The sequence below is a fragment of the Rhodovarius sp. genome (genome assembly GCF_040399605.1).
Taxonomy (GTDB): domain Bacteria; phylum Pseudomonadota; class Alphaproteobacteria; order Acetobacterales; family Acetobacteraceae; genus Rhodovarius; species Rhodovarius crocodyli_A.
In genome coordinates this window covers 1-50,282 of sequence record NZ_JBBARU010000017.1, presented here as the reverse complement: position 1 = coordinate 50,282, position 50,282 = coordinate 1, and the positions used below count along the sequence as shown (strand labels likewise).

The 50,282-nt window shown below is 66.5% G+C and carries 46 protein-coding genes; 31 read left to right on the top strand and 15 right to left on the bottom strand.

Annotation, left to right across the window (positions count from 1 at the left end):
* Positions 1 to 90 precede the first annotated feature (90 nt).
* Positions 91 to 1,425 carry an adenylosuccinate lyase gene (gene purB, locus ABWP84_RS07265; RefSeq protein ID WP_353211345.1) on the bottom strand — a complete coding sequence of 445 codons (1,335 nt, stop codon included), beginning with the start codon at positions 1,423 to 1,425 and terminating at the stop codon, positions 91 to 93.
* Positions 1,426 to 1,603: 178 nt separating this feature from the next.
* Here purB and ABWP84_RS07260 point away from each other — a divergent pair, with 178 nt between their 5' ends.
* The 5 genes from ABWP84_RS07260 to ABWP84_RS07240 all read left to right on the top strand — a co-directional run bounded on the left by ABWP84_RS07260 (position 1,604) and on the right by ABWP84_RS07240 (position 6,773).
* On the top strand, positions 1,604 to 2,353 hold the full coding sequence (locus ABWP84_RS07260; protein ID WP_408904250.1) for a TerC family protein: 750 nt from the start codon (positions 1,604 to 1,606) through the stop codon (positions 2,351 to 2,353).
* A 379-nt stretch (positions 2,354 to 2,732) separates the two neighbouring features.
* Positions 2,733 to 3,518, top strand: coding sequence for a TerC family protein (locus tag ABWP84_RS07255; RefSeq protein ID WP_408904249.1), 786 nt, complete (start codon positions 2,733 to 2,735; stop codon positions 3,516 to 3,518).
* A 43-nt stretch (positions 3,519 to 3,561) separates the two neighbouring features.
* Positions 3,562 to 4,107: a hypothetical protein gene (locus tag ABWP84_RS07250; protein ID WP_353211344.1), complete on the top strand. Its 546-nt coding sequence runs from the start codon at positions 3,562 to 3,564 to the stop codon at positions 4,105 to 4,107.
* Between the two features lie 125 nt (positions 4,108 to 4,232).
* Entirely contained in the window at positions 4,233 to 5,741 is a 1,509-nt protein-coding gene (locus ABWP84_RS07245) for an acyl--CoA ligase (RefSeq protein ID WP_353211343.1), read from the top strand.
* 66 nt (positions 5,742 to 5,807) lie between these two features.
* The gene (locus ABWP84_RS07240) at positions 5,808 to 6,773 is read left to right on the top strand and encodes a 2-dehydropantoate 2-reductase (RefSeq protein WP_353211342.1); all 966 of its coding nucleotides are present in this window, start codon (positions 5,808 to 5,810) and stop codon (positions 6,771 to 6,773) included.
* Between the two features lie 7 nt (positions 6,774 to 6,780).
* Here ABWP84_RS07240 and ABWP84_RS07235 read toward each other — a convergent pair whose 3' ends face one another.
* Both ABWP84_RS07235 and ABWP84_RS07230 read right to left on the bottom strand, forming a co-directional pair.
* Positions 6,781 to 7,731 carry a tripartite tricarboxylate transporter substrate binding protein gene (locus tag ABWP84_RS07235; protein WP_353211341.1) on the bottom strand — a complete coding sequence of 317 codons (951 nt, stop codon included), beginning with the start codon at positions 7,729 to 7,731 and terminating at the stop codon, positions 6,781 to 6,783.
* Positions 7,728 to 8,960, bottom strand: coding sequence for a CoA transferase (locus ABWP84_RS07230; protein ID WP_353211340.1), 1,233 nt, complete (start codon positions 8,958 to 8,960; stop codon positions 7,728 to 7,730). The genes ABWP84_RS07235 and ABWP84_RS07230 overlap by 4 nt, the downstream gene beginning before the upstream one ends.
* 78 nt (positions 8,961 to 9,038) lie before the next feature.
* Between ABWP84_RS07230 and ABWP84_RS07225 the strand changes: the two genes are divergently transcribed.
* The 6 genes from ABWP84_RS07225 (at position 9,039) to ABWP84_RS07200 (ending at position 15,124) form a co-directional block, all read left to right on the top strand.
* Positions 9,039 to 10,097: an ABC transporter ATP-binding protein gene (locus tag ABWP84_RS07225; protein ID WP_353211339.1), complete on the top strand. Its 1,059-nt coding sequence runs from the start codon at positions 9,039 to 9,041 to the stop codon at positions 10,095 to 10,097.
* 117 nt (positions 10,098 to 10,214) lie between these two features.
* Entirely contained in the window at positions 10,215 to 10,835 is a 621-nt protein-coding gene (gene tatB, locus ABWP84_RS07220) for a Sec-independent protein translocase protein TatB (protein ID WP_353211338.1), read from the top strand.
* 54 nt (positions 10,836 to 10,889) lie between these two features.
* A complete protein-coding gene (tatC, locus tag ABWP84_RS07215; RefSeq protein WP_353211347.1) occupies positions 10,890 to 11,660 on the top strand; it encodes a twin-arginine translocase subunit TatC in 771 nt (256 codons plus the stop codon).
* Positions 11,661 to 11,712: 52 nt separating this feature from the next.
* Entirely contained in the window at positions 11,713 to 12,972 is a 1,260-nt protein-coding gene (gene serS / locus ABWP84_RS07210; RefSeq protein ID WP_353211337.1) for a serine--tRNA ligase, read from the top strand.
* A gap of 78 nt (positions 12,973 to 13,050) precedes the next feature.
* Complete coding sequence (gene hisD / locus ABWP84_RS07205; protein ID WP_353211336.1) at positions 13,051 to 14,358, top strand: histidinol dehydrogenase; 1,308 nt, start codon at positions 13,051 to 13,053, stop codon at positions 14,356 to 14,358.
* Position 14,359: 1 nt separating this feature from the next.
* Entirely contained in the window at positions 14,360 to 15,124 is a 765-nt protein-coding gene (locus ABWP84_RS07200) for an SDR family oxidoreductase (RefSeq protein ID WP_353211335.1), read from the top strand.
* 58 nt (positions 15,125 to 15,182) lie between these two features.
* Here ABWP84_RS07200 and ABWP84_RS07195 read toward each other — a convergent pair whose 3' ends face one another.
* The 5 genes from ABWP84_RS07195 to ABWP84_RS07175 are packed head-to-tail and all read right to left on the bottom strand — an operon-like array spanning position 15,183 to position 20,422.
* Positions 15,183 to 16,637 (bottom strand): amidase family protein, encoded by a 1,455-nt coding sequence (locus ABWP84_RS07195; RefSeq protein ID WP_353211334.1) that lies wholly within the window; start codon positions 16,635 to 16,637, stop codon positions 15,183 to 15,185.
* Positions 16,630 to 17,724 (bottom strand): Ldh family oxidoreductase, encoded by a 1,095-nt coding sequence (locus ABWP84_RS07190; RefSeq protein WP_353211333.1) that lies wholly within the window; start codon positions 17,722 to 17,724, stop codon positions 16,630 to 16,632. The genes ABWP84_RS07195 and ABWP84_RS07190 overlap by 8 nt, the downstream gene beginning before the upstream one ends.
* 7 nt (positions 17,725 to 17,731) lie before the next feature.
* A complete protein-coding gene (locus ABWP84_RS07185; RefSeq protein WP_353211332.1) occupies positions 17,732 to 18,685 on the bottom strand; it encodes a tripartite tricarboxylate transporter substrate-binding protein in 954 nt (317 codons plus the stop codon).
* A gap of 10 nt (positions 18,686 to 18,695) precedes the next feature.
* Positions 18,696 to 19,547 (bottom strand): fumarylacetoacetate hydrolase family protein, encoded by an 852-nt coding sequence (locus ABWP84_RS07180; RefSeq protein ID WP_353211331.1) that lies wholly within the window; start codon positions 19,545 to 19,547, stop codon positions 18,696 to 18,698.
* Positions 19,544 to 20,422, bottom strand: coding sequence for a TauD/TfdA family dioxygenase (locus ABWP84_RS07175; protein WP_353211330.1), 879 nt, complete (start codon positions 20,420 to 20,422; stop codon positions 19,544 to 19,546). The genes ABWP84_RS07180 and ABWP84_RS07175 overlap by 4 nt, the downstream gene beginning before the upstream one ends.
* Positions 20,423 to 20,552: 130 nt before the next feature.
* Here ABWP84_RS07175 and ABWP84_RS07170 point away from each other — a divergent pair, with 130 nt between their 5' ends.
* Together ABWP84_RS07170 and ABWP84_RS07165 are read left to right on the top strand one after the other, a co-directional pair.
* Positions 20,553 to 21,803: an FAD-dependent oxidoreductase gene (locus tag ABWP84_RS07170; RefSeq protein WP_353211329.1), complete on the top strand. Its 1,251-nt coding sequence runs from the start codon at positions 20,553 to 20,555 to the stop codon at positions 21,801 to 21,803.
* Positions 21,800 to 23,134: an MATE family efflux transporter gene (locus tag ABWP84_RS07165; protein WP_353211328.1), complete on the top strand. Its 1,335-nt coding sequence runs from the start codon at positions 21,800 to 21,802 to the stop codon at positions 23,132 to 23,134. Before ABWP84_RS07170 ends, ABWP84_RS07165 begins: the two co-directional genes overlap by 4 nt.
* Here the strand turns inward: ABWP84_RS07165 and ABWP84_RS07160 are convergent, their stop codons facing one another.
* Positions 23,135 to 24,469: an aminotransferase class III-fold pyridoxal phosphate-dependent enzyme gene (locus ABWP84_RS07160; RefSeq protein ID WP_353211327.1), complete on the bottom strand. Its 1,335-nt coding sequence runs from the start codon at positions 24,467 to 24,469 to the stop codon at positions 23,135 to 23,137.
* A 136-nt stretch (positions 24,470 to 24,605) separates the two neighbouring features.
* Between ABWP84_RS07160 and ABWP84_RS07155 the strand changes: the two genes are divergently transcribed.
* From ABWP84_RS07155 to ABWP84_RS07110, 10 genes are all read left to right on the top strand, one after another.
* Positions 24,606 to 26,108, top strand: a complete 1,503-nt coding sequence (locus tag ABWP84_RS07155) for a L,D-transpeptidase family protein (protein ID WP_353211326.1) — start codon at positions 24,606 to 24,608, stop codon at positions 26,106 to 26,108.
* 2 nt (positions 26,109 to 26,110) lie between these two features.
* Positions 26,111 to 26,728, top strand: coding sequence for a DUF882 domain-containing protein (locus ABWP84_RS07150; RefSeq protein ID WP_353211346.1), 618 nt, complete (start codon positions 26,111 to 26,113; stop codon positions 26,726 to 26,728).
* A 44-nt stretch (positions 26,729 to 26,772) separates the two neighbouring features.
* Entirely contained in the window at positions 26,773 to 27,870 is a 1,098-nt protein-coding gene (locus ABWP84_RS07145; protein ID WP_353211325.1) for a GSCFA domain-containing protein, read from the top strand.
* Positions 27,867 to 28,733 carry a WcbI family polysaccharide biosynthesis putative acetyltransferase gene (locus ABWP84_RS07140; RefSeq protein ID WP_353211324.1) on the top strand — a complete coding sequence of 289 codons (867 nt, stop codon included), beginning with the start codon at positions 27,867 to 27,869 and terminating at the stop codon, positions 28,731 to 28,733. The genes ABWP84_RS07145 and ABWP84_RS07140 overlap by 4 nt, the downstream gene beginning before the upstream one ends.
* A 20-nt stretch (positions 28,734 to 28,753) precedes the next feature.
* Positions 28,754 to 29,242: an invasion associated locus B family protein gene (locus ABWP84_RS07135; protein ID WP_353211323.1), complete on the top strand. Its 489-nt coding sequence runs from the start codon at positions 28,754 to 28,756 to the stop codon at positions 29,240 to 29,242.
* A gap of 88 nt (positions 29,243 to 29,330) precedes the next feature.
* Positions 29,331 to 31,424 carry a 3-hydroxyacyl-CoA dehydrogenase NAD-binding domain-containing protein gene (locus tag ABWP84_RS07130; RefSeq protein ID WP_353211322.1) on the top strand — a complete coding sequence of 698 codons (2,094 nt, stop codon included), beginning with the start codon at positions 29,331 to 29,333 and terminating at the stop codon, positions 31,422 to 31,424.
* 303 nt (positions 31,425 to 31,727) lie between these two features.
* Positions 31,728 to 32,927, top strand: coding sequence for an acyl-CoA dehydrogenase family protein (locus tag ABWP84_RS07125; RefSeq protein ID WP_353211321.1), 1,200 nt, complete (start codon positions 31,728 to 31,730; stop codon positions 32,925 to 32,927).
* 6 nt (positions 32,928 to 32,933) lie between these two features.
* Entirely contained in the window at positions 32,934 to 34,061 is a 1,128-nt protein-coding gene (locus ABWP84_RS07120) for an acyl-CoA dehydrogenase family protein (protein ID WP_353211320.1), read from the top strand.
* A 173-nt stretch (positions 34,062 to 34,234) separates the two neighbouring features.
* Positions 34,235 to 36,919, top strand: a complete 2,685-nt coding sequence (locus ABWP84_RS07115) for a glycoside hydrolase family 99-like domain-containing protein (RefSeq protein WP_353211319.1) — start codon at positions 34,235 to 34,237, stop codon at positions 36,917 to 36,919.
* A gap of 159 nt (positions 36,920 to 37,078) precedes the next feature.
* Positions 37,079 to 37,312: a rhamnan synthesis F family protein gene (locus tag ABWP84_RS07110; RefSeq protein ID WP_353211318.1), complete on the top strand. Its 234-nt coding sequence runs from the start codon at positions 37,079 to 37,081 to the stop codon at positions 37,310 to 37,312.
* Here ABWP84_RS07110 and ABWP84_RS07105 read toward each other — a convergent pair whose 3' ends face one another.
* The 3 genes from ABWP84_RS07105 to ABWP84_RS07095 form a co-directional block, all read right to left on the bottom strand.
* Positions 37,313 to 37,837 carry a hypothetical protein gene (locus tag ABWP84_RS07105; RefSeq protein ID WP_353211317.1) on the bottom strand — a complete coding sequence of 175 codons (525 nt, stop codon included), beginning with the start codon at positions 37,835 to 37,837 and terminating at the stop codon, positions 37,313 to 37,315.
* Positions 37,838 to 37,840: 3 nt separating this feature from the next.
* On the bottom strand, positions 37,841 to 38,491 hold the full coding sequence (locus tag ABWP84_RS07100; RefSeq protein WP_353211316.1) for a hypothetical protein: 651 nt from the start codon (positions 38,489 to 38,491) through the stop codon (positions 37,841 to 37,843).
* 99 nt (positions 38,492 to 38,590) lie between these two features.
* Positions 38,591 to 39,223: a DNA-3-methyladenine glycosylase 2 family protein gene (locus ABWP84_RS07095; protein ID WP_353211315.1), complete on the bottom strand. Its 633-nt coding sequence runs from the start codon at positions 39,221 to 39,223 to the stop codon at positions 38,591 to 38,593.
* Between the two features lie 49 nt (positions 39,224 to 39,272).
* On the opposite strand from ABWP84_RS07095, the gene tsaE reads away from it, so the two are divergent.
* Genes tsaE through ABWP84_RS07080 form a run of 3 tightly spaced genes read left to right on the top strand, consistent with a single transcriptional unit; the run spans position 39,273 to position 41,334 of the window.
* Positions 39,273 to 39,698 (top strand): tRNA (adenosine(37)-N6)-threonylcarbamoyltransferase complex ATPase subunit type 1 TsaE, encoded by a 426-nt coding sequence (gene tsaE / locus ABWP84_RS07090; RefSeq protein WP_353211314.1) that lies wholly within the window; start codon positions 39,273 to 39,275, stop codon positions 39,696 to 39,698.
* On the top strand, positions 39,695 to 40,633 hold the full coding sequence (locus ABWP84_RS07085) for a phosphotransferase (RefSeq protein WP_353211313.1): 939 nt from the start codon (positions 39,695 to 39,697) through the stop codon (positions 40,631 to 40,633). Before tsaE ends, ABWP84_RS07085 begins: the two co-directional genes overlap by 4 nt.
* Positions 40,630 to 41,334: a nucleotidyltransferase family protein gene (locus ABWP84_RS07080; protein WP_353211312.1), complete on the top strand. Its 705-nt coding sequence runs from the start codon at positions 40,630 to 40,632 to the stop codon at positions 41,332 to 41,334. The genes ABWP84_RS07085 and ABWP84_RS07080 overlap by 4 nt, the downstream gene beginning before the upstream one ends.
* Positions 41,335 to 41,340: 6 nt before the next feature.
* Here the strand turns inward: ABWP84_RS07080 and ABWP84_RS07075 are convergent, their stop codons facing one another.
* The 3 genes from ABWP84_RS07075 to ABWP84_RS07065 all read right to left on the bottom strand — a co-directional run bounded on the left by ABWP84_RS07075 (position 41,341) and on the right by ABWP84_RS07065 (position 44,160).
* Complete coding sequence (locus tag ABWP84_RS07075; RefSeq protein ID WP_353211311.1) at positions 41,341 to 41,547, bottom strand: hypothetical protein; 207 nt, start codon at positions 41,545 to 41,547, stop codon at positions 41,341 to 41,343.
* Positions 41,548 to 41,591: 44 nt separating this feature from the next.
* Positions 41,592 to 42,704 (bottom strand): energy transducer TonB, encoded by a 1,113-nt coding sequence (locus ABWP84_RS07070; RefSeq protein WP_353211310.1) that lies wholly within the window; start codon positions 42,702 to 42,704, stop codon positions 41,592 to 41,594.
* Between the two features lie 235 nt (positions 42,705 to 42,939).
* Positions 42,940 to 44,160 carry a UbiH/UbiF/VisC/COQ6 family ubiquinone biosynthesis hydroxylase gene (locus ABWP84_RS07065; RefSeq protein ID WP_353211309.1) on the bottom strand — a complete coding sequence of 407 codons (1,221 nt, stop codon included), beginning with the start codon at positions 44,158 to 44,160 and terminating at the stop codon, positions 42,940 to 42,942.
* A 205-nt stretch (positions 44,161 to 44,365) separates the two neighbouring features.
* On the opposite strand from ABWP84_RS07065, the gene ABWP84_RS07060 reads away from it, so the two are divergent.
* The 5 genes from ABWP84_RS07060 (at position 44,366) to ABWP84_RS07040 (ending at position 50,046) form a co-directional block, all read left to right on the top strand.
* The gene (locus tag ABWP84_RS07060) at positions 44,366 to 44,704 is read left to right on the top strand and encodes a P-II family nitrogen regulator (protein ID WP_353211308.1); all 339 of its coding nucleotides are present in this window, start codon (positions 44,366 to 44,368) and stop codon (positions 44,702 to 44,704) included.
* Between the two features lie 37 nt (positions 44,705 to 44,741).
* Positions 44,742 to 46,085: an ammonium transporter gene (locus tag ABWP84_RS07055; RefSeq protein ID WP_353211307.1), complete on the top strand. Its 1,344-nt coding sequence runs from the start codon at positions 44,742 to 44,744 to the stop codon at positions 46,083 to 46,085.
* Between the two features lie 148 nt (positions 46,086 to 46,233).
* Positions 46,234 to 48,672: a DNA translocase FtsK 4TM domain-containing protein gene (locus ABWP84_RS07050; protein WP_353211306.1), complete on the top strand. Its 2,439-nt coding sequence runs from the start codon at positions 46,234 to 46,236 to the stop codon at positions 48,670 to 48,672.
* Positions 48,673 to 48,766: 94 nt separating this feature from the next.
* A complete protein-coding gene (locus tag ABWP84_RS07045; RefSeq protein WP_353211305.1) occupies positions 48,767 to 49,429 on the top strand; it encodes a DUF4412 domain-containing protein in 663 nt (220 codons plus the stop codon).
* Complete coding sequence (locus ABWP84_RS07040; RefSeq protein ID WP_353211304.1) at positions 49,429 to 50,046, top strand: outer membrane lipoprotein carrier protein LolA; 618 nt, start codon at positions 49,429 to 49,431, stop codon at positions 50,044 to 50,046. Before ABWP84_RS07045 ends, ABWP84_RS07040 begins: the two co-directional genes overlap by 1 nt.
* The last annotated feature ends 236 nt before the right edge of the window (positions 50,047 to 50,282 follow it).

The following is a 50,282-nucleotide window of genomic DNA, read 5'->3' as shown; positions in this document are numbered from 1 at the left end:
GAGGATAACATAATTAGAATATTATGCTTTTAGAGAATGATGCGTTGAGGCGGAATCGCCCAAGACGCTGCATCATTTTCTTAGCATGGTCTAAGCACCGAAGACGCGGGCGAAGATGGTGTCGACATGGCTGAAATCGCGCGCCGGGTTCATGGCCGCGTCCAGTGCCACGCCATCCATCACCGCCGCCACCTCGGCGCTCCCGAGAAGATTATCGCGGAAGCGCTTGGCATCGGGCTGGCCGAGTTTTGTCCAGGTTGCCATGGCCGCCGCCTGCACCGCGGCATAGGCGCCCTCACGGCTCATCCCGGCCTGAGTGAGCGCCAGCAGCACTTTTTGCGAATGGGCGACGCCGCCGAGGGATTCGAGGTTTTCTTCCATCCGCTCAGGATAGACCGTCAGTTTTTCCATCATCCCCGTCAGCCGGGCGAGGGCGAAATCCAGCGTGATGGTGGCATCGGGCCCTATCACCCGTTCCACCGAAGAATGCGAGATGTCGCGCTCATGCCATAGGGTGATGTTCTCCAGCGCCGGCATGGCATAGCCGCGCACCAGCCGGGCCAGGCCGGTCAGATTCTCGCTCAGCACCGGGTTGCGCTTATGCGGCATGGCCGAGGAGCCTTTTTGGCCGGCATGGAAGAATTCTTCTGCCTCGCGCACTTCGGAGCGCTGCAGATGGCGCACTTCGGTCGCCAGGCGCTCAATGCCGCCGGCCACCACGGCCAGGGCCGCGAAGAAGGCCGCGTGCCGGTCACGCGGGATCACCTGGGTGCTGACTGGCTCCACCGCGAGGCCAAGTTTTTCGGCGACGAAGGATTCCACCCGCGGGTCCACACTCGCAAAAGTGCCGACGGGGCCGGAGATGGCGCAGGTGGCGATTTCGGCGCGGGCCGCGCGCAGCCGGGTCAGATTGCGGGCGAATTCGGCATAATGGCCGGCGAGTTTGAGGCCAAAGGTGGTGGGTTCGGCATGGATGGCGTGGCTGCGGCCGATGGTGGGGGTGTATTTATGCTCCAATGCCCGGGCGCGCAGGGCCGCCAGCAGCGCCTCGACGCCCTCGATCAGCAGATCGGCCGCGCGGGTGAGTTGCACGGCGAAGGCGGTGTCCAGCACATCCGAACTCGTCATGCCCTGATGCATGAAGCGGGCATTCTCGCCAATGCCCTCGCCCATCCAGGTGAGGAAGGCGATGACGTCATGGCGCGTCATGCGCTCGATCGCATCGATCGCCTCGACGGCGGCGGCATCGATGGAGGCCGCGCGGGGGGCGCCCTTGTGGCGGATGTCTTGCGCCGCGGCGGCGGGGATGGTGCCCAGGCCCGCCATTGCCTCGGCGGCCAGGGCCTCGATCTCGAACCAGATGCGGAAGCGTTCCTCGGGTGACCAGATGGCCACCATCGCGGGGCGGGAATAACGGGGAACCATGGCGGCCTCGACAGAAAGGACTGAGGTTTTCGGGTTTGATCCCACTGGCGCGGCCTGTCCAGGGGCGGCATTCTGCGGATTGCGCAAACATGAACAAAAGTTTAAGAACGGCGCGTCGAATCGTTAAATAGGATGACGCCGGATGCCAGATTGGTTTGTGCCTCTTCTCCAGGTTCTGATGATCGATATCGTTCTGGCTGGCGATAATGCGATTGTGGTGGGCATGGCCGCCGCCGGATTGCCGCCCGAACAGCGCCGCAAGGCTATTCTATGGGGCATCATCGCAGCCACGCTGATGCGGATCGGCTTCGCCTCAATCACCGTACAATTGCTGAGCATCGTTGGCATCACCCTGGCGGGCGGCGTGCTGCTGGCCTGGGTCTGCTGGAAAATGTACCGCGAATTGCGCGAGGGCCATGGCGGCGACAACCCGGCCAGCCATGACGCGGCCGACAGCAGCGCTGAATTGGACAGCACTGGCAAGCCGAAAAAGACGCTTATGCAGGCCATCACCCAGATCCTGATCGCTGACGTATCGATGAGCCTGGACAATGTGCTCGCCGTGGCCGGTGCCGCTAAGGACCACCCTTATGTCCTGATCGTGGGCCTCGCCTTCTCGGTCGTGCTGATGGGGGTGGCGGCGACGCTGATCGCCAACTTGCTGACGCGCCATCGCTGGGTTGCCTGGGTGGGCCTGCTGATCATCGTCTATGTTGCTTTGAAGATGATCTGGGAGGGCACCACCGAGGTGGCGCACCATGTTCCCGACGCCTATGGCTTCTTGTTGTTGCCGTTGGGCTACCTGGCTCTCCCTGGGGTATTCCCGCCCTGGTTGTGGGCCGGAGCCACGATCCTGCAGATCGCCCTGATCACCGTCGTGGTTGTGGCGGTGGCGGGCGCTGTCCTGACGCGACGCAAGGCGGAATAATGCCTTGAGCCGCTTCTAGCCTTCCCGGCCGGCCAGATTTCTTGTGCTTGCCCTGGCCCTCACCCTGGCCGGTTGCACCGCCGAGCCGGGCATGCATGTCGCCATTACGCCCAGCACGGCAAAGAATGTGGTGGCGCGGTTGCCTGAGAACATCGGCAATTTTCGCCGCGGTGTCGTTACCATTTTGAGCGACGGCGCGGCTGGCGATGGGCCGCGCGGGCAGGAACTGGCTTATGCCAACTCACGAACCTTGGTCGGTGGTGCTCAAGGCAGCCGGCCATAGGGGCGCAGGCGGTGTCCATCGCTCTGCCACGGCATCTTGCCCCGAGCATCCGGTCGCATTAACCCTGCACCCAACACAAGAAGGAAAGCTTGGGTGATGCCTGAATGGTTCATTCCGCTGATGCAAGTGCTGGCCATCGACATTGTTTTGGCGGGTGACAACGCCATCGTCGTTGGCATGGCCGCCGCCGGGCTGCCGCCCGAGCAACGCCGTGTCGCCATCCTTTGGGGCATTGGCGCCGCCGCGGTGATGCGGATCGCCTTTGCCTCAATCACCGTACAATTGTTGAGCATCGTTGGCATCACCCTGGCGGGCGGCGTGCTGCTGGCCTGGGTCTGCTGGAAAATGTACCGCGAATTGCGCGAGGGCCATGGCGGCGACAACCCGGCCAGCCATGACGCGGCCGACAGCAGCGCTGAATTGGACAGCACTGGCAAGCCGAAAAAGACGCTTATGCAGGCCATCACCCAGATCCTGATCGCTGACGTATCGATGAGCCTGGACAATGTGCTCGCCGTGGCCGGTGCCGCTAAGGACCACCCTTATGTCCTGATCGTGGGCCTCGCCTTCTCGGTCGTGCTGATGGGGGTGGCGGCGACGCTGATCGCCAACTTGCTGACGCGCCATCGCTGGGTTGCCTGGGTGGGCCTGCTGATCATCGTCTATGTTGCTTTGAAGATGATCTGGGAGGGCACCACCGAGGTGGCGCACCATGTTCCCGACGCCTATGGCTTCTTGTTGTTGCCGTTGGGCTACCTGGCTCTCCCTGGGGTATTCCCGCCCTGGTTGTGGGCCGGAGCCACGATCCTGCAGATCGCCCTGATCACCGTCGTGGTTGTGGCGGTGGCGGGCGCTGTCCTGACGCGACGCAAGGCGGAATAATGCCTTGAGCCGCTTCTAGCCTTCCCGGCCGGCCAGATTTCTTGTGCTTGCCCTGGCCCTCACCCTGGCCGGTTGCACCGCCGAGCCGGGCATGCATGTCGCCATTACGCCCAGCACGGCAAAGAATGTGGTGGCGCGGTTGCCTGAGAACATCGGCAATTTTCGCCGCGGTGTCGTTACCATTTTGAGCGACGGCGCGGCTGGCGATGGGCCGCGCGGGCAGGAACTGGCTTATGCCACCGCCGATCGCAGCCTGGCAGGCTTCGTGCAGGTGGTGGCGCAACTCGAGCCCATGGGCGAGGCTGGCTTGCCCGAGGCATTGCAGCGTTTTGTCTATGACAGCATTGCCAATACGCCGAGCCATCGGCGCCTGCGCGAGCGTCTCTCGGTCAGCCTGCCTGAGGCGCGGCCGGTGCTGCGCTGTTCCGAGCTGGAGGGCAATTACGGCCGCCAGCCGGTGGAAAGCCTGGCTTGTGTGGGCGTCTTTGGTGGGCAGTTGGTGCGCTTGCGCGTCTCGCATATTCGCCGCGAGGGCCGTATGGCCGAGGTGCGCGGCTTTGCGGAGCTGGTGGCAGCGGCGCTGCGCTGAGGGCTGGCTTGGCGGGGGCAGTTATCGCCGCTCTGGCCGCCGCGTTTTTAATGGATTCTTCCTTGATGCTTGGCGGCCGGCGCTGATTGTTTCATATCGATATCGGAATGTTAGGGAGAATAATAATGACGCATACAGTGCTCGCCTTGCTGCGAGGTGCAGCGGACGCGCCCGCCATTGGCGCCCCCGATGCGCAGCCCCTGACACATGGCGGCCTGCGCGACCTGGCCCATGCCACGGTGGCGGCGCTCAATGCCATCGGGATTGGGCGTGGGGATAGGGTGGCCATTGTGCTGCCCAACGGGCCGCAGATGGCGGCGAGCTTCATCGCCATTGCCGCCGGGGCCACGACATGCCCGCTCAACCCGGCCTATCGCGCCGATGAGTTTGAGTTCTATCTCAACGATCTCAATGCCAAGGCGCTGGTGGTGCTGGCCGGTGGTGAGACCCCAGCCCGGGCGGTGGCGCAGAAGCTGGGCATCCCTCTGCTCGAGCTCTCCCCCGGCGCGGTGGCGGGCGCTTTTACCCTCAGCGGCGGCCGTCCCGGCACGGCCGCGCGGCCGGGTCTGGCTGAGCCGGATGATGTGGCGCTGGTGCTGCACACCTCCGGCACCACCTCGCGCCCCAAGATCGTGCCGCTGAGCCAGCGCAACCTTTGCGCCTCGGCACGGCATATCGGCACGGCGCTGGGGCTGACGGCGGAGGATACCTGCCTCAATATCATGCCGCTCTTCCATATTCATGGGCTGATCGCGGCCACGTTGTCTTCGCTGGTGGCGGGTGGGCAGGTGGTGGCCACGCCGGGCTTCAATGCGCTGAAATTCTTCGGTTGGCTCGATACCGAAAAACCCAGCTGGTATACGGCCGTGCCGACCATGCATCAGGCCATCCTGGAGCGCGCCAAGCGCAACCAGGAGATCATTGCCCGCGCGCGGCTGCGGCTCATCCGCTCCTCCTCCGCCTCGCTGCCGCCGCAGGTGATGACGGAGCTGGAGGCGGTGTTCGGCTGCCCGGTGCTGGAAAGCTACGGCATGACCGAGGCGACGCATCAGATGACCTCCAACCCGCTGCCGCCGCGGCCGCGCAAGCCTGGCTCGGTGGGCGTGGCCGCCGGCCCGGAGGTGGCGATCATGGATGAGGGTGGAGAGATTCTGCCGCAAGGTGCCCTGGGTGAGGTGGTGATTCGCGGCCCCAATGTGAGCCTGGGCTATGAGAACAACCCCGATGCCAACCTCAAGGGTTTCGCCGGCGGCTGGTTCCGCACCGGTGACCAGGGCTCGCTCGATGCGGAGGGCTATCTGCGGATCACCGGCCGGCTGAAGGAAATCATCAATCGTGGCGGCGAGAAGGTGAGCCCGCTGGAGGTGGATGAGGTGCTGATGGACCACCCCGCCGTGCAGCAGGTTGTCACCTTCGCCGTGCCGCATGCCAAGCTGGGCGAGGAGGTGGGTGCGGCCGTGGTGCTGCGCGAGGGGATGGCTTGCACCGAGCATGAGCTGCGTGAGTTTGCCCGACAAAAGCTGTCTGATTTCAAGGTGCCGCGCCATGTGGTCTTCCTGGCCGAGATTCCCAAAGGGGCCACCGGCAAGATGCAGCGCATTGGCCTCGCGGCCAAATTGGGGTTGGGGGAATAAGCTGCGTGGCGCGCTGCGTTGCTGGGCGGCGCTGCGCCGAAGCGGCGTGTGGGAGGGGGTAAGGGCGTGAAAATTGCGATCTTTGGCGCGGGCGCCATTGGCGGGTTTCTGGGCGCGAAACTGGCGGCTGCCGGCACGGATGTCTCGCTCGTGGCGCGGGGGCCGCATTTGCAGGCGATGCAGCAGCGTGGGCTGATTCTGCGCGAAGCTGGCCAGGAAAGCGTCACCCACCCCCGTGTCGCGGCCGATGCCGCCGAATTGGGCGTGCAGGATTACGTCGTGGTCGGCCTCAAGGCGCATTCGGTGCCCGCCGCCGTGCCGGCCATGGCGCCGCTGATTGGCCCCAACACGGCGGTGGTCATGGCGGTCAATGGCGTGCCCTGGTGGTATTTTTACGGCCTTGATGGCTCTTACCGCGATATGCGGGTGCGCAGTATCGACCCTGATGACGTACAATGGCAGGTCTGGGGCCCCGAGCGTGCCATTGGCTGCGTGGTCTATCCCGCCGCCGAAGTGCCCGAACCGGGCGTGATCGAATTGCTTGAAGGTGACCGTTTTACCCTGGGCGAGCCGGATGGTTCACGCTCGGAACGTGTTACCAAATTGTCTGAATGCTTTATCGCGGCCGGCCTCAAGGCGCCGGTGCGGCCGCGGATTCGCGACGAGATCTGGGTCAAGCTCTGGGGCAACCTCTCCTTCAATCCGATCTCGGCCCTCACTTTGGCCACGCTGGAAGACATGGTGCGCGATGATGGCACCCGCGCCGTCATCCGGGCCATGATGGTCGAAGCGCAGCTGGTTGCGGAAAAGCTTGGGGTGAAATTCCCCATTGGCGTGGATAAGCGCATTGAAGGCGGCGGCGCGGTGGGCGCGCATAAAACCTCGATGCTGCAAGATCTCGAGCGGGGCCGGCCCATGGAATATGAGGCGCTGGTGGGGGCGGTGGCGGAGTTGGGACGCATTGTGGAACTGCCCACCCCGATCATCGATACGGTGCTGGCGTTGATCCGGCTGCGCGCCAAGGCGGGGTGAGGGGGGCTTAATCCGCCCTGACCCCGGCCCGGCGTATCAGCGCCCCCCATCGTGCCTTTTCGGCGCTGATGAAGCGGGCGAATTCCTCTGCTGTGCCGGCGGCCGGGTCGGCGGCTTCGGGTTCCAGCCGGGCACGGGTTTCGGGCTCTTGCAGCATGGTGTGGATGGCGGCGTTGATGCGCGCGACGGCGCTGCTGGGCATGCCGGCGGGGCCGACCACGCCGTACCATTGCACGGCCTCGAAGCCTGGCACGGTGGCGGCGATGGCGGGTATCTCGGGTGCGGCAGGCACGGGGGCAAGTGCGGAGACGCCCAGGGCGCGAATCTGCCCGGCGCGAATCGGCGGCAGGGCAGGGGGGCCGCCGGTCATGGTCATCTGGATTTGGCCGGCGATGAGGTCGTTCATCATCGGGCCGGTGCCGCGATAGGGAATATGGGTAAAGCGCAACCCGGTTGCCTCTTGCAGTGCGGAGACGGCGATATGCGTGGCCGAGCCATTGCCGCCCGAGCCATAGGCGATGCCGCCGGGGTCGCGTCGGGCGAGGGCGATGAATTCCGCCAAGTTTCGCACCGGCAGGCTATTGGTCACGGCGAGGAAATTCGCAACCGTCGCCACCAGCGCGATGGGGGCGAAGGCGCGTTCATCATCATAGGGCAGGCGGGGGTAGAGGCCAGGATTCACCGCCAGCGTGCCGATATGGCCCATCAGCAGGGTATGGCCATCGGGGGCGGCTTTGGCCACCGCGTCGCTGCCAATGGTGCCGCCGGCGCCTGGGCGGTTTTCCACCACCACGGTCTGGCCCAACAGCACGCCCAGGCGCTGCGCCACCACGCGGGCGATGATGTCGGTGGAGCCGCCGGGGCTGAAGGGCACGATGAGGCGCATCGGCCGCTCCGGCGCCCAGCCCTGGGCCAGGGCAGGGCTTGCCAGCAGGGGAAGGGCGCGCCGCGTGATCATGGCTCCACCGCGGCGCCTTCGGCGAACATTGCGGCGATGGTCGCCGCGTCGCAGCCGGCTTCGGCCAGGATATCGCGGGTGTGTTCGCCAATGCGCGGTGCGGGCAGGGTGGCATCGCGCATGCCGCCGGAGAAGATGTTGGCCACGCGTGTGCGGCGGATCATGCCTTCGCTGGGATGCTCCTCATTATAGACAAAGCCGGTGGATTTGAGATGCGGATCATCGAGCAGCCCATCGATGGAGTTGTAGGGGCCGGCTGGGACATCGGCCTCGCGGAAGATCGCCAGCCATTCGGCCGAGGTTTTCTTGGCGATGGCCTCGATTCGCAGGGCGAAATACTCGGGCGTGTTTTGGGTGCGGGCGAAGGCGGTGGAGAAGCGCGGGTCCTCGCACATCTCGGGCCGGCCAATGGCGCGGAAGAAGGCGAAGGCCTGCGCATCGGTATTGGCCGAGAGTGAAATATAGCCGTCCAGTGTTTTCAATGGCTTGCCATCGGGTGACAGCAGGCGGGCATCGCCCGAGGGGCCGATGGGTGGGTCGAAAGTGGCCGAGCCCAGATGCTCGGTCAGCACGAAGCTGGCCATGTTTTCCAGCATCGGCACTTCGATCATCTCGCCCAGGCCGGTTTGTGTCCGGCGGAAAAGGGCAAAGCCAATGCTCTGCGCCGCGATGAGGCCGGTGATGTGGTCGGCCATCACCATGGGCACGTAGCGCGGTTCACCGATGGAGCGCTCGAAGGTGGCGGAAACACCGCCCGCAGCCTGGATCACATTGTCATAGGCGGGCGCCTCGGCATAAGGCCCGCTCGAGCCGAAGCCCAGGATGGAGCAGGCGATCAGCCGGGGATTGGCGGCGCAAAGCCCCGGCGCATCCAGCCCCAGCCGGGCCAGCGAGGAGGGGCGGATATTGGAGACGAAGACATCGGCCCCCATCGCGAGGGCGCGGACCGCCGCCTGGGCCGAGGCCTTTCGCAAATCCAGCGCCAGGCTGCGCTTGTTGCGGTTGAAATTGATGAATTTTCCACTCATCGCCGGATTGCGGCCAATGCCGGCCATATGGCGCAGCAGATCGCCCGAGGGCGCCTCCACCTTGATCACATCGGCGCCCTGGTCGGCCAGGGTGCGGGTGCAGATCGGCCCCACCACCACAGAGGTCATATCGAGCACGCGGATTCCGGCCAGCGGGCCTTTGTTGCGCGGGTGGGGCTTGGGGGTGGTGGTGTCCTGCATGGGGGCCAGATTGGCGCTTCAGCGCCCGCGCGTGAAGGCGGGCTGACAGGGGATGCCAAAGAGGCCACAAGACGGGGCATGGGGCTTCATCTGCACGATATTCATCACGCCTTCGGCCCGAAGCAGGTTCTGCGCGGCGTCAGCCTCGATGTGGCGCCGGGGGAGATTTTGTGCCTTCTAGGCCCCTCGGGCGATGGCAAGACCACGCTGCTGCGCCTGGTGGCGGGGCTGGAGCCCTTGCAGCACGGCCGCATCACCCTCGATGGCGTGACCCTGGCCGAGCCGGGCCGCGACATGCTGCCCGAGGCGCGGCGGGTGGGATTTGTGTTTCAGGATTACGCGCTTTTCCCCCATCTCACCGTGGCCGAGAATGTGGGCTTTGGCCTGCAACGGCTGCCGCGGGCCGAGCGCGATGCCCGGGTGGGGGAGGCGCTGGAGCGGGTGCGCCTGGGCGAGCGTGGCGAGGCTTGGCCGCATCAGCTCTCCGGCGGGCAGCAGCAGCGTGTGGCGCTGGCCCGTGCGCTCGCCCCCCGCCCGGCGGCGCTGTTGCTCGATGAGGCCTTTGCCAGCCTCGATGCCAGGCTGCGCGAGCAGGTGCGCGACGATACGCTGCATGTGCTGCAGGAGGCGGGGATTCCGGCGCTGATCGTCACCCATGATTCGGAGGAGGCGATGTTCATGGCTGACCGCATCGCCCTGATGCGCGAGGGGCGGGTGGAGCAGCTGGGCACGCCTGAGGCGCTGTACCTGCACCCGCAAACCCCTTTCGTCGCCCGCTTTTTGGGCGAGGTGAATGACATTCCCGCCATCGTGACCAATGGCTGGGCGGAGAGCGCGCTGGGCCGCCTGCCGGCCGCCTTGCCCGACGGGCCGGCGCAATTGCTGCTGCGGCCGGAGGGTTTGCGGGTGTTGCCAGCCGGCCAGCCGGGTGCCGCCCTGGCCGAGGTTGAGGCCTGCCGCCTGCTGGGGGCGACGACGATGGCGCATCTGGCGCTACCCGATGGCGATGGCCAGGTTTTGCATGTGCATGCCCGGCTGCCGCCCGGTGTGGTGCTGCGCCGCGGCGAGGCTGTGAGCCTGCTGGCGGATCCGGAACGGGCCTTCGCCTTCCCCTTGGGTGGCGAGGCGCCCGCCTGAAGCGTATGCGCGCTGGGGTGAAGTGGCGCGCCCGGCTTCCTAGATGACCCCTCAAGTGTTAGGGGTGAAGCGTATTCCCGCGGCTCTCCTGCCGCCCCTTGATGTCAGAAGGTATTGATGTTCGACCTGGCTTGGTCCGAGATCGCGCTGATTGTGGTGGTGGCGCTTATCGTCATCGGCCCGAAGGATTTGCCGACTGCCATCAAAGGCATCGCGGCATGGATCCAGAAGGGCAAGAAGATGATCCGGGATTTCCAGTCCCAGGCGGATGATCTGGTGAAGGAGGCGAATCTGCAGGAGGTGCGCAGCCAGATTCAGGATGTGCGCAGCACCATCAGCGATATCCGCAATTTCGACCTCAAGGGCATGGTGGATAAGACGGTCGACCCTGATGGGACGTTGAAATCCTCACTCAGCGGGATGGATGGTTCCTCCAACAGCTATTCGACCCCGGCCTGGACGCCCCCCGCCACGGCGGCGAATACGCCCGGCGCACCGCCGATGATCCCGCCCAACACCATGGCGCCTTACGTGCCGCCACCGCCGCCGCCCACGGCGGCGGACCTGCCGGATGCGCCCGCCTTCCTGCCGCCCAGCACCCTGGCCCCGCCGCCACCGCCCGTGGTGGAGGCAGCCCCGGCTGCGCCCCCTGTCATTGAACCGGCCATGGCCGAGGCCGCCCGCCCCCCTTCACCCGGCGGCAGCGAGCCCGCGGCCGTGACCACCACCCAAGCCTGAGAGCAGACACCAGTGGCACGCGCCCCCGTGGAAGACACGATCGACGACAAGCCCATGCCGCTGATGGAGCATCTGCTGGAGCTGCGCACCCGCCTGCTCTGGTCGGTTGGTGCCTTCTTCATCGCTTTTGCGGTGTGCTATTATTTCTCCAGCGCGATCTATGGCTTTTTAGCCAGACCGCTGGCCGATATTCTGATGGAGCAAAGCCTGGCGTCCGGCGGCACGGGCACCGACCGCCGGATGATCTTCACCCAGCTCTATGAGGCGTTTTTCACCTATTTGAAGGTCGCTTTTTTCGGCGCGGTGTTCTTCTCGTTTCCGATGTGGGCGACGCAGCTTTGGCTCTTCGTGGCGCCAGGGCTGTATCGCAGCGAGAAGCGGACGATCATGCCCTTCCTGCTGGCCTCGCCCTTTCTGTTCCTGCTGGGGGCGGCGCTGGCCTATTACTTCATTTTCCCAATGGCCTGGAAATTCTTCATCTCCTTCGAAACCCCGGCCGGGGCGGATAGCGTGGCCATTCAGTTGGAGGCGAAGGTCAGCGAATATCTGTCGCTGGTGATGCATATGATCCTGGCCTTTGGCATTTCGTTTCAAATGCCGGTCCTCCTCACTCTGCTGTGCAAGGTGGGCATTTTGAATGTGGCATCGCTGCGCAAGGGGCGGCGCTATGCCATTGTGGCGATGTTTGCGGTGTCGGCGATTATCACCCCGCCGGATATCATCAGCCAGATCGGCTTGGCGGTGCCGCTGATCCTGCTCTACGAAATTTCGATCCTGGCGGCGGGTTGGATGGCGCCGAAGCCTGATCCGGATGAGGCGACGTGATGGCGGCCGCTTCCTCCGCAGCCTTGTGAAACCCTCTTAAGTTCAGGTCGCCATGCACGATATCCGATCCCTTCGCGCCGACCCTCAGGCGTTCGATGCCGCCATGGCGCGTCGTGGCCTGGGCGGCCAGTCCCAGGTTATTCTTGCCTTGGATGCCGAGCGGCGTGAGGCCATTCAGCGGGTTGAGGCCGCGCTGAAGGCGCGCAATGAGCGCGCGAAGGCCATTGGCATGGCCAAGGCGAAGGGTGATACCGCTGAGGTTGAGCGGCTGATGGCCAGCCCCGTGGATGACATCGCCGCCGCAACCTCTGAGCAATTGGCCCGCAGTGAGGCGGCGCTCAACGATACCCTCTCCGCCCTGCCCAATATCCTCGATGCCGAGGTGCCCGAAGGTGCCGATGAGACGGCCAATCGCGTGCTGCACCAGCATGGCGAGCCGGCCAGCCTGCCCTTCAAGCCGCGCGAGCATTTTGAACTCGGCGAAGCCCTGGGCCTGATGGATTTCGAGAGCGCGGCGCGGCTTTCCGGCAGCCGCTTCGTAGTGCTCAAGGGCGCACTGGCCCGGCTGGAGCGCGCGCTCGGCCAATGGATGCTCGACCAGCATACCGGCCAGAATGGCTATACCGAGGTGAGCCCGCCGCTGCTGGTGAATGCCGCCACCCTCTACGGCACCGGCCAATTGCCGAAATTCGAGGAAGACCTCTTCCGCACGGATGACAAATTCCTCATCCCCACCGCCGAGGTGCCGCTGACCAATCTGGTCGCCCAGCAGATCATCGCCGAGCCCATCGCGCCGCTGCGCTTCACCGCGCTGACGCCGAGCTTTCGCTCCGAGGCCGGCAGCGCCGGGCGGGACACGCGCGGGATGCTGCGGCAGCACCAATTCTATAAGGTCGAACTCGTCTCTATCACCCGGCCCGAGGATAGCGACGGAGAGCATGAGCGCATGACCGGCTGTGCCGAGGCGATTTTGACCGCGCTGGGCCTCACCTGGCGGCGGCTTTTCCTCTGTGCTGGCGATACCGGCTTTGGCGCGGCGCGGACCTATGATCTGGAGGTCTGGCTGCCCGGCCAGCAGGCCTGGCGGGAGATTTCCTCCTGCTCCAACACGCGGGATTTCCAGGCACGGCGGATGAATGCGCGCTTCAAGCGCGGCAAGGATTCGGTCTTTGTGCATAGCCTCAATGGCTCAGGCGTGGCGGTGGGCCGGGCGCTGATTGCGGTGCTGGAGGCGCATCAGCGTGAGGATGGCACCATCGCCATCCCCGCGGTGCTGCAGCCTTATATGGGCGGTCTCACGCAACTGGGTTAGCCTGCCGCGCCGTTTCCCAAGGCCCGTATTCGGAGGCAAATCCGGGCCGCCACATTGCAAAATTCTGAGGATATTTCCATGGCCCAATGGCTCAAGCGCTCCATCGCCACCGCGAGCAAGGACGAGGCGCAAAGCCAGGTTCGCGCCACTGTCGAGACCCTGCTGGCCGATATCGCCAAGCGCGGCGATGTGGCGGTGCGCGAAATGTCGGCCCGTTTTGACCATTGGGACCGCGCGGATTTTCGCCTCACCGATGCCGAAATTCGCGCCTGCCTCGCCGAACTGCCGGGCCGCGCGCTGGATGATATCCGCTTTGCCCAGGAGCAGGTGCGCAATTTCGCGATCCATCAGCGCGAATCGATGAAGAATGTGGAGGTGGAGACCCTCCCTGGCGTGGTGCTGGGCCATAAGCATATCCCGGTGAATGCGGTGGGCTGCTACGTGCCGGGCGGCAAATACCCGCTGCTGGCCTCGGCGCATATGTCGGTGGTGACGGCCAAGGTGGCGGGGGTGCCGCGCATTGCCACCTGCGCGCCGCCCTTCCAAGGCCGCCCGGCGCCGGCGATTGTGGCGGCGCAGTATCTGGCGGGTGCCGATGAGATTCGCGTCCTCGGCGGGGTGCAGGCCATTGGCGCCATGGCGCTGGGCACGGAGAGTATCGCGGCGGTGGATATGCTGGTCGGCCCCGGCAATGCCTATGTGGCCGAGGCCAAGCGGCAGCTTTACGGCCGTGTTGGCATCGACCTTTTCGCCGGCCCGACTGAGACCTTGCTGATCGCCGATGACACGGTTGACGGCGAAATCTGCGCCACTGACCTGCTGGGTCAGGCTGAGCACGGCCCGACCAGCCCCGCCATTCTGCTCACCACCAGCGAGAAATTGGCGCGCGACACCATGGCGCAGATCGAGCGCCTGCTGGGCATGCTCCCCACCGCCGAGATCGCCCGCAAGGCCTGGGAGGATTATGGCGAGGTGATTCTCTGCGATGACCGGGCAGAGATGCTGCGCGAGGCCGACCGCATTGCCTCGGAACATGTTCAGGTCATGACCGCCGATGATGATTACTTCCTGGCGAATATGACCAATTACGGCGCGCTGTTCCTCGGGCCGCGCACCAATGTCAGCTATGGCGACAAGGTGATCGGCACCAATCACACGCTGCCGACGCTGGGTGCGGCGCGCTATACTGGCGGGCTGTGGGTGGGCAAGTTCCTCAAGACCGTGACCTATCAGCGCGTGCTGACGGACGCCGCCAGCACCATGGTGGGCGAATATTGTTCGCGGCTTTGCATGCTGGAGGGTTTTGTCGGCCATGCCGAGCAGGCGAATATCCGCCTGCGCCGCTATGGCGGGCGCAATATCGGCTATGGCGAGGCGGCCGAATAGGATGGAACTGCCACGCACGCCCTCGATGCGTCTGGATGGTCGCCGCGCGCTGGTGACCGGCGCGGGGCGCGGCATTGGCCTGGCGGCGGCGGCAGCCCTGGCCCAGGCCGGTGCCGAGGTGGTGCTGGCCGCCCGCAGCGCCGATGAGATCGAGGCTGCTGCGGCCGCCATCCGCGCGGCTGGCGGCCAGGCCCGGGCATTGGTGCTGGATGTGCTCGATGTCGACGCCACGGCGCGGGCCATTGCTGCCGAGGGGCCGTTCCACGCGCTGGTCAATAATGCCGGAACCAATCGGCCGGCGGGTTTCACCGATGTCACGGTTGAGGATTTCGGCGCCATCATGGCGCTGAACCTGCGTGCGGCGTTTTTCGCCGCCCAGGCTGTCGCGCGCGGCATGATCGCGGCGGGCATTGAGGGGGCGATTGTGCACATGTCGTCGCAGATGGGCCATGTCGGCGGCACGCGGCGCTCGGTGTATTGCGCCTCGAAATGGGCGATGGAGGGGATGGCGCGGGCGATGGCGATTGACCTCGGCCCGCACCGCATCCGGGTGAATACCCTTTGCCCGACCTTCATCGAGACGCCACTCACCCGGCCCTTCTTTCAGGACACCGATTTCCTCGATTTTGTGCTGGGCAAGATCAAGCTGGGGCGGCTGGGGCAGGTGGAGGATTTGATGGGGGCCGTGGTTTTCCTACGCTCGGATGCGGCGGCGCTGATGACCGGCTCCTCGCTCATGGTCGATGGTGGCTGGACGGCGGGGTGAGTGGCGCTGCCGGCATCGTGGCAGCGCCCATCATCCCCTGCGCCGACCCGCGCCAGTTCTAAGCCTCTAACGGCGGCACCGTCCCAGGCCTGGGGTCAATCGGCAATAGCGTATTCAGGCCACCCATCGCCTCGAATACCGCGGCGGCGCGCAGGGCGGTATCGTCGCGCCGGGGGGCGGCGGCGATTTGCAGGCCAATGGGGCGGCCATATTGGTCAAAGCCGCAGGGTAGGGCCACGGCCGGGCTGCCCGCCATGGTCATGGCGGCGTTGAGCATTGAGCCGCCCATGTAATTGGCCAGTTTCTGCCCGGCGATGCTTTCGGGCGCGCGCAGCATCACATCGAAGGCGGGTGTGGGTGCTGAGGGGGTGACGAAGACATCGAAGCGTGCAAAGATTTTTGTCATCTCGCGGAAGAAGCGGCTGCGCTCACGGTCAGCCCAGGCGATCTGGCTGGGTGTCGCGTTGAGGCCGCGTTCGGTGTTCCAGATGATGTCGGGTTTGAGGGAATCGCGATTGGCGAGGAGCTGCAATTCTCGGTCCACGACAAAATGCTGGCTGCGGAGCACGAGCAGCGCTTCGGTGAGTTCGCCGAATTCCGGGCTGCATTCCTCGACCACGCAGCCGGCATCGGCGTAGCGCCGGATTGCGGCTTCGCAAATCGCGCGGCTTTCGCGGTCAATCGCCAGGGCACTGCCATAATCCAAAGTAAAGGCCACGCGTGGGCGGAAATCCTCCACCTGCGCCACGGCCTCGCTGTAGCTCATGCCCGGCGCGTCATAGGTCATTGGGTCGAGTGGGCACCAGCCGGCCATGGTGTCGAGGAAAAGCGCCAGGTCGGCGATATTGCGCGCCATCGGTCCCTGCACCGAGAGGGTGGCGAAGAGGTTGTTCACCGTGCCGCGCGTCACCCGCCCGGGTGAGGGGCGCAGACCCACCACCGAGCAATAGGTGCCCGGCCGGCGCAGGCTGCCGGCATGGTCGGTGCCTTGGGCGAGCCATACCTCACCGGTGGCCACGCTCACCGCGCCGCCGCCGGTACTGCCGCCGCAGGTGAGGGATGTGTTCCAGGGGTTGCGGGTGCGGCCGAAGACCTCGTTGAAGGTGGAGCCGCCGGCGCCGAATTCGGGGGTATTGGATTTGGCGACGACAATGCCGCCGCGCGCCTCGATTCGCCGGACGACGGGGTGCGAGGCCTGGGGCACATGGTCGCGGAACAGCGGCGAGCCATAGGTGGTGCGCACGCCTGCCACATCGGTCAGGTCCTTGATCGAGACCGGCAAGCCGCCCAGCCAGCCGGCCTGGCCTTCCATCTCGCGCCCTTCGCCGCGCATCAGGCGGCGGGCATGGTCGCGCGCGCGGTCCAGGCAGAGGGTGGGCAGGGCGTTGACCGCAGGCTCGACCTCGGCGATGCGCGCGGCTGCGGCCTCGACCAATTCGAGCGGGGAGACCTCGCCACGGGCGAGTGCGGCGCTGGCCTCGCGCGCCGTCAGGCGGAAAAATTCCTCAGGCATTGGGGCGCAGGATGAAGGGGGTATCGGCGCGCTGGCAGACATCGCGGAGCAGGCTCTCCAGCGCGGGCGGGATGGGGATGCCCTTGTCCAGCCGCTCGGCGCGCATCGCATCCTCGGGTTCGCCGGCGACGAGGACGGGCTTTTCCGGATTGGCTCGCTTGGCGCCATGCAGCACATCGATCGCGTCGTCGAGATCCGCCTCGAATAGCCCGGGCGCGCGGAAGACATCGGGTTTCAGGGCCAAAAAGAAATGGCCGATATTATTCGGCTCATCGCCCTTCTGCGTCTTGTTGCGAATGGGCGAGAAACTCGCCCCCACCAGCGCGCCGCCGAGAATATGCACCATCATCGCCAGGCCATAGCCCTTGTGTGAGCCCATGGCATTGGTGCCACCCAGCGGGGTGATGCCGCCCTCGGCGTGCTTGAAGACATAGTCATTGCCCTCATGCGAATCGCGCACCGGTTTGCCATCGCCATCCACCACCCAGCCCTCGGGCAGTGGTTTGTCGTTGAGGTGATAGACCTTGACCTTATTGCCGGCGACCGTGGTGGTCGCCATGTCGAGCACGAAGTCATTATTGCGCCCGGCGGGGGCCGAGAAGGCCCAGGGGTTGGTGCCCAGGATCGGCTCGGCAGCGCCGGTGGGCACCATCAGCACGCCACGGGTGGAACTGGCCACCATGCCAATAAAGCCCCGGCGCGAGGCGATGCGGGCATAGGCGCCGGCCGCGCCGAAATGATGGCTATTCACCACCCCCACCACGCCCACGCCATGCTCGGCGGCGAGGTCCACCGCCATGTTCATGCCCATGACGGAGACCGGGTGGCCCAGGCCGTCGCCGCCATCAAGCTGCGCCGTGGCGCCGTGTTGGCGCAGCACTGTGGGCGGATTGGCGATGCGAATCTGGCCGCGTTTTACCATATCCTCATAGGCCATGAGCATGCTGATGCCGTGGCTATCCACGCCCATCAGGTCGGTCTCAGTCATGATATCGGCGGTGGTCTGGGCCAGATCCTCCGGCATGCCCCAGGCACGCAGGACGGCAAGGCATTGGGCCCGCACGGAGGCGGCAGTGGCGAGCAGCATGGTGGGTTCAGTCCAATGTGGCGCCGGTGGCGCGGATGACGGGAAGCCATTTTTCCGCCTCGGCCTCGATGAAGGCGCGGGTGCGGGCAGGGGTCATGCCGGTGGGGATGGTATTGCCCAACCCCAACAGCCTGTCGCGGGCGGGGCCGGCGGCCAGGGCCTCGGCGATGCGGCTGGAGAGCAGTTCCAGAATGGCGGGCGGTGTGCCCGGCGGGGCGGACCAGGGCGTCCAGGTGGAGGCGACATATTGCGGCAACCCTGCCTCGGCGCCGGTTGGCACATTGGGGATGGCAGGCCCGCGCGCCACGCCGCCGGTGACCAGGCCGATCACTGAGCCGGCGCGAATATGTTCGGCGATGAAGGACATGGTATCAACTTGAAAGCCAACCCGCCCGGCCGAGAGATCGGTGAAGGCGGCGGCCGAGCCGCGATAGGGCACGTGCTGCCCCGTCACGCCCAGTTGGTAGAGCAGCAGGGCGGCGGCGATATGCCCGGTGGTGCCATTGCCCGAGGAGCCGAAGGTCACCACCCCGGGCCGTGCCGCCAGCAAGGCGCGGAATTCGGCCAGGTTGCGCACGCCCAGCGAGGGATGGGCGGCGGCCACCATCGCGCTCTCGGAAGAGATGGTGATGTGCGACAGCCCGGTGATCGGGTTCACCGGCGCATTGGGGTAAAGCCCCACATTCAGCACATGCGAGCCCAGCGCGCCGACCAGCAGCGTATAGCCATCGGGCGCCGAGCGGCCGACATGCTCCACCGCCACCGTGCCGCCGGCCGCCGGGCGATTTTCGACGATGAATTGCGGGCCGAAGGATTGCGCGAGGGCCGCGGCCACCACGCGGGCATTGATATCGGCATTGCCGCCGGGGGCAAGCGAGACCACCACCCGCACTGGGCGGTTTGGATACTCCTGCGCCGCCGCTGGCAGTGCGAGGCAGAGTGCGAGCAGAAAACGAAGCATGGTCATTTCCTTAGGCGATGCTGTGTTCAAGAATGCCAATCCGGGCCACTTCCAGCCGCAACTGGTCGCCACTTTTGAGGTAGCGGGGCGGCGTGCGGAAATGGCCCGAGCCGGCGGGCGTGCCGGTGGCGATCACATCGCCCGGCTGCAATTCCATATAGCGGGAGAGATAGGCGATCAGCGCTGGCACGGAGAAGATGAGGTCATGCGTATTGCCACGCTGCACCTCCTCGCCATTGAGGTGGCAGGTCACCTCCAGGTCCCAGGGCTCGCCCACCTCATCGGCGGTGACGAGCCAGGGGCCCATGGGGCAGAAACCGTCCAGGCCCTTGGCGGAGCTGGTCATGGCCAGCGGCTGGTCGAACTGGAATTCGCGCGCTGAGACATCGTTCAGCACGGTATAGCCGGCCACATGGTCCAGCGCCCGGCCTTCGGGCACCTGCCAGGCCGGGCGGCCGATCACCACCCCCAGTTCCGCCTCCCAATCCGGTTTGGTGACCGCGGGCGGGATGCGCACCGCTGCCCCTGGCCCCACCACCGAGGAGCTGGGCTTGAGGAAAATGCGCGGCGCGGTGAGTTTGGGGCCGCCCACCTCCTTCGCATGATCAGCGTAATTGCGTCCAACGCCAAGGATTTTGCCCGGCAGGAAGGGCGCCATGATCCTGGCCGGCCCCAGGCGGGGGCTGCCGGGTTGGGCGGCCAGCACCAGCAGGCGGGCGCATTCCACCAGGGCTGCCTCACCGGCCTGCAGCACCCCCAGCAGGGTTTCTGGCAGGGCAGGGGAGCGCAGCGCCACCAGCCCGTCTTCCATGGCCGCCACCAGGGTGGGGTGGCCATTGAGCATCGCGGTGCCCAGCCTCATGCTGCCAGCGCCTCGGTATAGCGGTCGGCCATCACCTGCACGCGCAGGATGTAGCGCGGCTCGGCCTCGCTGTAATCGGCGACCGCGTTGTGGATGGTGCCGATATTATCCCACATCAGCACGTCACCGGCGGACCAGCTATGGGCATAGAGGTATTTGGTCTGGGTCTGGTGGCGGAAGAGGAAGGCCAGCAGCGCATCGCTTTCCGGCTTTTCCAGGCCCTCGATCATGGTGGCGTAGCCCGGGTTGCAATACAGCACCTCGCGCCCGGTGATGGGGTGGCGGCGCAGCATGGGCTGCCAAACCGGCGGTTTTTTCGCCCGCTGTTCGGCGGTGAGGGGGCCGCGTTCGGAGCCGGGGCGTTTTCGCACCATGTCCCAGAATTTTTCGAAATCATGCAGCGCGCGGCGGCCGCGGATGCGGGTGGCGATCTCCTCGGGCAATTCGGCCGCGGCGGCGTGCATGTCGAGGAACTGGGTGGAGCCCAGCGCCACGCCATCGCGCGCCGGCACCTCCTTGGCATGCAGGATATTGGCCAGGGCGATATCGGCGGAATAGCTCATATCGGTGTGCCAGCCCTGGCCGGCATCGCCCAGGCCGAGCGCCCGGCCTTCTGCATCGCGCTTGTTGGAGAGGATCATCACCTCGGGAATGCCCGGGGCGTGGTACTTATTGGCGACATTGACCTCCAGCGTTCCCAGCCGGGCGCCGAGCGCGGCCAGCTGCGCCGCGTCCATCGCCTGGCCTGGCGCATGCAGCACGCCATGGCGGCCCAGCCCTGCCAGCAGCGCGTCAAAATCCGGCCCGTCCAGCTCCCTGGCCAGATCGACATCCAGCAGCCGCGCACCGAGGCCTGGATTCGCAACGATCCTCATTGGCTTCCTCCCACCCAAACAGGCCTCAGGTTCGTCGCAGGGCGGGGGCGCGTCAATCGCTGGCGGCGTGATCATGCCGCTGCCCCCCTTGGGCTTGCCCTCGGGCGCGCGCACGACGAGCATGCATGCCATGCAAGACAAACCCCGCATCATCGTCATCGGCGCCGGCGTCGTCGGCCTCGCTGTCGCCTGGCATTTGGCGAAATCGGGCGGCGAGGTGACGGTGCTGGACCCTGAGGACCCGGCCTCCGGCGCCTCCTCGGGCAATGCTGGCGCGGTTTCTAGCGGCTCGGTTGCGCCATTGGCGATGCCTGGCGTGTTGCGCCAGGTGCCGGGCATGCTGCTCAATCCCGCCGGGGCGCTGCGCATCCCGCCCGATTATCTGCCCCGGCTGCTGCCCTGGCTGGCGCGCTTTGTCGCCAGTGCCCGCCCGGCCCGGGTGGCGGAAATCGCCCATGCGCTGTCGCAACTGCATTACAGCGCCGTGGAACACCACCGCGCCATGCTGGCCGAGGAGGGGGCTTTGGATCTGCTGCGTGGTGATGGCCAGTTGCAGGTCTATTTCGACGACAAGCATTTCGCCAAGGATGCAGCCGGTTGGACGCTGCGTGAGCAATATGGCCAGAAGATCGAAATCCTGCGCGGCGCGGCGCTGCATGCCTTCCAGCCGGGGCTTTCGGATGCCTATCAGCTGGGCGTCTATTCGCCCGATCAAGGGTTTTCCACCAACCCGCGGCGGCATGCCGAGAGCTTTGCCCGTGGCGTGGCCCGCATGGGTGGGGTGGTGCTGCGCGGCCGCGCCCAGGCCTTGATCACCGAGGGCGGGCGGGTGACCGGCGTGGCGACCGATGCCGGCCCGCTGCATGGCGAATACACCGTGCTGGCCGCTGGCGCCTGGTCCACCCAATTGTTGCGGCCGCTGGGCTATGCCATCCCGCTGGAGAGCCAGCGCGGCTATCATGTGATGCTGCCCAAGCCGGGTTTGAACCTCAGCCGCCCGGTGGTGGCGGCGGACCGAAAGGCGTTTTTCACCCCGATGGAGATGGGGCTGCGGATTGCCGGCACGGTCGAATTCGGCGGGCTGGAGCGCAAACCCAACCCCAAGCGGGCGGCCTATCTGCTGGCGGATGCGGCGCGGGTTTTTCCGGGCATTTCCACCGCCGGCTGCGAGGGGTTCTGGATGGGCCACCGGCCCTGCCTGCCCGATAGCCTGCCGGTGATCGGCCCCGTGGCGAAATGGCCAGGGCTGTGGTGCGCCTTTGGTCATGGCCATCTCGGCCTCACCGGCTCGGCCCCCACCGGGGCGCTGCTGGCGAGTGCCATGCTGGGGCCCACGCCGAACACATCACTGGCGGCCTTCGCGCCGGAGCGCTTCGCGTGAGTGCCGCCGCCCCCCGGCTGGGTTATGCCTCCGTGGCCGGCGCCATTTTGACCCTTGCTGTGCCCACCACCATGCAGTCGCTGCTGCAAGCCGGGGCGGTGCTGGTGGAGACGGTGGTCGCAGCCAGGCTGGGGCGGGAGGCGCTGGCCGGTTACGCCGTGGTGCTGCCCTTCACCCTGCTGCTGGGCCAGATGAGTGCGGGAGCGATGGGAGGCGGCGTGGTCTCGGCCATCGCCCGCGCGCTGGGGGCGAAGCGGCCGGATGAGGCGAGCGCGATGGTGCTGCATGCACTCACCATCGCCATGCTCTTCGCTGCGGCTTTCATCCTGGCCATGGTCGTGTTCCCTCGGCCCATTTTCACCGCGATTGGTGGGCCGGAGGCGGCTGCTGAGGCTGTGCCTTATGCCGTCGCGTTTTTTGGCCTGGGGGCGGTGCCGGCCTGGCTGGCCAATACCTTGGCCTCGGTGCTGCGCGGCGCGGGGCGGCATGGGCTGGCGGCGCGGATCAATTCCATGGCCTGGCTGGTCTTCCCCGCCCTGGGCTGGCTGCTGGCCGAGCCCCTGGGCCTGGGCATGGCAGGCCTGGGGCTGGGCTTTGGCCTGGCCATGTGGGGGGCGGCGCTGATGATGGGCTGGGTGGTGATGCGCGGGGCGGCGGGTTTTCGGCCTAGCCTGCTTGTGCCGTTTCAGGCGGCCCTGTTCCGCCGGATTTTGGCGGTGGGGGCGGTGGCTTGCGCCTTGGCGACGGTGGCCAATCTCACCACCATTTTGGTCACCGCGCAGTTGAAATCCTATGGCCCGGTGGCGGTGGCGGCCTATGGCGTCTCGGCCCGGCTGGAATTTCTGATGATCCCGCTGGCCTTTGGCGTGGGCTCGGCGCTCACCGCGCTGGTGGGCCGCGCGGCGGGTGCGGGCAATTGGGAATTGGCCCGGCGCACCGCCTGGGTGGGTGGTGGCATGGCCTTTTTGGTCTGCGCTGTGGTGGGGCTGTCGGTGGCGCTGGCGCCGCAGCGTTTTGCCGGGTTTTTTGCCTCCGATGCCGAGGTGCAGGCCATTGCAGGCCTGGCGCTGGCCTTTATCGGCCCCGCCTTTGCCGGTTTTGGCCTGGGTATGGCGATGTATTTCGCGGCCATGGGGGCTGGGCGGATGCGCTGGCCGGTGGTGGCGGGGCTATCACGCCTGGGCATTGCGGTGCTGGGCGGCCATCTCCTGGCCAATGAGCTGGGCATGGGCATTGAAGGGCATTTTCTCGCCGTGGCGCTGGGCATCACCGCCTATGGCGTGCTGGCGGCCTCGGCGGTGCGGGCGTCTGTCTGGTCGGCCCCGCGGTGATCACCCGGCGGTCAGCAGTGGCCGCCGCAGCGCTGCGAATTCGCGCACCGCGGCCGTGATGGCGGCGGTGTCCGCGTCGGTGATCGGCAGGCTCAGCGCCATCATGCCGCGCCGGGCGATGTAAATCCCGGCTTCGAGCATGTCGAAGAAGAACAATTCGCGCAGCGCCTCGTCACGCGGGCTGGCCTTGTAGGGGCGCTCGATTTGGCCCTCGCGGAAATGCACGCTCATCATGCTGCCCAGGCCGGTGAATTGCATGGGCAGCCCTGCGCAGGCTGCGTTCAGGCCCGCGCGCAGCGCCTCACCCCGGGCAAATAGCGCGCCCACCACCGGGCCAAGGAAGATCTCGCCCATCGCCACGCAGCCGGCCGCCATCGACCAGACATTGTTGTTGAAGGTGCCCGCATGCGGCAGGGCGCCGGGCTTATGGCCATCGAACACCGCCATGATATCGGCGGCGCCGCCAAAGGCGCCAAAGCTCATGCCGCCGGCGATGTATTTGCCCAATGTGGTCAAATCCGGCGTGACGCCCAGCAGCGCCTGCATGCCGCCCTCGCTGTGGCGGGAGGTCATCACCTCATCGAAGATCAGCAGGGCGCCGGTTTCCGAGCAGGCCTCGCGCAGGGCAGCGAGGAATGCCCGCCTGGCCGGTATGCAGCCGCCCGAGCCCAGCATGGGCTCCACCAGCACCGCGCCCAATTGCGGCCCCAATGCGCGAATTTGCGTCGCCGCCCCTGCAGCATCATTGTAATCCATGAAATGCAGCGGCAGGGGGACATTCACCGCGTTTTTCTCGCTGGCGAAGGTCATCACCCCGCCATGATAGCCACCGCGTGCCACCATCACGTCATTGCGGCCGGTGAAGCCGCGCGCGGCGGCGAGCGCCATCATATTCGCCTCAGTGCCGCTATTGGTGAAGCGCACCAATTCCAGCGCGGGGAAGCGGGCGCAGAGCAGGGCGGCGAAATCGCCCTCCTTCTCGCCCACCGCAGCGAGGTTGATGCCGCCATCGAGCGCGGCCTTTACCGCAGTGATGATCCTCGCCTCCGAATGGCCAAACAATCCCGCCGTGTATTCGCCCAGGGCGTCGATGTATTCGCGGCCATCCATATCATAAAGCCGCGCCGCCTCGCCCCGCGCCATGGCGGTGGGGAAGGGGGCGTAGAACAGCACCGAGCGGGTATTGCCCCCGGCCAGTGAGGCGCGGGCTTTGGCGTGGATTTCCGCGCTGCGCGGCCGGGCGGCGGCGTAGCGGGCATGGGCATCGGCCAAAGCCGCATCGAGGCTGGAATTCGCCCTGAGGGCGGCGGCGGCTATGGGGGCTGTTGTTTCCATTTCCAGAGCCTCTCTTATCAGCGCGTTACACGTCAACACTTGGCGCTGTGGGGTGAATCGCGGTATTCCGCCTTGGGGCTGGTATTTTTTCAGCCCTGCGGTCGCATTGAGCCTCCGGTTGCAAAGGTAGTTGCCTATGCCCTCCACCAAACTTGACCGCCGCCTGATGCTGGGAAGTGCTGCGGCGCTGGCTTTCAGTGTGGCCCGGCCCGCCCGCGCAGAATGGTCCGCCGTGCCTGAGCCTATCATGCGTTTGCATGAGCGCCTGCGCGGCCTGGATGCTGATGGGCTCGACCCTACCTGGTACGGCCTGCCCGCGCGTGAGGCGGCGATGAGTGACCCGGCCGGCTTCCAATCCGCCACCCATAATGCCGCCCGCCAGGCGCTGACTGACCTGCTGCATGGCCGCGCCATGGCCCCGCCGGGGCGGGTTGATATTCGCCGCGACACGCCCGCTTTGCCGCTCAATGGCTGGATGAGTGAATTGGCCGGCAGCGCCGAGCCGGCCCAGGTGATCAGTCGCGCCGCCGATCTGCCAGCAGGCCAGGCCGCGCTGCGCGCCGCGATGGCTGAGGCGCGCGCGCGCGAGGCCCGCGGCGCACTACCCGCCGTGCCCACCGGCGGCATTATCGAGCCCGGCCGTTTTTCTGAGCGTGTGCCGGCGCTGCGCGCCCGCCTTGCTGCGACTGACCCGGTGGTGGCGGCTGCGCCGGTGGCCGAGCCCAATATGTATGATGAGGTGCTGGCCGAGGCGGTGCGTCGCTTCCAGAATGCCGCCGGGCTTGAGGCGGATGGCCGGGTGGGTGCGGGCACCCAGATGGCGCTCAACCGCACGGCATCGATGGATGTGCGCGCGCTGAGCATCGCCATGGATCTGCGCCGCGCCGCGCCGGAGCCCGGCCGTGAGCGCCGCATCGAGGTCAATATCCCCGATTTCATGCTGCATGTGTATGAGGGGCAGAAGGTCGTGCTCGAGATGCCGGTGATTATCGGCCGGCCGCAGCGCGCCACGCCGCTGCTCACCACCCGGCTGACCTCCGTGCAGTTCAACCCGCCCTGGGGGGTGCCGGTGCGCAATGCGGTGGAGGACAAGCTGCCCCTGCTGCAGCGCAACCCTCTGGCATTGGTCCGCAACGGCACCCGTATCTTCCAGCGGGTGGATGGCGAGCAGGTGGAGGTTGACCCCACCACGGTGGAGTGGCGCAATTACAGCCGCACCAATTTCCCCTTCACCATGCGCCAGGATCCAGGCGAGGCGAATGCTCTGGGCCGGATCAAATTCGTCATGCCCAATAGCGAAGATATCTTCATGCATGACACGCCCGAGCGGCATCTCTTTGGCCGCTCCGAACGCGCCTTCTCCTCGGGCTGCGTGCGCCTCGGCCGGCCGATGGATTTCCTGGCCATGGCGGTTGAAGGGATGGAGGGCTGGGACCGCAACCGCATGGCCCGCAGCGTGAGCGATGGGCGCACCTTTGGCATTGCCCTGCGCCGGCAGCCCAGCGTGCGGCTGATCTATCGCACCACCGTGGTTGAAAATGGCCTGGTGCGTATTCGCCCTGATCTTTATGGCCATGACGAGGCCTATTGGCGCGCCATGGAGCGCGGCCCCGCCCGGCCCATGGCGGCGAGGGCTTGAGTATGGGCCTCTTCCGGTCTCCCTGGAGCCATTCCTGCCCGGCTTGTGAGGCGCAGGACGCGGCTTGTGAGGGCCAGCCGGCGCTGGGCCGGCGCGGGCTCTTCGCCGCTGCCGTCGGTGGCGTGGCCGCGGCCTCCCTGGCCGCCGCGCCGGCCGTGGCGCAGGCCTTGGGCGGTGGCGCGCGCGCGCTGGGGGTTCGCCGGGTGCAGACGGGCGAGAATTTCCAAGGCGTTTATTGGCGCGATGGGCGCTATGAGAGCCAGGCGCTGCGCCAACTGGATTGGGTGCTGCGCGACCCCGGCATGGAGGAGGCCACGCCGATGGACCCGCGGCTATTCGACGTGCTGGCCGCGGTGCAGGCCCGGATGGGTTCGGATGAGAATTGGCTGGTGATTTCCGGCTACCGCGCGCCCGAGACCAATGCCGCTCGCGCCCGGCAATCGCGCCGTGTCAGCCGCGTCTCGCTGCATATGTCGGGCATGGCGGCGGATGTGCAACTGCCCGGCCGAGCCTCGCTGCAACTGGCCCGGGTCGCGGCGGAGATGCAGTTGGGCGGTGTGGGGCTGTATCGGCGCGATGGTTTCATCCATCTCGATTGCGGCCCAACCCGCCGTTGGTAGGCGCTCATCCAATGGTGGCGGCCAGGCCGTCGGGGCGCTGAGCCATGCAGGAGCACCCATACCGCTCCTTGCCGGCGCGGCATTTCTGGCGTGCATCCGTCTGCCATGCCGGGGCCACCGGCTTGGCCGGGGGCGGCTTTGATCCGGTGGGCGAATTGCCCTTCCGGATTGGCCCGCAGGACCGTGTGGCCGCTGCCGGTTCATGTTTCGCCCAACATATTGCCCGCAACCTGGCCGGCGCCGGCTTCAATTTTCTGCAAACCGAGGTGGGCGAGGGTGACAGCCCCTTCTCGGCGCGCTTTGGCAATATCTACACCGCCCGGCAATTGCGGCAGTTGCTGCTGCGTGCCTATGGGCTGGTGCGGCCGCGCGACGCGGTCTGGCGGCTGCCGAGCGGGTGCTATGTTGACCCGTTTCGGCCGCAGATGCTGGGCGAGGGCGGGCTTGGCCTGGCCAGTGCCGGGGCGGTAAGCGATGCGCGCGAGGCGCATTTCGCCGCCGTGCGGGAGATGTTCGAAACCTGCACGGTGTTCATCTTCACCCTTGGACTGACCGAGGCATGGTTGAGCGAGGATGGCATGGCGCTGCCGGTGCCCCCGGGCGTGCTGGGTGTCACCCAGGGCGCCAGCGCGGCGTCGTTCCATAATTTCTGCCTGAACGAGATTTGGCAGGATCTGGAAGAGGTCCTGGCCGATATCTGCATGGTCAACCCGCAGGTTCGCTTCATCTTCACCGTCTCGCCGGTGGCGCTGGCCGCGACTTATGAGCCGCGCCATGTGATGATCAGCAATACGCTGAGCAAGGCCACGCTTCGGCTCGCGGCCGAGATGATGCGCGAACGCTATGCACGGGTCTGCTATTTTTCCTCCTATGAGATCGTGACCGCACCGATGAATGCCCCCGGGGCCTTTGAGGCCGATCTGCGTTCGGTCAGCCCGCTGGGGGTGGCGCAGGTCATGGCGCTGTTCAACCGGCATATGCTGAGCGGGGGCGAGGCCGCGGCGGCTGTACCTGCCGCCATGCCCGCCCCATCGCTGAACGCCGCCGCTTCCCCCCTCAGCGATGAGGAGCGGGCGGCCTATGACGCCCGCGCCAGGATCATTTGCGAGGAGGATCTATTGGCCACGGGGCCGGGGCCATGAAGATTGGCATCGTGTTCACTTGCCAGAACAGGATGTTGGGCGATGTGGTCCGCCATGCCCTGCCCTCGGCCGTGGTGGAGAATTATGATGTCGGCCATATGGCCGATCCAATGACGCGTGAGGCGGTGGCGGCCTCCTGCGCCGCCTGCGACCATGTGCTGTCGATCTTCATGCCTGACGAGATGGGGCCCCTGGCCACCGATAGGCTGGCCGCCAGCGTGCGGGTGCTGACGATCCTGCCGAGTTTCAGCTTTGCCGGCTTTCACCCCGATACGGTCTATATCACGACGGCTTCGGGCTTTCTTGACGGGCCCACCCATCATTACCATTCGCGCATCGCTATCGGAGGTTTCCTCACTGGCCGTTCGGTGCGGCAGACCATGGCGCTGTACAATGCGCTGGTCTTCGGCCGCCTGGGCTATTTCGAGACCTTCGCGCATGAGCGGGCCCTAGCCGTTGAACTCTTCGCGCATTTCAATATCGGCATTGACCATTTCTTCGACCGTTGGATGGCGCGCGGCTGCTTCATGCACAGCCTCAACCATCCTAAGAGCTGGGCCTTCGCCGATCTGGGCCTGGCGATGTGCCGCATGGCCGGCCTGGTGGATGAGCGCGCGACAATCGACCCCGATGCGATCATCGATGACCTGGCGATGCATGCGGCGCATCCGCTCCTGCCGCCATTGGCCCGGCGCCTGGGGCTGGAGGGCAGCACGGTGTTCAAACACGGCCCAAGGGGCGAGACGAACCATCTCCCGCTGGAAGATTTCATCGAGAGAGAATACAAGGCCTTCGAGCGGACGGGCCGCGCCGAATTGGAAGCGGTGCCGAAGCTTTCCAAGCTGCTGGCCATTCTGGGCTGAACCAAGGGGCGATACGGCTGATGCGCGAGCGGATTGTAATGGCGTGCCTTTTGGCCGTGCTGACGGCCATGCCCGCCATGGCGCAGGATCGCACAGTGGCCAGCTTTGGCGATTGGTCGCTGCGATGTGTGGTGGGCCCGCCGCGCAATTGCGAAGTGGCGACCACGCTGTCCAATCAGGAACGCCGGCCATTGGCGGCGATCGTTCTGGGCCGGGTCAACCCACAGGCGCCTTTGCTCGTCACGGCGTTTTTGCCGCTCGATGTGCAATTGCCGGCGGGGGTGCGCCTCGTACTCGATGCTACGCCGATTCTGCTGCAATATCAGCGCTGCGTGCCACAGGCCTGCTTTGCCACCATCGAGGCTGATGACGCGCTGATGCGCCGTTTGCGTGCCGAACCTTCGGGTGCCCGCCTCATTTTCCAAGATGCGAGCCAGCGTGAGATCACGCTGCCGCTCTCCAGGCGCGGCTTTGCCCAGGCCCAGGCTGCACTGGCCGCTCAGCGATAACCCATCTGGGCTGGCGTGGTTGACAGGTGCGGCCGCGCGGCTTGTCATGCGTCCAACAAGAAGTTTCGGGACGGAAGGACCAGCGCCCATGCAGGACGACGCGCAATTTGTTGAGCACGCCTTTGATGGCGATGTGCATGTGCTGCGGATTGCCAATCCGCCAGTCAATACCCTGCGCACCGGCGTGCGCGCGGGGCTGCTGGCCGGCATTCAGCGCTGCACACGCGAGGGGGCGCGGGCGATTGTGCTGATCGGCACGGGGCGGATGTTCTCCGCCGGCGCCGAAATGACCGAGTTCAACAAGCCCCGCCAGCCGCCCTCGCTGCCCGAGGTGTTTGACGCGATCGAGAACAGCAAGATCCCCATTGTGGCCGCCATCCATGGCAGCGCGCTCGGCGGCGGGCTGGAAGTGGCGCTGGCCTGCCATGCCCGCGTGGCCCTGGCCTCGGCCCAGCTTGGCCTGCCCGAAGTCAAGCGCGGCTTCGTGCCCGGCGCGGGCGGCACCCAGCGCCTGCCGCGCCTAATCGGCGGCGAGGCTGCGCTGAAGATCATCGTGACCGGCGAGCCGGTGCGGGCGGGCGAGGCCCTCAAGCTTGGCTTTATCGATGCCGTGATCGATGGCGATCTGGAGCAGGGCGCCATCGCCTGGGCCCGCGAGGCGGCGAAGAGTGGCCGCAGCTTCACCCTGGCGCGCAACCGTCGTGACAAGATCGAAGGCGCCGATATGGCCGCCTTTGACGCTGCGGCCGCAGCACTGCTCAAGCGCGCCCGCGGCCAGGAAAGCCCCAAAGGCTGCGTGACCGCGGTGCGCGCCGCCCTCACCGCCGCCTTTGATGAGGGTCTGCTGGTCGAACGTCAGCAATTCACCCGCCTGGTGGAAGGCGAGCAGAGCTTCGCGCTGCGCCACATCTTCTTCGGTGAGCGTGAAGCCCAGCGCGTGCCCGATATGCCCGCCGATACCCAGCCGCTGCCGGTGAAGAACACGGTGGTGATCGGGGCTGGCACCATGGGCGGCGGCATCGCGATGAATTTCGCCAATGTCGGCATGCCGGTGACGGTGGTGGAGACGACGCAAGAGGCGCTGGATCGTGGCCTGGCCAAGTGCCATGCCAATTGGGAACGCACCGTCACCTCGGGGCGACTTTCCCAGGCCGAATTTGAGAAGCGCAAGGCGCTGCTCAAAGGCTCCACCACGCTCGACGTGGTGAAGGATGCCGATCTGGTGATCGAGGCGATCTATGAGGATATGGGCGCCAAGAAGGAGATCTTCGCCAAGCTCGATGCGCTGGCGCGGCCGGGCGTGGTGCTGGCCTCCAACACCTCCACCCTGGATATCGACGCCATTGCCTCAGCCACCAAACGGCCGGAACTGGTGGTGGGGATGCATTTCTTCTCGCCCGCCAATGTGATGCGTCTGCTGGAGATTGTGCGTGGCAGCGCCTCCTCGATGGCGGCGATTGCGACTGCGATGGATGTGGGCAAGCGCATCAACAAGCTGAATGTGGTGGTGGGCAATTGCGACGGCTTCGTGGGCAACCGCATCACCGGCAAGCGCGGGCCGCAAATGGAAGCGCTGCTGATGGAAGGCGCGCTGCCGCAGGATATCGACCGGGTGATGGAAGGCTACGGTATGGCCATGGGGCCCTGCGCCACGGGTGACCTTGCCGGGCTGGATATCGGCGCCGCCGTGCGCCGCGCCCGCGGCACCGTCGCCCCCATCGCGGACGCGCTGGTGGCGTTGGGCCGCTTCGGCCAGAAAACCGGCAAGGGCTGGTATATGTATGACGAAAAGCGCACCCGCCTGCCGGACCCCATCGTCGAAGCCACCATCCTTGACCTCGCCGAGAAATCGCAGGTGCGCCGTCGCAAGATCGAGGATAGCGAAATCCTCGAACGCCTGCTGCTGCCGATGGTCAATGAAGGTGCGAAGATCCTGGAAGAAGGCATCGCCTCGCGCGCGATCGATATCGACGTGATCTTCTGCAACGGCTTCGGCTGGCCGGCCTGGCGCGGTGGACCGATGTTCTGGGCCGACCGCATGGGCCTCAAAGCCGTGCGCGACAAACTCGCCCAATACGCCGCCGCCACCAATGACCCCAACCTCAAACCCTGCGCGCTGATCGAACGCCTCGCAGCGGAAGGCGGGTCCTTCGCGAACTCAGGCGCACGTAAGGTCGCTTGAGTATGGGGTGGGGCGGGGTGGCGCAAGTGGCCCGTCAGGGGGCTTTGCCCCCGTTGGACATACATGTCCAACCCCCCCAGCAAGGGCCGAAAGGCCCCTGCATCCCGGGGGATGTGTTGGGTGAGGGAGGGGGGCAGTTTGCGCCGCCCTTGCGACACGCCCGACCCGCCCCCCTCCCTCACCCAACACATATTCTTCCACGGTCCAGGGGCGGGTCGCCCCTGGTGGGGGGTGTCGGGGGGCAAAGCCCCCTTGCGGGCCACCCACGAAACTTCACCTCACCCCATTCCCAAGGAGCCTGACATGGACCTGAATTTTTCCGCGGAGGAGATTGCCTTCCGCCACGAGGTGCGTGCTTTCATTGATGCCAGCCTGCCGGCGGCGACCAGGGCCTGGTTGGTCGCGGGCAAGTCGCCCACCAAGGCGATGGTGGTGGAGTGGCAGAAAATTCTGAATGCCAAGGGTTGGGCGGTGCCGGAATGGCCGGTGCAATGGGGTGGGCCTGGCTGGTCGGCGGCGCAGAAATACATTTTCCGTGAAGAGTTGCAGATGGCGCCCGCGCCCTCGCCGCTCGGTTTCAACGTGAATATGTGCGGCCCGGTGATCATTGCCTTTGGCACTGAGGCGCAAAAGCAGCGTTTTCTGCCGCGCATGGCGAATTTGGATGATTGGTGGTGCCAGGGCTTTTCCGAGCCTGGCGCGGGGTCAGACCTTGCCGGCCTGAAGTGCCGCGCGGTGCGTGATGGCAATGAGTGGGTGATCAACGGCCAGAAGACCTGGACGACGCTGGCCCAGCATGCCGATTGGATTTTCCTGCTCTGCCGTACCAATCCGGAGGCGAAGAAGCAGGAGGGTATTTCCTTCATTCTCTGCCCGATGAACCTGCCTGGCATCACTGTCCGCCCGATCATCACGATTGAGGGGGGGCATGAGGTGAATGAGGTGTTCTTCGATGATGTGCGCGTGCCGGTGGAGAACCTGGTGGGCGAGGAGAATAAGGGCTGGGATTGCGCCAAGTATCTGCTGGGCAATGAGCGCTTCGGCCAGGCCCGTGTTGGTGCCAGCCGCGAACGCATTCGCCGCCTGAAGATCATTGCGCGCGAGAGCATGGATGGCGGCCGCCCCTTGATCGAGGACCCGGATTTCCGCCGGCAGATGACTGAGATTGAGGTGGAGTTGAAGGCGTTGGAGATGACCGTCATGCGCGTCATCGCCCAGGACATGAAGCGTGCTGACAGCAAGCCCAACCCCGCCACCTCGGTGCTGAAGATCAAGGGCACCGAGATTCAGCAAGGTGTCTCGGAGATGCTGATGAAGGCGGCCGGACCCTATGCCTGGGTGGATGGTGACCCGGATGAGGAAGGCTCGAATGAGTGGGATCTGGCGCCTGATTGGGCCTTTGGCCTGGCCGGCACCTATTTCAATTGGCGCAAGCAAAGCATTTATGGCGGGTCGAACGAGATCCAGCGCAACATCATGGCAAAAGCGTTTTTGGGGCTCTGACAGACAATGGATTTTGACCTCACCGAGGACCAATCGCTGCTGGCCGACAGCGTGCGAAAGATGTTTGCCGATGGCTACGGCTTCGAGCAGCGCAAGGCCTATATCAAATCGGCCGAGGGGTGGAGCACGGCGATGTGGGCGCAATATGCTGAGCTTGGTTTGCTCGGCCTGCCCTTCGCCGAGGAGGATGGCGGTTTTGGCGGTGGCCTGACCGACACCTGCCTGATAGCCGAGCAGATGGGCAAGGCCTTGGCGCTGGAGCCCTGGTTCAGCACTGTGGTGCTGGGTGGCGGGTTCTTGCGCCGCGCGAGCGCCGAGCTGCGCCGCGAATTGGTGCCGCAGGTTGCCGCCGGCGAATGCAAGCTGGCCTTCGCCCAGGTGGAGCGGCAATCGCGTTATGACCTTTTCGACGTGGCGACCACGGCCAAGCGCGAGGGTGCTGGCTGGGTGATCACCGGCCGCAAGGGCATGGTGCTGCATGGTGATAGCGCGGACCGCTTCTTCGTCACCGCCCGCCATGCCGGTGGCCAGCGTGACCATGGTGGCATTGGTGTCTTCATGGTGGAGGCCAAGCACGCCACCGCGCGTGGCTTTCGCACCGTCGATGGTGGCCGGGCAGCAGAGGTGGAGTTCGACAAGGCGCCCGCCATCCTGGTGGCCGAAGATGGGCTGCCCATGGTCGAGGCCGTGGTGGCTGAGGCCATCGCCGCCCTGGCATTCGAGGCAGTGGGCTGCATGGATATCGCCCATGCCATGACGCTGGATTACATGAAGACGCGCCAGCAATTCGGCAAACCCATCAGCAGCTTCCAGGCCCTGCAACACCGGGCGGCGGATATGCTGGTGGCCTTGGAGCAGGCGCGCTCGATGAGCTTTTTCGCGGTGCAGGCGGCGGCCGATAGTGATGCCGATGAGCGCCGGCGAGGTGCATCGGCGGTGAAGGTACAGATTGGCCGTTCGGCGCGGCTGGTCGGCCAGCAAAGCATCCAGTTGCATGGTGGCATCGCCATGACGATGGAATATGCCTGTGGCCATTACTTCAAGCGGCTGACGATGAATGACAGCCTGTTCGGCGATGCGGATCACCACATCAAGGCGCTGGCCGATGATGGTGGCTTGGTGAAGGCGGCTTGATTGTGAGAACCAGCCCAGCACTGGGCTGAAGATCTGGGCATCGGCTCCTGTCAGGGAGCCGATAACGCCCGCCGCTCTGCGTGGGTGGGAGGCTATCGACGATCATGCATTCCCAGAAACATTACTCCTGAGAAAATATAGTGTAGGAGCGATGGCGAGGAGGGTCATGCCGCATGACCAAAGCCACGTCAGCGCGCGACACCGCGCTGCCGCTTGCCGATCATCAGGGCGCAGCGCAGGCGGCGCTTGATGCCGGCCTGGCCGAGGCCGCTGCCGGCCGGCGGGATGAGGCCATCCGGCACTGCCATGCCGCGCTGCGCCTCGACCCCCGGCTCTCGTCCGCGCGCGAGGCGCTGCGGGGGTTGGGCGAGCTCTCCCGCCTGGTCGGTGAGGGCGATGCCGCCAATCGTCGGCGGCAATGGCCCGAGGCCGCCCGCGCCTATGCCCAGGCGCTGGCCATTGCCCCGGCGCTCGCTGCCATTTGGGTGCAATATGGCCATGCGCTGAAGGAGCAGGGCCTGCTCGACGCCGCCGAGAGCGCCTATCGCACCGCTCTGGGCCATATGCCGCAGCCCGATGGCGATATTCATTTGCAAATCGGACATCTCCTGAAGCTGCGCGGCATGCTGCCCGAAGCGCGCGAGGCCTATCTCGCCTGTCTGGCGGTGGAGCCGGATAATCCGCATGCCAAGCGCGAGATTGCCGCCATGCTGGGGCGGGGGGTGTCGCGGCTGGCGCCCCCCGCAGCCGCGGCTGGGCGGCCCTATACCGAGGTGCCCCTGGCCGTCTTGCCGGGCGAGCGGATGCGCATCAGCCATCAGTATGGCCTAGCCTGTTTCAGCGCCGATGGCCCCGACCCGCAACTGGAACTCGCCCCCGATGCGCCCGGCTGGCCACTCCCCCCAGCCAATTATGGCCTGCTCTTTGAGGTGGCCGATGGCCGGGATTTCGTGGGGCCGCCGACCCTGTATATCGATGAGGGGGAGGGGTATTGTGAAGCCGGCGCGGTGGAGCTTCGCCCAGTCAGCGCCAATCTCTGGTTTCGTGAATTCGCGACCACGTCCTTGGTCCGTCGGCTGCGTTTTGACCCCGCGGATAACGCCGTGACCTTCGCCCTGCTGCGGCTGCGGCTGCTGCGCTTCGAGCCGGCCGCCTCGCCAATGGAGGGCTTGCTCGCAGCCCCTGCCAGAGCCTTGGCCGAGGCGCTGCGCGAATGGCGCGCCGCTGCCGGCCATGACCAGACCCCCCGCCAATGGCTGCGCGCCGCCTTGCAGGCAGAATGCCCTGAGGTGATCGATCCTGGTTTCACCGCGCTCAGCCTAGCCCCTGGCGAGGCGGCGGCGGATCATCGCCACGCCCAGGCCTGGCAGGCCGCCTTCGCCCGCCGCGAGGGCGGCCACGCCCCCGATTACGGCGCGCCTGGCGCCGCAGCCCCGCAGCATGATCCCGCCGCTTTGCAGATCATCGCCTTCTATCACGCCGGGATGCAGCGCTCGGCCGAAACCGATGCCGCCCGTGGCCTGGGCCACACCGAATGGGCTGATGTGGCCGGCGCGGTGCCGCATTATCTGGGCCAGTTGCAGCCCAGGCTGCCTGGTGAGTTGGGCTTCTACGACCAGGCCGACCCGGCCACGCTGCGCCGCCAGGTGGCGATGGCGAGGCTTTATGGCGTGGGGGCCTTCTGCTTTCTGCATCATGGCGAGCAGTCCCTGCCGCCCGGACCATTGCGGCATTTGCTGGCCGAACCCATGATCGAAATGGCCTTCCTGCTCTGCTGGGCGCATGCTGGCGCTCAACCTGCGGGCGCTGTCCCCCAGCATGGCCCCCAGCATGGCCCCCAGCATGGCGTGGCCTTCGCGGCATTGCTGCCGGCCCTGCGCGACCCGCGCTATCGCCTCCTCGATGGCTGCCCGCTGCTGCTGCTGGCCCGCCCGGCGGAAATTCCCGACTGCGCCGCGATGGTGGCAGCCTGGCGCGCGCTGGCCAGCGCGGCGGGCCTTGCTGGGCTGCGCATCCTCGCGGCCTGCGCTGCTGGGCTGACAGACCCCCTGGCGCTCGGCCTTGATGGCGTGGTGGACACCCCGCCTCAGGGGCTGGACCTGGCGGAGGTCACCCAGGCGCAGCTTTGGCTGAACAGCGAATATTCGGGCCATGTCTATGATTATGCACAGGCGGTGGCGGCCGAGGTCGCCCGTCTCGCCGCCCCCCCGCCATCTGGGCCATCGCGCTACCCGGCGGTGATGCCCGGCTTTGATGACGAGGCGCGGCGGCCCGGCCGGGGCAATAGTTTCATCGGCGCCACGCCGATGGGCTTCCATCGCTGGCTGCGCGCCGCGGCGGCGCATGTCAGCGCGCATTATCCACCCGGGCGAAGGCTGGTTTTCGTCAATGCCTGGAATGCCTGGGGGCAGGGTGCCCATCTCGAACCTGAGGCGCGGTTTGGCTATGGCTTCCTCGCCGCCATCGCCGATGTGGTGACGGAACTGGCGCTTGATGCCACGGCGCTGCGTGAGAGGGCGGAGCGGTATAATCAGGCCATGCCCACCGGCCGCAATGCCGATGCGGTGGTCTGCCTGCATATCTTCTACGAAGACCTGATCGATGAATTCGCCGACCTGATCGCCCAGGCCCGGCAGCGCATGGCGCTTGATGTCATCGTCTCGGTGCCGGAGGCTTGGCCGGTGGCGGCGCTGGAGCGGCTGATCGCGGCGCTGCGGCCGGTGCATATTCTGGTCTGCCGCAATCGCGGGCGGGATGTGGCGCCCTTTCTGGCGGCGCTGGAGGTAGCCCGCGCGCGAGGCTACCGCCTTGGTTGCAAGATCCACTCGAAGAAATCCACCCATCTGGGCCATGGTTAGGCTTGGCGGCGGGCGCTGCTGGATGGGCTGCTGGGTCCGACTGCGCTCAGCCGCCTTGCCGAGGGCTTCTTTGTCGAATCACGGATAGGCATGGCGGGGGCGAGCGAAGCCTGGCTGTCCCTGGCTGAGCGCCAACATATCGATCGCTGCGAAGCCCGCATGGGCGAGATTGGCGCCCTGCTGGGCCTGCAGAATGCGCCCATACGTGGTTTTTTCGCCGGCACCATGTTCTGGTTCCGGCCCGAGGCCTTGGCTGGCTGCGCCCGCCTATCGGCTGAGCATGACCTCTTCGAGCCTGAACTCGGCCAGGTGGATGGCATGGCAGCGCACGCCATGGAGCGGTTCTTTGCCGTGATGGTTGAGGCGGCAGGCTTTGCGGTGATGAAGCTGTAGTCAGCGCACCAGACGCAGCATATTCGCCGTGGCGATATCGCCCGACGCCTTCTGCAGGTTGAGCAATTGCGTTGTCAGCGCGAGCACATGCAAGGTGAGGTCTTCCTGATGATCATATTCGGCCACCCAGTAATGGTCACCACGGTAGGCGGCTGAAAACCTGCCCAGCGGCGGCCGATCGCGCCAGAGCCGGAATAACCGGAGGGCGGCGCGTGGATGAGCCCCGGCGCGGATATGAACGCGGTAGGGCACACCCGCTTCCTCGCGCCGCTGGATCGCACCGAGATATTGCAGCACCTCCTCCAACGATCGCAAATACCAAGCGAGGGAGGGGAGGGCTGGGCTGCCGCTTATTCCGGCGGGTTGCTCCACCACCTCATCCGCGCGGCACGGGTCGCCATCCTGCAGCAGGCCTGAGATTTGCGGCGGGTCGCGGTCCACCGAGGCGGCGGTATAGACCCTGCGGCCTTGCGCATCCGGCGGGCCCGGCACGCAGATCGCCATCTGGTCCACCGCGCGCATCATGCGCTAGCCTGCCCCATCAGGCCGCAGGCTGACGCCAGGCTGGCGCAGTGCTGCCAGCAATTCTGGCGCAGCGGCCTGCGCCTGCGTGAGCCGCGGGCCAACGGGTATGATGCGGGTATAGCCGTTGAACAGGATCGGCCCATTTGACGTCAATTGATCCACCACGGCCTGGAAACGATCGCAGGGGTGTTCGGCATTCAGCCCCTGGGCGGCGCATGCGGCTCGCTCGGCCGGTGTGAGGTTGTGACGATAGGCCGGATCATTGATCGCGCGCCGCCCTCCTGGGCCCTCATCGAAGCGCGATATCAGCAGGTACATCAGCAGCTGGTCAGGAATATTACGGTCCCACAAGACCCGGAACAACACCGGGTCGAGCGGGCGCATCAGGCCGCGGGCGAATTCCTGCCGGTCGAGCGGGCCGATATCGAAGCCGGGATTGGAACTGCCGCTGAGCGTTGGGAGCATCCCGTTGCCCAGGCCAGTCGAGCCATCATAGCCGAGCGAGGCACCCAGGCTGAAACCGCCACGGATATTGCCAATGGTGGTGAAATGCAGCGGCGCCTGATCGCGCGCACGTAAAATATTCCGTAACATCAGTGAGTTTGCTGATTGCTCGACGCTGCGATTATAGGCGATGGAATGATCGCTGATCATGTGCTCCATCGAGCAGCCAGCAAGCAGAAGGTGTATCAGGAGTGCGAAAAATCTTATCGCGTTAGCTTGTCCATTTGCCGCGCTGCGGAATAGTACGGATCAGATGACAAGCGGCTGGATTTTCTTCGCCATATCGGCCCGCCGCCACAAATACCAGGCGGCGATGCTGCGATAGGGCGCCCATTCCTTGCCGATTTCGGCCAGTGCCCGCGGCCGGGGCTGCTCATCCAGCCCCGCCGCCAGCCGATAGCCCTCGCGCACGCCAAAATCATCCACCGGCAGCACATCCTCCCGGCCGAGGGTGAAGATCAGCACCATCTCCACCGTCCAGCGCCCTACACCGCGAATGGCCACCAGCCTCGCGATCAGGCTTTCATCATCAAGTGCTGCCGCCTCGGCCAGGCTGGGCACCAGGCCGGCCATGGATTTCTCGGCAATGTCACGAATGGCGGCCACTTTGGAGCCGGAAAAGCCGCAGCCGCGCAGTGCCTCGGCCGGCAGGTCCAGGATGAAGCGGGGGGGCGGAAATTCCGGTGCGGCATGCAGCGCCAGCAACCGGCCGAGCATCGCCTCGGCGGCGCGGCCATGCACCTGCTGATGGGCGATGGCGCGCACCAGCGCCTCATAGGGCTCGCGCATCATCACCGCCAGGGTGCATGGCCCCACCGCCTTGATGATGGGCTTGAAGAGCGGAATGCGGGCCAGCCGCGCCTGGGCTTTCTTGTGATTCATGCTCGGAGGATAGCGCGGCGCGGCGCGACGCGGCAGATTGGGGGTGCCTATGATTCTGCATGACCTTGCCGCCACCGAAACCCTAGCCCAGCATCTGGCGCGCCTCGCGCGGCCGGGTGATGCCCTGTTGCTGAGCGGGCCGCTGGGGGCCGGCAAATCTGCCCTCGCGCGGGCTTTCCTGCGCGCATTGCTGGGCGATCCGGCGCTGGAAGTGCCCTCGCCGAGTTATACCCTGGTGCAGAGCTATCCCGTGCCGGGGGGAGGGCAGGCGCATCATTTTGACCTTTACCGGCTGGGCGGAGCGGAAGAGGTGCTGGAATTGGGATGGGATGAGGCGCTGGAGGGGATTATGCTGGTGGAATGGCCCGAAAGGCTGGGCGCCATGGCGCCGAAGGGTGCCCTGTGCATCACGCTGACGCCGCTTGATGAGGATCGCCGCGCGGCGCAACTCACCGGCTGGGAGGGGCGGCTGTGATTGCAACATTCCTCGCCCGGCACGGCTTTGCCGCCGCCCGGGCGGAAGCCCTGCCCTCCGATGCCAGTTTCCGCCGCTACACCCGCCTGCATGGCGGGCCTGAGCCGGCGCTGCTGATGCATGCCCCCCCGCCCGAGGATGTGCGCCCCTTCAGCGCCATCGCCCGCCACCTTGGCGCTGCCGGCGTGGCGGTGCCGCGTATTCTGGCCGAGGATTCCGCGGCCGGCCTGTTGATCGTGCAGGATCTTGGCCTGCGGACCATGGCCGAGACGCTGGATGGCGGTGCCGCGCCCGAACCGCTCTACCTTGCCGCGGCCGAGGCGCTGGCAGCCCTGCATGCCGCCCCGGTGATGCCCGGCCTGCCGAATTGGGGCGTGGCCGAAATGCAGCGGGCCACGGCGGCGACCTTTCTCGATTGGTGGTGGCCCGCGGCGCTGGGCAGCATGCCTGATGACAGCCAACGCGCCGGGCTGGATGCGGCGCTGGCCGCCATGCTCTCCCCCTTTGCGGCGCAAGGTTTTGTCCATCGGGATTTCTTCCCGGCCAATTTGATGCCGCTGCCCGGCGGCATCGGGCTGCTGGATTTCCAGGATGGCGCGCTGGGCCACCCGGCCTATGATCTGGTCTCGCTGGTGGAGGATGCCAGGCGGGATGTGGCCCCGGCGCTGCGCGCGGCCACGGTGGCGCGCTACCAGGCACTCTGCGGCATACGCGATGTGGAGGCGGCGATGGCGGTGCATGCCGCGCAGCGGCATTTGCGGGTGGCAGCACTTTGGGTGCGGCTGGCGAGGCGTGATGGCAAGACCCATTACCTGGCGCATGGCCCGCGCTGCTGGGCGCTGCTCGCGCGCGCCTTGCAACACCCTGCCACGGCGCCGCTGCGCGATTATCTCGACCGCCATGTGCCGACCCATCTGCGGGCCAACCCGGCATGAGGGCGATGGTGCTCGCCGCTGGCCTGGGCCAACGCATGCGGCCGCTGACCAGCCAGACCGCCAAGCCGCTGCTCACCCTGCGCGGCCGCAGCCTGCTGGACCATGCGCTGGACCGGCTGGGCGATGCCGGCGTCACCCAGGCGGTGGTGAATGCGCATTGGAAGGCGGAAAAAATCGTGGCCGCCATGGCCGGGCGCAGCGCCCCGCGGGTGCGGGTGCAGCTTGAGCCGGAATTGCTCGAGACCGGCGGCGGCGTGGCCCGGGCGCTGCCCCAACTCGGCGACGAGCCTTTTTATGTCGTCAATGGTGATGCCTATTGGCTGGATGGCGCAACCCCGGCGCTGACCCGGCTGGCCCAGGCCTTTAACCCCGAAACGATGGATGCGTTGCTGCTATTGGTGCGCACCACCCAGGTGGATGGCTCCGTGGGCCGGGGCGATTTCCTGATGGATGGCTGGGGCCGGCTGCAGCGCCCCGCGCCGCATGTCGTGGCGCCCTATATCTTCGCGGGTATTCAGGTCCTGCGGCCCGAATTGGTGGCGCCCGAGGCGGTGCGGCGATTTTCTCTCAACCGCTGCTATGACCGCGCGGCGGCGTCGGGGCGGCTCTTTGGTCTCGTGCATGATGGCGTTTGGTTTCACCTCTCCACCCCGCCCGATTTGGCGGCTGCGGAGCGACGGCTGGCCCAACGGCTGGTATAGGCTCTGCTACTGCGGCAGCTGCTTCGCCAGGCGCCTGGCCAGCAAATAGCCCAGCAGCCCCGAGAGAGGGGCGGCCGGCAGCATCAGCAGCCAGCCGATATGCGCGCCATTGACCGCAAGGCCGAGCCCCACCCCCAGCATCAGCCCACCCAAAAGGCTGCCCAGCACGCCCGCTGTCAGGCCAAGAACGAGAATTTCCGCGCGTGTCACCATGGGTGTGGAGTAGGGGCCGCAGCCGCGGTTTGGCAAGGGTCCGCTCAGCGCCGGAGCAGGATGTAATTCACCGTCAAATCCACCTCCACCCCATTGGGGTCGGAGCCGGGCGGGAAGGCTGGCAGCCGAGCGCCGGCAAAGGGCATGGTGGTGCCTGAATTCAGGGCCGGCGAGGCAGAGGGGCTGAGCAGCCGCACCTGACGCACCGTGCCGTCCGGATTGGCGGTGATGCGAACCTGCACTGTGCCTGAATCGCCATCCTGAATGGCGCGCTGCGGGTAGCGCAGATTTTGGTCCAGCCAGCGGCGGAAGGCGTTGGACCAATCCGGGCCGACCTGGGCGCCGCGCACCTGCACGGTGCGGTCGGGCGAGGTGCGGCCCTCCAACAGGCGCGGGTCGAGGCTGAAATCGAGCGGCGCGCGCGGCCCGGCCGGACGGCCGGGGGCGGGGCGTGGCTGGCTGAGAGTAAAGCCCTCGGGCAGCACCATGCCGGGCAGGCGCGGGCTGGGCTGGGCCTGCTGCGTCGGGCGGGGCGGCGGGGTGGGGCGCGGTTGCGCCGGCGGGGGTATGGGCAGGCGCGGCGCGGTGATGGGCGGCGGCGTGGGCTGGGCCAGCCATTCGGGCGGTGTTTCGGGTGGCGGTATCTCGGCCGAGAGCCTGGGCACCGGCTCGGGCGGGCGCGGCGGCAGTTCAGCCAGCGCCGGCAAGGGCGGCGGCAGCGGCGCGGCCGGGGGCTGCGGTGTTTCGGCCCTTGGTGGCGCGGGCGGTGGTGGGGCTGCGCGTGGCGGCTCTGGGCTGGGGGGCGGCGGAATCGGTGGTGGCGGCACCTGCGCGGGTGGTAGAGGTGGTAGCGGCATGGCGAGTTGCGGCACCAGCGGGGGGCTGGGTGGGGGGCTGGGCGGCTGCGATGTGCTGGGGGCTTCCGGCGCCGGGGGCGGGGCTTCGGCGCGGGCGGGCGGCTCCACCGCATCGGGGGTTTCGCCCTCGGGGGCGCCGCTGGCCTGGGGCTCGGGCTGGCCGGTATCGAACACCATCTCGATGGCCGGCGGCGGCAATGGTTGATCGCCATCCTGGCGCGGCCAGACATCCAGCAAGAGCAGCGCCAGCACCAGGGAATGCAGCGCCAGCGAGCCCAGCAGCGGCCAGGGCAGCGGCATGGCCCCCCGCCGGCTCGGCCAGCGGCCGCTGGGCAGGGGCTCGGCCCATGACATCCGCGCCCGACCCGGGCGCAGCCTGGGTGGCAGCGGGTCGCGGCGCGGCCTTTGGCGCTGCCGAATGGCGCCAAAGCGTCGCAGCTCGGATATGCGCCGGGTTTGCCTCATTCAGCCCAAGGCATGGCGAAGGCCATCATGCAGCGCAACCCCGCAGCGCGTGGCGAAAGGTTTCAGCCCTTCACCCCAGCCCCATCGCCTGCCGGGCGAAGGCGCGTTTGAGCGGCCCGATCCGGTCCACCGCGGCGATGCCCAGCCGGCGGGCGGCGCGCAGCGGCGGAAAGCCATTGCCGAAAAGTTTCTCCAGCGCGTGGGTGGCACCCAGCATCATCATCGCCGCCGGCCGCCGGGCTGCCTGATAGCGGGCCAGCAAGGCCGGGCCGCCCGGATCCTCCCCAGCCGCGACGGCGGCAATGACCAGATCGGCCAGCGCCGCCACGTCACGAAAGCCCAGATTTAGCCCCTGGCCGGCAATGGGATGGATGCCATGCGCCGCATCGCCCACCAGCGCCATGCGCTCGGCGGTGTAGCGCTCGGCCGCCATTGCGGTGAGAGGATAGGACCAGCGCTGGCCGATCACCCGCACTTCGCCCAGCAAACCGCCGCTGCGGCGGGCCAATTCGCGTGAGAAACCATCATCATCCAGCGCCAGCATGCGTTTGGCGATGGCTGTCTTGTCGCTCCAGACAAAGGCGGAGGCATGCGGGAAGGGCGCCCCGGCGGGGGCATGGGAGAGCGGCAATTGCGCGAAGGGGCCATTGGCGAGGAACATTTCCAGCGCCTGATTGTCATGCGCGCGCTCATGGGCGAAGGCGCCCACCATGCCGATCTGGTGGTAATCCAGCCCGGTGGTGCGGATGCCGGCCTGGCCGCGCAGCGGGCTGCGGCGGCCTTCGGCGGCCACCAGCAATTGTGCATGCACCACCTCGCCGGTGGAGAGCTGGAGGCTAACCCCCTCCGGCCCACGGGAAGCCACCTCGGCAGTGGCGGGGGCGAAGACCGAAAGCGCGGGCAGATGCGGCAGGCGGGCATTGAGCGCCACCCGCAGGCTGCGCGCCTCCACCATCCAGCCAAAGGCCTCCTGCCCGGTCTCGGCCGCGCGGAAGGTCAGGCTGAGCGGCGAGGGTGGGCGGCCTGGCTCGCCATCTGCCACCAGAATACGCTCAATGGGGCAGGGCGGCTCGGGCAGTCGCTGCCAAATGCCCGCAGCCTCCAGCACCGGGCGGGAGCCGGCGGCCACCGCATAGCAGCGCCCGTCAAAGGCTTGCATTTCCATCGGCGGCAGGGGCGCTGCATCGAGCACCGCGCAGGGGATATTGGCGGCTGCCAGTGCGGCGGCGAGCGTGGCGCCCACCGGTCCGGCACCCACAATCGCCACGGTTACATTCAGGGTCTGGGCCATGCGGTGTTATGTGGCCGCGCGGGGTATTCCCGCTAGCCCCTGCCTGCATCTCCTGGCGTGGCGCTGCATTGCTGCACAACAACTGTGCAATGGCGGTCCGGCCAGTGGATTGCGGGTGGTTATGCCCCCTCGCCCTGGCGCATCACCCGTGGCACGGAGCCTGCAGGCGTCAATGAAGGCGCCACGATTTATGGAGTCGGCAGCGATGAAGCTGATCATGGCCGTCATCAAGCCCTTCAAGTTGGACGAGGTGCGCGATGCACTTACCCCGCTCGGGGTTCAGGGTCTGACGGTGACTGAGGTGAAGGGTTTCGGCCGCCAGAAGGGCCAGACCGAAATCTACCGCGGCGCCGAATATCAGGTCAGCTTCTTGCCCAAGCTGAAAATCGAGGTGGCTGTCCCTTCCGAACTGGTCGATGCGGTGGTGGAAGCGATCGCCGCCGCCGCGAAGACTGGCAAGATTGGTGACGGCAAGATCTTCGTTCTCGATGTGGAGCGCGCGCTGCGCATCCGCACCGGGGAGACCGACGGCTCGGCGCTCTGACCCGCGCTGCCACGACACCGAGAGGGAAACCCACAGGATGAACAAATTTCTTCCCGCCGGCCTAGCACTTGCCGCCTGTCCCGGCCTGGCCTTGGCCGCCGAACCCGCAATTGATGCCGGCAATACCGCCTGGATGCTCGTCTCCACCATACTGGTGCTGATGATGACCATCCCCGGCGTCGCGTTTTTCTATGCCGGCATGGTGCGCAAGAAAAACGTGCTGGGCACCATGATGCAGAGCTTCACGATCTGCGCCCTGGTGGCAGTGACCTGGGTGGTTGCCGGCTATTCCCTCGCCTTCGGCAATGGCAACCAGTATATTGGTGACCTCACGAAGTTCATGCTCAATGGCATCAACTGGAACGGCCCATTCATCCTGGGCGCGGGCATGGGCGGCGATTCGGAAGTGCCGACGACCATTCCTGAGACCGTCTTCATGATGTTCCAGATGACCTTTGCCATCATCACCGCATCGCTGATCACCGGTGCGGTGGCGGACCGGATGAAATTCTCGGCGATGGTCCTTTTCGTCGTGCCCTGGTCCTTGCTGGTCTATTCACCCGTGGCGCATGCGGTGTGGCACCCCGCCGGCGTCATTTGGGCCTGGGGCGCGCTGGATTTCGCCGGCGGCACGGTGGTGCACATCAATGCCGGTATCGCCGGCCTGGTCGCGGCCTATGTTCTGGGCAAGCGCGTGGGCTATGGGCATGACAATATGTCGCCGCATAATCTTGGCCTGGCCATGTTGGGCGCCTGCCTGCTTTGGGTGGGTTGGTTCGGCTTCAATGCCGGCTCTGCCCTGGCGGCCGATGCGCGTGCGGGCATGGCGATGGCGGTGACGATGATCGCCGCTGCGGCGGGCACGCTGGCCTGGCTGCTGGCCGAGAGTGTGGTGAAGGGCAAGCCATCAGCGCTGGGCGCCATTTCCGGCGCTGTGGCTGGGTTGGTGGCCATCACCCCCGCCTCGGGCTGGGTCTTCCCTGGCCCGGCTTTGGTGATTGGCCTAGCCGCCGGCATCATCTGCTTCTGGGCCTCGACCAGCCTGAAAAAGGCCCTGGGCTATGATGACAGCCTTGATGCCTGGGGCGTGCACGGCGTGGGTGGCGTGGTGGGCGCCGTGCTCACCGGCGTCTTCGCCGTGGGCACGCTCTATGTCACCGATGGCGATGCCGCCAAGGCCATGACCTATTCCGGCTGGTTGGCCGGCAATGCCGAGATGCTGCTGATTCAGGCAAAATCGATCCTGGCGGTGGCGGTCTATTCTGCCGTGGCCACCTTCATACTGCTCAAGATCGTCGATGTCATGGTCGGGTTGCGGGTCTCCGAAGACGAGGAGCGCGAGGGCCTCGATGTGACCCAGCATGGCGAGCGGCTGGGCTGAGCTTCCGGTTGGTTGTATCGAAGGGCCGGGGCAGCTTGCTCCGGCCCTTTTTGATTCTGGGCCAGTTTGCCCTTCCCGCCCCGGCGGCTGGGGCGTAGAATAGTCTTCCCCCCGGCTCCGCAACCCGATCCCGAAAAGGACCGGCTCCATGGCTCGTGCCGAGATAGCTGCCGCCGCTGGCGATGAAACCGGGGGCAGCCGCTTTGCCTCGCCCGCCCTGCGTGCTGCCTTTGCGCGCAGCGGGGCGCAGCTTGCGGGCATTTTATGCGCGCTGCTGGGCTTGGCCATGCTGGTGGCCCTGTTGAGCCACGACCCAGCCGACCCCTCAGGCTCCACCGCCACCGCGCGGGCGGCGACCAATTTGGCCGGGCCCACCGGGGCTGCCGTCTCCGACACGCTGCTGCAGGCCTTTGGCTTGGCCGCCTTTCTGCCCGCCATCACCCTGCTGGCCTGGGCGTGGCGGCTTTTCACCGAGCGGGGCGTGACACTTCTGCCGGCCCGGCTGATGGCGCTGCTGCTGGGCATGCCGGTGCTGGCGGCTGGTTTTTCGGCCCTGCCATTGCCGCCCGCGGCGCCGGTGCTGGCCGGGGCCGGTGGTGCCTTTGGCCCGCTCATTGCGCATGCCGCCACGGGATGGCTGCAATCCAGCTTTGGCCCCCTGGGGGCGCTGCTGGCCAATGGGCTGCTGGCGCTGACCTCGGCCCTGGTGCTGTTGGGCGCGCTGGGCTTCGCGCCGGCAGAATGGCGCCGCGCCGCCTTCGCCACGGCCGATGCCACCGCCCATGTTGCCCGCGCGGGTGCTGCACGGCGTCACCTCTTCTGGCGCGCATTTTCGGCCTTGGGGCGTTTCACCCTGTGGCTGTTTGGCCGTGGCCGCGGGCGGGGGGTAAAGCCAGGCGCTGACCTCTCCAGCCTGTTGCGCGCCGCCGATGAGGCGGCCGAGCGGGTGCCGGAACGCCGTGAGCCGGCCTTAGCCTCTGCTGCCGCCAAGCCCAGCCCGAGGGTTGCAACCCCTGCTGCGCGCAGCGCCGAGAAGCCCCGCCAGGCCACGCTCGACTTGCAGCCAATCGAAGCCGGCATCACCATCCCCCCGCTCGAATTGCTGCAGGCCGCCCCGCCACGCACCAGCAGCGGCCCGGATTCGGCGGCCTTGCAGGCCAATGCCCGCCGGCTGGAGCAGGTGTTGGCCGATTTCGGCGTGAGCGGTGAGATCACCGAGATTCGCCCAGGCCCCGTTGTCACGCTTTACGAACTCGAGCCGGCCCCCGGTGTGAAATCCAGCCGGGTCATCGGCTTGGCCGATGATATTGCCCGCAATATGAGCGTGGTGGCGGTGCGTATCGCAACCGTCCCCGGCCGCACCGTGATGGGCATTGAACTGCCCAATGCGAAGCGCGAGACGGTGTATTTCTCCGAGATGATGGGCAGCGAGGCCTGGGCCAAGAACACCGCCCGCCTGCCGCTCGCCCTGGGCAAGAATATTGGCGGCGAGCCGGTGGTGACGGATCTGGCCCGCATGCCGCATCTGCTCATTGCGGGCACCACCGGCTCGGGCAAGTCGGTGGGCATCAACACGATGATCCTCTCGCTGCTCTATCGCTTCGGGCCGGAGGAATGCCGCTTCATCATGATCGACCCGAAGATGCTGGAATTGTCGGTCTATGACCGCATCCCGCATCTGCTGGCCCCGGTGGTGACCGAGCCGCCCAAGGCCATTGGCGCGTTGAAATGGACCGTGCGCGAGATGGAGAAGCGCTACCGCGCCATGAGTTCCATCGGCGTGCGCAACATCGCCGGCTATAATGAGAAGCTGCAGGCCGCGCGGGCGCGCGGGGAGGTGCTGACCCGCCGGGTGCAGACCGGCTTCGACCCCGAGACCAACAAGCCGATGTTCGAGGACCAGACCCTCGCCCTCGAACCGCTGCCGATGATCGTGGTCGTGATCGACGAAATGGCCGATCTGATGATCGTGGCCGGCAAGGAGATCGAGGCCGCGGTGCAGCGTCTGGCGCAGATGGCCCGTGCCGCGGGCATCCATGTCATCATGGCCACGCAGCGGCCTTCGGTCGATGTAATCACCGGCACCATCAAGGCGAATTTCCCCTCGCGGATCAGCTTTCAGGTGACCAGCAAGATCGATAGCCGCACCATCCTGGGCGAGCAGGGTGCCGAGCAATTGCTCGGCCAGGGTGACCTGCTCTTCATGCCCGGCGGCGGGCGGGTGGTGCGCGTGCATGGCCCCTTCGTCTCCGATGAGGAGGTGCAGCGTGTCGCCGATTGGCTGCGTGAGCAGGGCGAGCCCAATTATATTGATGAGGTGACCGAGCCGACCGAGGATGATGAGAGCGGCGGGCTTTCGATGAGCGGCATCGCCGGCGCTTCGGATTCGGAAAAATCCCTCTTCGACCAGGCGGTGAATATGGTGGCGCGCGAGGGCAAATGCTCCGTCTCGCTGGTGCAGCGCCATCTCTCCATTGGCTATAACAAGGCCGCCAAGCTGGTCGAGCAGATGGAAAAAGAGGGCATCGTCAGCCCGGCCAACCATGTCGGCAAGCGCGAAATCCTGGTCCGCCGCAGCGAGGATTGATGGACCATCCCGCAGGCTCACCGGCCCTATCCTGTGGGGATCATGGTCGAAAGGCTGCGCCGCCACCCCATATCCATGCGAAAGGACCCCCCGCATGAGCAATTCTAGGGCGCTTGCCCTGCCGCTACTGGCCTGTATCGCCGCCTCGCCCGCGCTGGCGCAGGACAGACCTGCGATGTTCCCCACCCGCGATGTGGCGGTGACCTATCGCACCAGCCTCGAGGGCCGGCCGGCCGAGATGCGCATGGCCTGGAATGCCGCCCAACGGCGGATGCGCATAGAGATGCCAAGCGGCCAGGGCTATCTCATCCTCGATCAACAGGCCGGCACCGGCTTCGTGGTGATGCAGCAGACGCGCATGATCATGGACATGCCGGCCGGGCAGGAGGAGGCGGCGCGCTTCGCCCCGGCCAGCCAGACCGCCCGCTTTACCCGTGAGGGCAGTGACCGGGTGGCGAACCTGCCCTGCACCCATTGGAAGATAGAGGATCGTGGCCAGGTGGGGCGGGCCTGCATCACCGCCGATGGCGTGACCTTGCGGGCCCAGCCTGGCGGCAATGGCCGCGGCGAGATGGAGGCGCTCAGGGTGGAATTTGCCGCCCAGGACCCCGCGCGCTTTATCCGCCCGGAGGGTTTCCTCAATATGCAGATCCCCGGAGCGACACAGCCCGGCCTGGCGCCGGCAGGCGCCTTTCCCCAGCGTGGCAGCGCCTTACCCCCCCCTGGCATGATGCCCCCCGGCGCGGTGCCACGCTGATGCGCCGCAGGATAATGCTGGCAGCGGCACCGCTGCTGCTCACCCCAGCCTTGGCGGGCGCGCAAAATCTGGACCGCGCGGCCCTGCAGCGTGTCGAGGCCTATTTCAACGCCATGACAACGCTGCGCGCCCGTTTTCTGCAGATCGCGCAGAACGGTGCCGCGGCCGAGGGTACGGCGATGATCTGGCGGCCCAACCGGATGCGCTTTGAATATGACCCGCCCGAGCCCACTTTGCTCATCGCCGCCGATGGCCAATTCTTCCATTGGGACCGTGAATTGCGCCAGCCCACTGTGGTTGCGGTCAATTCCACACCGCTGGGCGTGCTGCTGCGCAACCCGCTCAGCCTCTCAGGCGATATCACCGTGCCGGTGATGGAGCGGGTGGGCGGATTGCTGCGGGTGAGCATCTTTCGCACCGCAGCCCCGGGTGAGGGGCGAATCACCCTCATCCTGGAGGAAAACCCGATGCAATTGCGGCAATGGGAGGTGCTGGATGCGCAGAACCGCCTCACCCGCGTCACCCTCACCCAGATTGAGACCGGGGTGCGGTTGGATCCGTTTCTGTTCGCCTTCAATGATCCGCGCTTTCGCGAGGCGCTCGACCGGGCAAGGTGAGGCTGTATCGCCGGCGGCAGAATAAGGGGGGCGCAGCAAAGGCCGCGCCCCCGGTCCTGCTCAGAACAGCAGGCCCTTCTTGAGCATGCCATGCACGCCCTTCTCGCCATTCACCGTCTGGGTGACATGGAAATCCACCGCCAGCGAGCAGAATTGATAGGCATCGGCGGCGGAGAGGTTGGTGCGGCTGGTGATGAAGCCGATCGCCCAGAGACCGGGGCCGGGATACTCGACCA

Coding starts and splice junctions, on each gene's coding strand:
- ABWP84_RS07050 (WP_353211306.1), top strand. CDS start 46,234: ATGGCTCGTGCCGAGATAGCTGCCGCCGCTGGCGATGAAACCGGGGGC.
- ABWP84_RS07190 (WP_353211333.1), bottom strand. CDS start 17,724: ATGCTGCTCGCCACTGCCGCCTCCGTGCGGGCCCAATGCCTTGCCGTC.
- ABWP84_RS07095 (WP_353211315.1), bottom strand. CDS start 39,223: ATGAATCACAAGAAAGCCCAGGCGCGGCTGGCCCGCATTCCGCTCTTC.
- tsaE (WP_353211314.1), top strand. CDS start 39,273: ATGATTCTGCATGACCTTGCCGCCACCGAAACCCTAGCCCAGCATCTG.
- ABWP84_RS07125 (WP_353211321.1), top strand. CDS start 31,728: ATGGACCTGAATTTTTCCGCGGAGGAGATTGCCTTCCGCCACGAGGTG.
- ABWP84_RS07100 (WP_353211316.1), bottom strand. CDS start 38,491: ATGATCAGCGATCATTCCATCGCCTATAATCGCAGCGTCGAGCAATCA.
- ABWP84_RS07145 (WP_353211325.1), top strand. CDS start 26,773: ATGCAGGAGCACCCATACCGCTCCTTGCCGGCGCGGCATTTCTGGCGT.
- ABWP84_RS07140 (WP_353211324.1), top strand. CDS start 27,867: ATGAAGATTGGCATCGTGTTCACTTGCCAGAACAGGATGTTGGGCGAT.
- ABWP84_RS07245 (WP_353211343.1), top strand. CDS start 4,233: ATGACGCATACAGTGCTCGCCTTGCTGCGAGGTGCAGCGGACGCGCCC.
- ABWP84_RS07175 (WP_353211330.1), bottom strand. CDS start 20,422: ATGAGGATCGTTGCGAATCCAGGCCTCGGTGCGCGGCTGCTGGATGTC.
- ABWP84_RS07135 (WP_353211323.1), top strand. CDS start 28,754: ATGCGCGAGCGGATTGTAATGGCGTGCCTTTTGGCCGTGCTGACGGCC.
- ABWP84_RS07230 (WP_353211340.1), bottom strand. CDS start 8,960: ATGCAGGACACCACCACCCCCAAGCCCCACCCGCGCAACAAAGGCCCG.
- ABWP84_RS07075 (WP_353211311.1), bottom strand. CDS start 41,547: ATGGTGACACGCGCGGAAATTCTCGTTCTTGGCCTGACAGCGGGCGTG.
- ABWP84_RS07180 (WP_353211331.1), bottom strand. CDS start 19,547: ATGAGGCTGGGCACCGCGATGCTCAATGGCCACCCCACCCTGGTGGCG.
- ABWP84_RS07070 (WP_353211310.1), bottom strand. CDS start 42,704: ATGCCGCTGCCCTGGCCGCTGCTGGGCTCGCTGGCGCTGCATTCCCTG.
- ABWP84_RS07105 (WP_353211317.1), bottom strand. CDS start 37,837: ATGATGCGCGCGGTGGACCAGATGGCGATCTGCGTGCCGGGCCCGCCG.
- ABWP84_RS07065 (WP_353211309.1), bottom strand. CDS start 44,160: ATGGCCCAGACCCTGAATGTAACCGTGGCGATTGTGGGTGCCGGACCG.
- ABWP84_RS07045 (WP_353211305.1), top strand. CDS start 48,767: ATGAGCAATTCTAGGGCGCTTGCCCTGCCGCTACTGGCCTGTATCGCC.
- ABWP84_RS07115 (WP_353211319.1), top strand. CDS start 34,235: ATGACCAAAGCCACGTCAGCGCGCGACACCGCGCTGCCGCTTGCCGAT.
- ABWP84_RS07110 (WP_353211318.1), top strand. CDS start 37,079: ATGGGCGAGATTGGCGCCCTGCTGGGCCTGCAGAATGCGCCCATACGT.
- ABWP84_RS07195 (WP_353211334.1), bottom strand. CDS start 16,637: ATGCCTGAGGAATTTTTCCGCCTGACGGCGCGCGAGGCCAGCGCCGCA.
- ABWP84_RS07160 (WP_353211327.1), bottom strand. CDS start 24,469: ATGGAAACAACAGCCCCCATAGCCGCCGCCGCCCTCAGGGCGAATTCC.
- ABWP84_RS07185 (WP_353211332.1), bottom strand. CDS start 18,685: ATGCTTCGTTTTCTGCTCGCACTCTGCCTCGCACTGCCAGCGGCGGCG.
- ABWP84_RS07170 (WP_353211329.1), top strand. CDS start 20,553: ATGCAAGACAAACCCCGCATCATCGTCATCGGCGCCGGCGTCGTCGGC.
- ABWP84_RS07255 (WP_408904249.1), top strand. CDS start 2,733: ATGCCTGAATGGTTCATTCCGCTGATGCAAGTGCTGGCCATCGACATT.
- tatC (WP_353211347.1), top strand. CDS start 10,890: ATGCCGCTGATGGAGCATCTGCTGGAGCTGCGCACCCGCCTGCTCTGG.
- ABWP84_RS07055 (WP_353211307.1), top strand. CDS start 44,742: ATGAACAAATTTCTTCCCGCCGGCCTAGCACTTGCCGCCTGTCCCGGC.
- ABWP84_RS07200 (WP_353211335.1), top strand. CDS start 14,360: ATGGAACTGCCACGCACGCCCTCGATGCGTCTGGATGGTCGCCGCGCG.
- ABWP84_RS07120 (WP_353211320.1), top strand. CDS start 32,934: ATGGATTTTGACCTCACCGAGGACCAATCGCTGCTGGCCGACAGCGTG.
- ABWP84_RS07235 (WP_353211341.1), bottom strand. CDS start 7,731: ATGATCACGCGGCGCGCCCTTCCCCTGCTGGCAAGCCCTGCCCTGGCC.
- tatB (WP_353211338.1), top strand. CDS start 10,215: ATGTTCGACCTGGCTTGGTCCGAGATCGCGCTGATTGTGGTGGTGGCG.
- purB (WP_353211345.1), bottom strand. CDS start 1,425: ATGGTTCCCCGTTATTCCCGCCCCGCGATGGTGGCCATCTGGTCACCC.
- ABWP84_RS07225 (WP_353211339.1), top strand. CDS start 9,039: ATGGGGCTTCATCTGCACGATATTCATCACGCCTTCGGCCCGAAGCAG.
- ABWP84_RS07040 (WP_353211304.1), top strand. CDS start 49,429: ATGCGCCGCAGGATAATGCTGGCAGCGGCACCGCTGCTGCTCACCCCA.
- ABWP84_RS07060 (WP_353211308.1), top strand. CDS start 44,366: ATGAAGCTGATCATGGCCGTCATCAAGCCCTTCAAGTTGGACGAGGTG.
- ABWP84_RS07080 (WP_353211312.1), top strand. CDS start 40,630: ATGAGGGCGATGGTGCTCGCCGCTGGCCTGGGCCAACGCATGCGGCCG.
- serS (WP_353211337.1), top strand. CDS start 11,713: ATGCACGATATCCGATCCCTTCGCGCCGACCCTCAGGCGTTCGATGCC.
- ABWP84_RS07150 (WP_353211346.1), top strand. CDS start 26,111: ATGGGCCTCTTCCGGTCTCCCTGGAGCCATTCCTGCCCGGCTTGTGAG.
- hisD (WP_353211336.1), top strand. CDS start 13,051: ATGGCCCAATGGCTCAAGCGCTCCATCGCCACCGCGAGCAAGGACGAG.
- ABWP84_RS07155 (WP_353211326.1), top strand. CDS start 24,606: ATGCCCTCCACCAAACTTGACCGCCGCCTGATGCTGGGAAGTGCTGCG.
- ABWP84_RS07260 (WP_408904250.1), top strand. CDS start 1,604: ATGATCGATATCGTTCTGGCTGGCGATAATGCGATTGTGGTGGGCATG.
- ABWP84_RS07130 (WP_353211322.1), top strand. CDS start 29,331: ATGCAGGACGACGCGCAATTTGTTGAGCACGCCTTTGATGGCGATGTG.